The organism is Streptomyces sp. HUAS CB01 (genome assembly GCF_030406905.1).
Lineage (GTDB): Bacteria > Actinomycetota > Actinomycetes > Streptomycetales > Streptomycetaceae > Streptomyces > Streptomyces chengbuensis.
On sequence record NZ_CP129137.1, the window covers coordinates 912,465 to 968,219 of the forward strand.

At 72.2% G+C, this 55,755-nt stretch carries 51 protein-coding genes and 3 pseudogenes (1 of these 54 cut by a window edge); 28 read left to right on the forward strand and 26 right to left on the reverse strand.

The window, feature by feature from the left end; all coding sequences use genetic code 11:
• Window positions 1-317 carry the 5' end (the start) of a TetR/AcrR family transcriptional regulator gene (locus QRN89_RS04025; protein WP_290347963.1) on the reverse strand. Its footprint begins 427 nt before the window's first position, so the window shows 317 of its 744 coding nt (coding positions 1-317); it begins with the start codon at window positions 315-317; its stop codon lies beyond the left edge, outside the window.
• 155 nt (window positions 318-472) lie between these two features.
• On the opposite strand from QRN89_RS04025, the gene QRN89_RS04030 reads away from it, so the two are divergent.
• A complete protein-coding gene (locus QRN89_RS04030; RefSeq protein ID WP_290347964.1) occupies window positions 473-928 on the forward strand; it encodes a nitroreductase family deazaflavin-dependent oxidoreductase in 456 nt (151 codons plus the stop codon).
• 321 nt (window positions 929-1,249) lie between these two features.
• Here the strand turns inward: QRN89_RS04030 and QRN89_RS04035 are convergent, their stop codons facing one another.
• Window positions 1,250-2,584, reverse strand: a complete 1,335-nt coding sequence (locus QRN89_RS04035) for a geranylgeranyl reductase family protein (protein WP_290347965.1) — start codon at window positions 2,582-2,584, stop codon at window positions 1,250-1,252.
• A gap of 139 nt (window positions 2,585-2,723) precedes the next feature.
• Between QRN89_RS04035 and QRN89_RS04040 the strand changes: the two genes are divergently transcribed.
• Complete coding sequence (locus QRN89_RS04040) at window positions 2,724-4,088, forward strand: dipeptidase (protein ID WP_290347966.1); 1,365 nt, start codon at window positions 2,724-2,726, stop codon at window positions 4,086-4,088.
• 144 nt (window positions 4,089-4,232) lie between these two features.
• Here QRN89_RS04040 and QRN89_RS04045 read toward each other — a convergent pair whose 3' ends face one another.
• Complete coding sequence (locus tag QRN89_RS04045) at window positions 4,233-5,267, reverse strand: NUDIX hydrolase (RefSeq protein WP_290347967.1); 1,035 nt, start codon at window positions 5,265-5,267, stop codon at window positions 4,233-4,235.
• Between the two features lie 153 nt (window positions 5,268-5,420).
• Here QRN89_RS04045 and QRN89_RS04050 point away from each other — a divergent pair, with 153 nt between their 5' ends.
• Entirely contained in the window at window positions 5,421-5,594 is a 174-nt protein-coding gene (locus tag QRN89_RS04050) for a DUF8839 family protein (RefSeq protein ID WP_290347968.1), read from the forward strand.
• Window positions 5,595-5,609: 15 nt separating this feature from the next.
• Here the strand turns inward: QRN89_RS04050 and QRN89_RS04055 are convergent, their stop codons facing one another.
• Window positions 5,610-6,542, reverse strand: a complete 933-nt coding sequence (locus tag QRN89_RS04055) for a peptidoglycan recognition protein family protein (protein WP_290347969.1) — start codon at window positions 6,540-6,542, stop codon at window positions 5,610-5,612.
• Window positions 6,543-6,760: 218 nt separating this feature from the next.
• Window positions 6,761-7,263: pseudogene (locus QRN89_RS35775) on the reverse strand (DUF6924 domain-containing protein).
• A 366-nt stretch (window positions 7,264-7,629) separates the two neighbouring features.
• Between QRN89_RS35775 and QRN89_RS04065 the strand changes: the two are divergent.
• Window positions 7,630-8,535, forward strand: coding sequence for a DUF4394 domain-containing protein (locus tag QRN89_RS04065; protein ID WP_290347971.1), 906 nt, complete (start codon window positions 7,630-7,632; stop codon window positions 8,533-8,535).
• 348 nt (window positions 8,536-8,883) lie between these two features.
• On the opposite strand, the gene QRN89_RS04070 is transcribed toward QRN89_RS04065, so the two are convergent.
• Window positions 8,884-9,843 carry an ROK family protein gene (locus QRN89_RS04070; RefSeq protein ID WP_290347972.1) on the reverse strand — a complete coding sequence of 320 codons (960 nt, stop codon included), beginning with the start codon at window positions 9,841-9,843 and terminating at the stop codon, window positions 8,884-8,886.
• A 228-nt stretch (window positions 9,844-10,071) separates the two neighbouring features.
• Between QRN89_RS04070 and QRN89_RS04075 the strand changes: the two genes are divergently transcribed.
• Window positions 10,072-11,055 carry a LacI family DNA-binding transcriptional regulator gene (locus QRN89_RS04075; RefSeq protein ID WP_290353563.1) on the forward strand — a complete coding sequence of 328 codons (984 nt, stop codon included), beginning with the start codon at window positions 10,072-10,074 and terminating at the stop codon, window positions 11,053-11,055.
• Between the two features lie 414 nt (window positions 11,056-11,469).
• On the opposite strand, the gene QRN89_RS04080 is transcribed toward QRN89_RS04075, so the two are convergent.
• The 5 genes from QRN89_RS04080 to QRN89_RS04100 form a co-directional block, all read right to left on the reverse strand.
• Window positions 11,470-12,759 (reverse strand): DUF6986 family protein, encoded by a 1,290-nt coding sequence (locus QRN89_RS04080; protein ID WP_290347973.1) that lies wholly within the window; start codon window positions 12,757-12,759, stop codon window positions 11,470-11,472.
• A 158-nt stretch (window positions 12,760-12,917) separates the two neighbouring features.
• Window positions 12,918-13,892: an electron transfer flavoprotein subunit alpha/FixB family protein gene (locus QRN89_RS04085; protein ID WP_290347974.1), complete on the reverse strand. Its 975-nt coding sequence runs from the start codon at window positions 13,890-13,892 to the stop codon at window positions 12,918-12,920.
• A 58-nt stretch (window positions 13,893-13,950) separates the two neighbouring features.
• Entirely contained in the window at window positions 13,951-14,736 is a 786-nt protein-coding gene (locus QRN89_RS04090) for an electron transfer flavoprotein subunit beta/FixA family protein (protein ID WP_290347975.1), read from the reverse strand.
• Between the two features lie 189 nt (window positions 14,737-14,925).
• On the reverse strand, window positions 14,926-15,432 hold the full coding sequence (locus QRN89_RS04095; protein ID WP_290347976.1) for a flavin reductase family protein: 507 nt from the start codon (window positions 15,430-15,432) through the stop codon (window positions 14,926-14,928).
• A gap of 231 nt (window positions 15,433-15,663) precedes the next feature.
• Entirely contained in the window at window positions 15,664-16,077 is a 414-nt protein-coding gene (locus QRN89_RS04100; protein ID WP_290347977.1) for a TlpA family protein disulfide reductase, read from the reverse strand.
• 77 nt (window positions 16,078-16,154) lie between these two features.
• Here QRN89_RS04100 and QRN89_RS04105 point away from each other — a divergent pair, with 77 nt between their 5' ends.
• Window positions 16,155-16,574 (forward strand): DUF4395 domain-containing protein, encoded by a 420-nt coding sequence (locus QRN89_RS04105; RefSeq protein ID WP_290347978.1) that lies wholly within the window; start codon window positions 16,155-16,157, stop codon window positions 16,572-16,574.
• A gap of 208 nt (window positions 16,575-16,782) precedes the next feature.
• On the forward strand, window positions 16,783-17,505 hold the full coding sequence (locus QRN89_RS04110; protein ID WP_290347979.1) for a lysophospholipid acyltransferase family protein: 723 nt from the start codon (window positions 16,783-16,785) through the stop codon (window positions 17,503-17,505).
• Window positions 17,506-17,605: 100 nt separating this feature from the next.
• Here QRN89_RS04110 and QRN89_RS04115 read toward each other — a convergent pair whose 3' ends face one another.
• The 5 genes and pseudogenes from QRN89_RS04115 to QRN89_RS04135 all read right to left on the reverse strand — a co-directional run bounded on the left by QRN89_RS04115 (window position 17,606) and on the right by QRN89_RS04135 (window position 22,265).
• Complete coding sequence (locus QRN89_RS04115) at window positions 17,606-18,295, reverse strand: B3/B4 domain-containing protein (RefSeq protein ID WP_290347980.1); 690 nt, start codon at window positions 18,293-18,295, stop codon at window positions 17,606-17,608.
• 46 nt (window positions 18,296-18,341) lie between these two features.
• Window positions 18,342-18,891 (reverse strand): annotated as a pseudogene (locus QRN89_RS04120) (transglutaminase domain-containing protein).
• Window positions 18,892-19,021: 130 nt separating this feature from the next.
• Entirely contained in the window at window positions 19,022-20,092 is a 1,071-nt protein-coding gene (locus tag QRN89_RS04125; RefSeq protein ID WP_384140086.1) for a threonine aldolase family protein, read from the reverse strand.
• Entirely contained in the window at window positions 20,089-20,844 is a 756-nt protein-coding gene (locus QRN89_RS04130; RefSeq protein WP_093654576.1) for an SDR family NAD(P)-dependent oxidoreductase, read from the reverse strand. The genes QRN89_RS04125 and QRN89_RS04130 overlap by 4 nt, the downstream gene beginning before the upstream one ends.
• Window positions 20,845-20,870: 26 nt before the next feature.
• Complete coding sequence (locus QRN89_RS04135; protein WP_290347982.1) at window positions 20,871-22,265, reverse strand: DUF6421 family protein; 1,395 nt, start codon at window positions 22,263-22,265, stop codon at window positions 20,871-20,873.
• 417 nt (window positions 22,266-22,682) lie between these two features.
• On the opposite strand from QRN89_RS04135, the gene QRN89_RS04140 reads away from it, so the two are divergent.
• Complete coding sequence (locus tag QRN89_RS04140; protein WP_290347983.1) at window positions 22,683-23,366, forward strand: glycerophosphodiester phosphodiesterase; 684 nt, start codon at window positions 22,683-22,685, stop codon at window positions 23,364-23,366.
• A 65-nt stretch (window positions 23,367-23,431) separates the two neighbouring features.
• On the opposite strand, the gene QRN89_RS04145 is transcribed toward QRN89_RS04140, so the two are convergent.
• Window positions 23,432-23,986: a GNAT family N-acetyltransferase gene (locus QRN89_RS04145; protein WP_290347984.1), complete on the reverse strand. Its 555-nt coding sequence runs from the start codon at window positions 23,984-23,986 to the stop codon at window positions 23,432-23,434.
• Between the two features lie 120 nt (window positions 23,987-24,106).
• Between QRN89_RS04145 and QRN89_RS04150 the strand changes: the two genes are divergently transcribed.
• The 6 genes from QRN89_RS04150 to QRN89_RS04175 all read left to right on the forward strand — a co-directional run bounded on the left by QRN89_RS04150 (window position 24,107) and on the right by QRN89_RS04175 (window position 28,777).
• Window positions 24,107-24,493 (forward strand): VOC family protein, encoded by a 387-nt coding sequence (locus tag QRN89_RS04150; protein WP_290347985.1) that lies wholly within the window; start codon window positions 24,107-24,109, stop codon window positions 24,491-24,493.
• 170 nt (window positions 24,494-24,663) lie between these two features.
• Window positions 24,664-25,233, forward strand: coding sequence for a DUF5134 domain-containing protein (locus QRN89_RS04155; protein WP_290347986.1), 570 nt, complete (start codon window positions 24,664-24,666; stop codon window positions 25,231-25,233).
• 84 nt (window positions 25,234-25,317) lie between these two features.
• Window positions 25,318-26,253, forward strand: a complete 936-nt coding sequence (locus QRN89_RS04160; RefSeq protein WP_290347987.1) for a M56 family metallopeptidase — start codon at window positions 25,318-25,320, stop codon at window positions 26,251-26,253.
• A gap of 197 nt (window positions 26,254-26,450) precedes the next feature.
• On the forward strand, window positions 26,451-27,152 hold the full coding sequence (locus tag QRN89_RS04165; protein ID WP_290347988.1) for a phosphatase PAP2 family protein: 702 nt from the start codon (window positions 26,451-26,453) through the stop codon (window positions 27,150-27,152).
• Between the two features lie 18 nt (window positions 27,153-27,170).
• Window positions 27,171-27,869 (forward strand): HAD family hydrolase, encoded by a 699-nt coding sequence (locus tag QRN89_RS04170; RefSeq protein WP_290347989.1) that lies wholly within the window; start codon window positions 27,171-27,173, stop codon window positions 27,867-27,869.
• A gap of 251 nt (window positions 27,870-28,120) precedes the next feature.
• Window positions 28,121-28,777: a TetR/AcrR family transcriptional regulator gene (locus tag QRN89_RS04175; protein WP_290347990.1), complete on the forward strand. Its 657-nt coding sequence runs from the start codon at window positions 28,121-28,123 to the stop codon at window positions 28,775-28,777.
• A gap of 77 nt (window positions 28,778-28,854) precedes the next feature.
• On the opposite strand, the gene QRN89_RS04180 is transcribed toward QRN89_RS04175, so the two are convergent.
• The gene (locus QRN89_RS04180; protein ID WP_290347991.1) at window positions 28,855-30,366 is read right to left on the reverse strand and encodes an LVIVD repeat-containing protein; all 1,512 of its coding nucleotides are present in this window, start codon (window positions 30,364-30,366) and stop codon (window positions 28,855-28,857) included.
• A 101-nt stretch (window positions 30,367-30,467) separates the two neighbouring features.
• Here QRN89_RS04180 and QRN89_RS04185 point away from each other — a divergent pair, with 101 nt between their 5' ends.
• Together QRN89_RS04185 and QRN89_RS04190 are read left to right on the forward strand one after the other, a co-directional pair.
• Complete coding sequence (locus QRN89_RS04185) at window positions 30,468-31,097, forward strand: DUF305 domain-containing protein (protein ID WP_290347992.1); 630 nt, start codon at window positions 30,468-30,470, stop codon at window positions 31,095-31,097.
• A gap of 61 nt (window positions 31,098-31,158) precedes the next feature.
• On the forward strand, window positions 31,159-32,535 hold the full coding sequence (locus tag QRN89_RS04190) for an FAD-dependent oxidoreductase (RefSeq protein WP_290347993.1): 1,377 nt from the start codon (window positions 31,159-31,161) through the stop codon (window positions 32,533-32,535).
• Between the two features lie 240 nt (window positions 32,536-32,775).
• Here QRN89_RS04190 and QRN89_RS04195 read toward each other — a convergent pair whose 3' ends face one another.
• The gene (locus tag QRN89_RS04195; protein WP_290347994.1) at window positions 32,776-33,126 is read right to left on the reverse strand and encodes an ArsR/SmtB family transcription factor; all 351 of its coding nucleotides are present in this window, start codon (window positions 33,124-33,126) and stop codon (window positions 32,776-32,778) included.
• 153 nt (window positions 33,127-33,279) lie between these two features.
• Complete coding sequence (locus QRN89_RS04200) at window positions 33,280-33,693, reverse strand: organic hydroperoxide resistance protein (RefSeq protein WP_290347995.1); 414 nt, start codon at window positions 33,691-33,693, stop codon at window positions 33,280-33,282.
• A gap of 119 nt (window positions 33,694-33,812) precedes the next feature.
• Between QRN89_RS04200 and QRN89_RS04205 the strand changes: the two genes are divergently transcribed.
• From QRN89_RS04205 to QRN89_RS04230, 6 genes are all read left to right on the forward strand, one after another.
• Window positions 33,813-34,376, forward strand: coding sequence for a MarR family winged helix-turn-helix transcriptional regulator (locus tag QRN89_RS04205; protein WP_290347996.1), 564 nt, complete (start codon window positions 33,813-33,815; stop codon window positions 34,374-34,376).
• 67 nt (window positions 34,377-34,443) lie between these two features.
• Complete coding sequence (locus QRN89_RS04210) at window positions 34,444-35,523, forward strand: NADH:flavin oxidoreductase/NADH oxidase (RefSeq protein ID WP_290347997.1); 1,080 nt, start codon at window positions 34,444-34,446, stop codon at window positions 35,521-35,523.
• 198 nt (window positions 35,524-35,721) lie between these two features.
• Window positions 35,722-36,810 (forward strand): WD40/YVTN/BNR-like repeat-containing protein, encoded by a 1,089-nt coding sequence (locus QRN89_RS04215; RefSeq protein ID WP_290347998.1) that lies wholly within the window; start codon window positions 35,722-35,724, stop codon window positions 36,808-36,810.
• Between the two features lie 34 nt (window positions 36,811-36,844).
• Window positions 36,845-37,522, forward strand: a complete 678-nt coding sequence (locus QRN89_RS04220; protein WP_290347999.1) for a uracil-DNA glycosylase — start codon at window positions 36,845-36,847, stop codon at window positions 37,520-37,522.
• The gene (locus QRN89_RS04225; protein WP_290348000.1) at window positions 37,519-38,535 is read left to right on the forward strand and encodes an N-acetylglucosamine kinase; all 1,017 of its coding nucleotides are present in this window, start codon (window positions 37,519-37,521) and stop codon (window positions 38,533-38,535) included. Before QRN89_RS04220 ends, QRN89_RS04225 begins: the two co-directional genes overlap by 4 nt.
• An 88-nt stretch (window positions 38,536-38,623) precedes the next feature.
• Complete coding sequence (locus tag QRN89_RS04230; RefSeq protein WP_290348001.1) at window positions 38,624-39,544, forward strand: sirohydrochlorin chelatase; 921 nt, start codon at window positions 38,624-38,626, stop codon at window positions 39,542-39,544.
• A gap of 503 nt (window positions 39,545-40,047) precedes the next feature.
• On the opposite strand, the gene QRN89_RS04235 is transcribed toward QRN89_RS04230, so the two are convergent.
• The 3 genes from QRN89_RS04235 to QRN89_RS04245 form a co-directional block, all read right to left on the reverse strand.
• Window positions 40,048-41,103: a lactonase family protein gene (locus tag QRN89_RS04235; RefSeq protein ID WP_290348002.1), complete on the reverse strand. Its 1,056-nt coding sequence runs from the start codon at window positions 41,101-41,103 to the stop codon at window positions 40,048-40,050.
• An 81-nt stretch (window positions 41,104-41,184) separates the two neighbouring features.
• Window positions 41,185-42,348 (reverse strand): nitric oxide synthase oxygenase, encoded by a 1,164-nt coding sequence (locus QRN89_RS04240; protein ID WP_290348003.1) that lies wholly within the window; start codon window positions 42,346-42,348, stop codon window positions 41,185-41,187.
• Between the two features lie 957 nt (window positions 42,349-43,305).
• Window positions 43,306-44,823 (reverse strand): FUSC family protein, encoded by a 1,518-nt coding sequence (locus QRN89_RS04245; protein WP_290348004.1) that lies wholly within the window; start codon window positions 44,821-44,823, stop codon window positions 43,306-43,308.
• 634 nt (window positions 44,824-45,457) lie between these two features.
• Between QRN89_RS04245 and QRN89_RS04250 the strand changes: the two genes are divergently transcribed.
• Both QRN89_RS04250 and QRN89_RS04255 read left to right on the forward strand, forming a co-directional pair.
• On the forward strand, window positions 45,458-46,207 hold the full coding sequence (locus tag QRN89_RS04250) for a UdgX family uracil-DNA binding protein (RefSeq protein ID WP_290348005.1): 750 nt from the start codon (window positions 45,458-45,460) through the stop codon (window positions 46,205-46,207).
• A complete protein-coding gene (locus QRN89_RS04255) occupies window positions 46,204-46,572 on the forward strand; it encodes a low affinity iron permease family protein (RefSeq protein WP_290348006.1) in 369 nt (122 codons plus the stop codon). The genes QRN89_RS04250 and QRN89_RS04255 overlap by 4 nt, the downstream gene beginning before the upstream one ends.
• A gap of 120 nt (window positions 46,573-46,692) precedes the next feature.
• Here QRN89_RS04255 and QRN89_RS04260 read toward each other — a convergent pair whose 3' ends face one another.
• Window positions 46,693-48,978: an ATP-binding cassette domain-containing protein gene (locus QRN89_RS04260; protein WP_290348007.1), complete on the reverse strand. Its 2,286-nt coding sequence runs from the start codon at window positions 48,976-48,978 to the stop codon at window positions 46,693-46,695.
• A 158-nt stretch (window positions 48,979-49,136) separates the two neighbouring features.
• Here QRN89_RS04260 and QRN89_RS04265 point away from each other — a divergent pair, with 158 nt between their 5' ends.
• From QRN89_RS04265 to QRN89_RS04275, 3 genes are all read left to right on the forward strand, one after another.
• Entirely contained in the window at window positions 49,137-49,619 is a 483-nt protein-coding gene (locus tag QRN89_RS04265) for an Lrp/AsnC family transcriptional regulator (RefSeq protein ID WP_290348008.1), read from the forward strand.
• Between the two features lie 35 nt (window positions 49,620-49,654).
• Window positions 49,655-50,347, forward strand: a complete 693-nt coding sequence (locus QRN89_RS04270; RefSeq protein WP_290348009.1) for an HAD family hydrolase — start codon at window positions 49,655-49,657, stop codon at window positions 50,345-50,347.
• A gap of 77 nt (window positions 50,348-50,424) precedes the next feature.
• Window positions 50,425-51,933, forward strand: a complete 1,509-nt coding sequence (locus QRN89_RS04275) for a DUF4246 domain-containing protein (protein ID WP_290348010.1) — start codon at window positions 50,425-50,427, stop codon at window positions 51,931-51,933.
• Between the two features lie 433 nt (window positions 51,934-52,366).
• Here the strand turns inward: QRN89_RS04275 and metG are convergent, their stop codons facing one another.
• A complete protein-coding gene (gene metG / locus QRN89_RS04280) occupies window positions 52,367-54,091 on the reverse strand; it encodes a methionine--tRNA ligase (RefSeq protein WP_290348011.1) in 1,725 nt (574 codons plus the stop codon).
• Window positions 54,092-54,661: 570 nt separating this feature from the next.
• Window positions 54,662-55,084, reverse strand: coding sequence for a secondary thiamine-phosphate synthase enzyme YjbQ (locus QRN89_RS04285; protein WP_290348012.1), 423 nt, complete (start codon window positions 55,082-55,084; stop codon window positions 54,662-54,664).
• Window positions 55,085-55,425: 341 nt separating this feature from the next.
• Here QRN89_RS04285 and QRN89_RS04290 point away from each other — a divergent pair.
• Window positions 55,426-55,661: pseudogene (locus QRN89_RS04290) on the forward strand (aldehyde dehydrogenase family protein); the annotation flags it as partial.
• Window positions 55,662-55,755 lie beyond the last annotated feature (94 nt).

Below are 55,755 nucleotides of genomic sequence, written 5' to 3' on the forward strand. Positions count from 1 at the left end.
ACCCAGCGGGTGAGCGGATCGCCGCCGGTACGGGCAGCCGTCTCCGCGGCGGCGCCCACGGAGTCGTACGCGTCCACGATCAGCGCGGTGAGCAGGTCGTCGCGACTGGGGAAGTAGCGGTAGAGCGCCGAGGAGACCATGCCGAGTTCCCGGGCGACCGCGCGCAGGGAGAGCTTGGCGGCGCCGTCCGCGGCGAGCTGCCTGCGCGCCTCGTCCTTGATGGCCGCGGTGATCTCGCCGCGCGCCCGCTCCCTGGCTCCCCGGACGACCGGGCCGGAGCGGCCGACGGACCGGCCGGTGCGCTGCTCGCTGTTCATGCGGAGCAGTGTTCCACGTATCAGAGCACCGACCAACAACGAGAGCACCGCTCTTGCACCGAGCCACCTCCTGCGTGCACACTGCTCACAAGAGAGAGCACTGCTCTCCTCCGGGCCCGGGGACGGGCCCAGGCCTGTCGATGGAGGTCGTGATCATGTCGTCGTCTCCGCACCACATCAAGGCCGGACCGGTCGCCCGGCGCTTCAACGACCTCGTCGGGCGGCTGGCACGGCACGGGATCAGCCTGCTCGGATCCGCCGAGCTCTCCGTGCGGGGGCGCAAGAGCGGGCAAATGCAGCGCATCCCGGTGAACCCGCACAGCCACGGCGGCAAGCAGTACCTGGTCTCGGCCCGAGGCCACTCCCAGTGGGTCCGCAACATGCGCGTGGCGGGCGGCGGGGAGCTCCGCGTCGGCCGCAAGATCCGTACGTTCAGCGCCACCGAGGTCGTGGACGACGCCGAGAAGCTCCCGATCCTGCGCGCCTATCTGAAGCGCTGGGGGTGGGAGGTCAACCAGTACTTCAAGGGCGTGACCGCCCGGTCCACCGACGAGGAGATCCTGGCGGCCGCCCCCGACCATCCGGTGTTCCTGATCACCGAGAACACGTGATCGCCATACGGACGGTCCTGATCACGGTGAACACGTGATCGCCGCGGCGAGGCCGTGGACGGGACCAGCCCGCACCCTCGGGCCCCGATCGCCGCGGTCGCCTTTGCCGAGAGTCGCTGCCGCGGTGGAGTCGCTGCCGCCGTGCGACGGCCTCCGCCCGGGCGGTGGGCGCGGTCGGGCGGTGCCCCGTAGGGCGGCGCTGCGTCGCGGCGGGGGCCGGAAGGGCCGTGAACGCGGCAGGAGGATCACGCCGCCCGGCGGTGGGCGGCCGATCGGGGTGTACCCGACCGGACCCCACGACGTCCACCACCCGAGCGGTGATCAGGACGTGGCGCGCGCGCCGTCCGTCCCGTCCTCTCCGCTCGCGTCGTCCGAGCCGACCGAGCCGCCCGAGCCGACCGAGCCGTCAACCGACTGGTCCTGCGCTGCCGGTGCGGCGGGCCGGGTGCGGTCCATCGCTTCCAGGGCGCGCCGGGCGATCCCGTGCGAACGCACGATGCCCGCCAGCGTCGTGGCCCCGCGCGTGATGTCGGAGAACGCCTTCCAGGCGGGGCGGAAACCCGTGATCGCCGCGTGCAGGATTCCCGGGCGCCGCTCGAACACCGAGAGCATGCGCCGGCCGACACCCATCTCCACGCCGAGCCCGGCCTTGACGGCGAAGGCGTAGTTGAGCGCCTGGCGGCGGGCGTCGACGGCGTCGTTCGCCTCCGCGACGCGCACCGCCCACTCGCCGGCCAGCCTGCCCGAGCGCAGCGCGAAGGAGATGCCCTCCCGGGTCCACGGCTCCAGCAGGCCCGCCGCGTCGCCGCAGACCAGCACCCGCCCGCGCGACAGCGGCGAGTCGTCGCTGCGGCAGCGCGTCAGATGCCCGGACGAGACGGCCGGCTCGAACCCGGCCAGCCCCAGCCGGGCGATGAAGTCCTCGAGATAGCGCTTGGTGGCGGCGCCCTCGCCGCGCGCCGAGATCACCCCGACGGTGAGCACGTCGCCCTTGGGGAACACCCAGCCGTAACTCCCCGGCATGGGGCCCCAGTCGATCAGGACCCGGCCCGCCCAGTCCTCCGCGACCGTCGCGGGCACCGGGATCTCGGCCTCCAGGCCCAGGTCCACCTGGTCCGTCTTCACGCCGACGTGGGCTCCTATGCGGCTGGCGCTGCCGTCGGCCCCGACCACGGCGCGGGCGAGGACGGTCTCCCCGTCGGCGAGCACGACCGCGACCGTGCGGCGGTCGGGCACGGCGGGTCCGTGCTGATCGACCCGGGAGACCGTGACCCCGGTGCGGAGGACGGCACCGGCCTTCTCCGCGTGCTGCACCAGAGCCGCGTCGAACTCGGGCCGGTTGATGAGCCCGAACAGCATCCGCCGCGAGCGCCGCGTCCGGGCCAGTCGGCCGTTCATCGAGAACGTGACCGCGTGCACCCGGTCCTTCAGGGGAAGTTCGAAACCCGGCGGCAGCGCGTCCCGCGAGGGACCGATGATCCCGCCGCCGCAGGTCTTGTAGCGAGGCAGCTCGGCCTTCTCCAGCAGCAGCACCCGGCGGCCGGTCACCGCGGCCGCGTAGGCCGCCGACGCTCCCGCGGGCCCGGCGCCGACCACGACGACATCCCACACCGGCTCGTCCCGCCCGTTGACGGCATCTGCGTTCTCGCTGCTCACGATGTGCTTCTGCTCCTGATCCGACGCTCGGCCCAAGGTCTCCACGGCATCCTACGGCGCGGCCCCCGTGCGTCCCGCTGTGGGAGGATCGCCGTACCGTCGCATGACACACAACGTCGCACCCACAAGGAGCGTGCCCATGACCGCGAATCCGATCGCCGAGACCGTCGCGTCCCTGATGCCCCGCGCGAAGGCGGAGCTCGCGGAACTGGTGGCGTTCGAATCGGTGGCGGACCCGGCCGTGGCGCCCAGGAGCGAGTGCGAGGCCGCCGCGAACTGGGTTGCGGACGCGCTGCGCGCCGAGGGCTTCCAGGACGTGGCGCTGCTCGACACCCCCGACGGCTCGCAGTCGGTGTACGGCCTCCTGCCCGGCCCCGAGGGTGCTCCCACCGTGCTGCTGTACGCGCACTACGACGTGCAGCCGAAGCTCGACGAGGCGGCGTGGGTCTCGCCCCCGTTCGAGCTGACGGAGCGCGACGGCCGCTGGTACGGGCGCGGCGCCGCCGACTGCAAGGGCGGCTTCATCATGCATCTGCTCGCGCTGCGCGCCCTCAAGGCGAACGGCGGGGTGCCCGTCTCGGTCAAGGTGATCGTCGAGGGCTCCGAGGAGCAGGGCACCGGCGGCCTCGAGCGGTACGCGGAGGCGCATCCGGACCTGCTCGCCGCCGACACGATCGTCATCGGCGACGCCGGTAACTTCCGGGTGGGACTGCCCACCGTGACCGCGACGCTGCGCGGCATGACGATGGTCCGGGTCACGATCGACACCCTGGCGGGCAATCTGCACTCCGGGCAGTTCGGCGGCGCCGCCCCCGACGCCCTGGCGGCGCTGATCCGCGTCCTGGACTCGCTGCGCGCCGAGGACGGCTCGACGGTGATCGAGGGCCTCGACGGCGACACCACCTGGGAAGGGCTCCAGTACCCCGACGCCGACTTCCGCACGGACGCCAAGGTCCTCGACGGCGTGGACCTGATCGGCAACGGCACCGTCGCCGACCGCATCTGGGCGCGCCCCGCTGTCACAGTGATCGGCATCGACTGCTCCCCCGTCGCCGGTGCCACCCCGTCCGTGCCGGCGAGCGCCCGCGCGCAGATCAGCCTGCGGGTGCCGCCCGGCAAGGACGCCGCCGAGGCGACGAAGCTGCTCTTCGCGCACATCGAGAAGCACACGCCGTGGAACGCGCGGGTGAGCATCGAGCAGGTCGGCCAGGGGCAGCCGTTCCTCGCCGATGTGCACAGCCCGGCGTACACGGCGATGGCCGACGCCATGCGGGTCGCCTACCCGGGCCAGGAGATGCAGACCGCCGGCATGGGCGGTTCGATCCCGCTGTGCAACACGCTCGCGGAGCTCTATCCGTCGGCGGAGATCCTGCTGATCGGGCTGAGCGAGCCGGACGCCCAGATCCACGCCGTCAACGAGAGCGTCTCGCCGGAGGAGTTGGAGCGGCTCTCCGTGGCCGAGGCGCACTTCCTGGTCAACTACGCGCGCTCCCGCCGGGCTTGAGGGGAACCGCCACCCGGGCCCGAGCGGTGCGCCGCCGACCCGCCCCGCGAGGCCCCGTGGCGGGCGCGCGCCCGCCACGGGGCGACCGCCCGGTGGACATGCGCAGGCCGCACGCACGACACACCGGACGCTCACGCACCGCACTCAGCCGACGGGTACACCGGCCTCCAGGTTGAGCACCGTTCCGCGCTCCCGGGCCCGCAGGGCCCACCGCAGCCGCTCGTAGCGGACCGGGGGCAGCATCCCGGCGGCTTCCTCCTCCGACGCGAAACGCCAGCCCCGCAGCTCGGCCCCGGGCAGGCTCACCCGCGCCGCCGCGTCGTCGCCGGTGAGCCGGCCTCCGTCGAAGAGCAGCCGGAGCCCTCCGTATCCGGGTGGCCGGGGCGGCTCCCAGTCGACGACGAGCAGCCGGGGCACGGCGTCGAGCTCGATCCCTATCTCCTCGGCGACCTCCCGGATCCCGGCGCGCGCCGGGGCCTCGCCGGACTCCACGACGCCGCCGGGGAACTCCCAGCCGGGTTTGTAGGTCGGGTCGACCAGGAGCACCCGGTCCTGTTCGTCGAAGAGCAGGACCCCGGCGGCGAGGGTCTCGGCCGTCGGTTCCGCCGTCTGCACGATGTCGCTGACCGCGGCCGCGCCGGAGCGGACGGCCTCGGCCACCGTCTCCGCGGTCTCCCTCGGCGTGAGGCCGGAGCTGTCGACGACGTGGGCGTCGGCGCTCAGCCAGCCGAGGGCGGTGCGGTAGCGCTCGATGTGGTCGTACGCGTCGCCCTCCCCCGGGATCTCCCCGGGGGTGTCCGCCTCCTCACGGGCGGCGATCCGCGAGCGCAGGATCGTTTCGTCCGGGCGGAGGAGCACATGCCGGACGGGGATCCGGCGCGCGGCGAGACCGCCGAAGATCTCGTCGCGGTACTCCTGCCTCAGCAGGGTCATCGGGACCACCAGCACCCCGCCGACCTCGGCGAGCAGCGCGGCCGCGGTCTCCACGACCAGCCGGCGCCAGATCGGCAGGTCCTGGTGGTCCGTCACTTCGGCGAGTCGTTTCTGCGGCAACAGGGCCCGCACCGCTCCGCCGGTCACCTCGGGGTCGTACAACGTGCTGTTCGGGATCAGATCGATCAGTTCGCGAGCAGTGGTCGTCTTGCCCGCGCTGAACGCACCGTTGATCCAGACGATCACGGTTCCCCCTCCTCCGTAGCCCCCTGTGGACTGCCCGCAACACCCTGCCACGGAAACGTCACTCCGGATGTGTCGCGCCCGTCGTGCGGGCCCGGCCGTGACACATCCGGACAGGACTTCGTTGGGCATCAGGGACGAGCAAGGGGGTGCGGGGTGCGCCGAACGGTGCTGGAGAGGTTTCCCGCCGGTGGCCCGCGAGGGAGTTGGCCGGCCGAGGAGTTCGCGCGGGCGCGCCGGGACGAAGGCGTCCCGGCGGAGGTGGTCATGGACCTGGACACGGACGCGTTCCTCGTCGTGATCCCGCAGCAGGTGGCGGAGTCACGCTGAGTCCGCCACCCGGGATCACAGGGCCCAGTACGGCCCCGAGACGACGCGGTGGAGCAGCCGCACCGACGAGCCGTCCGGGGTGGTCGCCCGGACCTCGAACCGCAGATGCCGGCCCTTGGGTACGTCCGCGGCGCACTGGAACTGGTGGCCGCCTGGCCCCTTCCTGGTGACGGCGAGATACGCGGACGGGTTTCCGCCGGCGGTGTCGGTGAGATAGAACCGGCCCTCGATCCGCGCCTCCTTGTGGGTGTTGTCGGCGAACAGCAGATGGACCAGGGTCGAGTGGCGCCGGGGCCCGGAGTGCAGGACGGCGTCGGTGAAGGCCAGGCCCGTCCAGACGCCGGAACGGAGCGCGACGTCCACGGTGTTGGACTCGTTCAGCATGGACGGCATGTCGGGGTCCTCCAGGGGCGGGCTCTGTCCGGTCGCACGGGCGACGATTCCGGGGAAGACGACGTTCTTGAACTGGCGTACCCGCGCGTCGCCCGGGCACGCGGTGCCGGACACCGCCCAGTCGGCGTGCAGACGGTGGTAGCCGTAGCCGGGGTCGGCGGCCGAGCGGCAGACCCGGAGCGGGATGCCGTGCCGGTGGTGCAGCCAGGAGCCGAGGGCGATCAGCTTCTCGACCTGCTCGGCGGTCCACGGGTCGGTGTGCTGCAGGTTCGAAGCGGTCTCGATGCTGACCGCGCCGGTGCCGTCCGGACGCCGGTTCGCCTTGTAGTTGGCGTCCGCCCGGGTCTCGGTGCCGATGTACTGGCCGAGGTCTCCCCGGTAGCCGAGACCGAAGTGCGACTCCAGGCTGGAGCTGTCCCGCCAGTACTCGTAGATACGCCGTGCGGTCCACGGCGCCGCGATGCTGTGCATGATGAACTGGGTCGGCCGGATGGCCGGCTGACCGTCCGACTCGGGCTGTAACTCGTACGTGGTGGCACCCGGGTACCAGGCCATGCGTGCACCTCCTTCTGTCGTGCCCATGATCCTGATGCCGCAGGCCGGGGTCCGGGAAACCCCGTTGGGCGCCCTTTCGGTGCGGTGGGGGCGCGCCGGTGGTCACGCCGCGCCCGGACCCCATCCCCGGCCGGGCCCACCGGGCGCCGCTCCCTGTCCGCCCGGAACATCCCCCCTTGCTCGAACCGAGCGTGGCCCGGCGATGACGTGGCGCTGCATCAGGCGGCTGTTCGGAAGGACCGTTGGATCCCCTCCGGATCATCGTGGGCCCCTGCCGCGCGCTCCTCGAAGCCCGGGTTGCCCCAGTTCGGGTCTGCGAAGACGTCGTGGACCCCTGCGGGGGTGGTGCGGAACGCGCGGCCGAACTCGGTCAGCTGCTCGTAGTCCTCATCGTCCACGCACTCCTCGCGCGTCAGCGTGGTGACCGTCGGCGGCGCGTGGTGTTCGGCCCGCACGGTGGACCGGTAGGCGAGGAAGACAACGGCCGGGTACTCGTCGGCGCGGACGGCAGCCAGCACCTCGTCAGCGGTTGCCCCGCCCAGGCCGGATCGTCGATGACGTGGACGTGCGCGTCGTGCTCCATCAGCGCCGCCGGCACGTCCTGCCACGCCTGGCCGTCGTGGTAGTCGGTCCTGAGGCCAGGGCGCTCGGCATGCAGGCCGACGGCGTACACCGTACGGACGGAACCGGGCTCGCCTCGTCCGCGCCGGTCCGAGGGCATCCGATGGGCGGCGGACCCGTCGGGTGGAGGGCCGCGCGGCACCACGGGGTGACCGCGAGCCGTGGGGCGGCAGCCGGACCGGCGGACGGTGCGGCTCAGCGGACCGGAGTGGACCTCCGGACCGGCGGACGGAGAGGACCTCCGGACCGGCCGGACGCCGTCGCGACCCGGGCGGCCCACGGGACGTGCGCGGCCCTCGCCACGCCCGACGGGCGGCCGACACGCCGGCGAACGGGGTCCCTCGGTCGGAGCAGCGGACGACGCCTTATGGGTCTATTCAGAGAGCTATCCGGTGATTTACGTGCTTATTGTCGGCGTGTTGACGCCTCATCGGATGGGGGCGTCCGAAGAGATCTCGGAGACCTTATGCGTGCAGCAGTTATCGCTCTTGCCCTCGCGGCCTCGATCGCCACGGCCGCACCGGCAACCGCCGTCGGCCTGGACGATGGAGGCAACGAGAACGGCGGCGGCAGCAACAGTCTGACCGTGACCGGTCTGACCAGTGACCAGAGGCTCGTGCAGTTCCGCGCCAACCGTCCCCAGGACGTCACGGAGATCGGCGCCGTCACCGGGCTCCAGGAGGACACGACGCTGGTCGGCATCGACTACCGGGTGCAGGACGGCCGTCTGTACGGCATCGGCAACGCCGGTGGCGTGTACACCATCAATGCGGAGACCGCGGTGGCCACCCTCCTCCACCGGCTCGAGGTGGCTCTGGAAGGCGCCCAGTTCGCTGTGGACTTCAGCGCTTCCGCCAACCGGCTGCGGATCCTCAGCAACACGGGTCAGAACCTGCGTCACAACGTCGAGACCGGGGACACGGAGACGGACACCGACCTCACGATCCTCGGGGTGACCGGCGCGGCCTACACCAACAACGACGCGGACCCGACCACGGACACCACGCTGTTCGTCATCGACACGAACGGCGACCAGGTCGGTGTCGTGTCCCCGCCGAACACCGGCGTCCTCGAGTCCACCGGCGACCTGGGTGTCAACGCCGCTCTTCCGGCCGGTTTCGACATCTACTCCTCGGCCAAGGCCACCAACCAGGGTTTCGCCTCGCTCCAGACCAGCGGCGGGACCACCGGCTTCTACCGGGTCAACCTGCTGACCGGTGACGCCACGAGGGTCGGCCAGGCGTTCCCGGTCCAGGTGGTCGACATCGCCGTGCCCCTGACGCAGAACCAGGATGACGACGACGACAACGACGGTCCCGGAAACGGTGACGGTCCCGGAAACGGCAAGCCGGGCAACGGCAACGGAAACTGATCCGGCCGATTCCAGGCGTATGACGCAGGTGCTGTGCCGGAGCGTTCCTCCGGCACAGCACCGCCGTATGCCCCGGGCCCGGTGCACGGCCGTGCGCACGAGGCGTACGCCGGGTACGCCGGGTACGCCGGGTACGCCGGAACCGGGCATACCGTACGACGCGTGCCCCGCCCGAACCGGACGTCAACCGACCACCGCACGACCCACACCCGCCCGAACCGGACCTCACCTCTCCACCGGGCGACGGCGATTCGTCGCCGGCCGCTTCAGCCCGTTTCCGGGGGGAGCCGAAATCCCCGGCCGTGACCGTCGCTTCGGCGTCGCGGCGGCTGTCGCGCGTCCGGGTACTCAGCCCGCCGTCGTCGCCGCGGCCTCGCCCCGGGGGCCGGGCGACACCGCGGCTGCCGCGCCGAGGAGACCCGCGTCGGTGCCCGTCAGGGCCGGCGCCACCACGAGGCCCCGGACGAAGGAGAGCGTGGCGTAGTCCCGCAGCGCGCGGCGCAGGGGGGCGAGGAGGACCTCGCCCGCACCCACCACTCCCCCGCCGATCACGGCGATACGGATCTCGACGAGCGTCGCGGTCGCGGCGATCCCCGCGGCCAGGGCCTGCGCGGCGCGCTCGAAGGAGGCGCGGGCGACCGGGTCGCCCGCGGCGGCGGCCGCGGCGACCGCGGCCGCGGAGGCGTCGCCGTCCGGGCCGGGGCGCCAGCCGCCCTCGAGGGCCCGCCGGGCGATGTTCGGGCCGCTCGCGATCCGCTCCACGCAGCCGCGCCCCCCGCACGGGCAGAGGTCGCCGTCGAGCTCCACGCTGATGTGGCCGATGTGGCCGGCGTTCCCGGTGGGCCCCGGGTGCAGCTTGCCGCCGAGCACGAGTCCGCCGCCGACGCCGGTGGACACGACCATGCACAGGGCGTCGTCGTATCCGCGGGCGGCGCCCTGCCAGTGCTCGGCCGCGGTCATGGCGACACCGTCGCCGACCAGTTCCACCGGCAGCCCGCCGGTGGCCGTTCGCACTCGGTCCACCAGCGGGAATCCGCGCCAGCCGGGGACGTTCACCGGGCTGACGGTGCCGGCGGCAGCGTCCACCGGACCCGCGCTGCCAATGCCCACCGCGGTGACGTGCAGCCACAGCGGCGAGGCGCAGAGCTCGCCGAGGACCGAAGCGACCGCGCGCATCACCGTCTCGCCGTCCTCCCGCGCCGGCGTCGGCCGCTGCGCCCGTACGAGGATCCTGCCGCTGCCGTCCACCAGCGCACCGGCGATCTTGGTACCGCCGATGTCGAGCGCGGCGACGAGGTCGTTATGCATCGGTGTGCGATCTCCCGGGGACGGAACAGCGGCTTCTCCGACCAGTCTCCATTCCCCTGACAACGTTGTCCAGGGCCTATGCTCGACGCCACAGCCTCGCACAGCCCCGGAGCGGGCCGCAGCAACACCCGCCAGGTGCCCGGACGGGCACTCCCGACGACGACAGGACAGCGCATCGTGGCCGAGTTCGCCCGCCGCACCGACACCCGCTACGGCAACCGGCCCACCATGAAGGACGTGGCCGCGCGCGCCGGAGTCGGGCTGAAGACGGTATCGCGGGTGGTCAACGGCGAGCCGGGCGTCACCCCGGACACCGAGCGCCGGGTGCAGGAGGCCATCGAGGCGCTGGGTTTCCGCCGCAACGACAGCGCGCGTGTCCTGCGAAAGGGCCGTACGGCGTCAATCGGGCTGGTCCTGGAGGATCTGGCCGACCCCTTCTACGGACCGCTGAGCCGGGCCGTCGAGGAGGTGGCCCGGGCACACGGCGCCCTGCTGATCAACGGCTCCAGCGCGGAGGACCCCGACCGCGAGCAGGAACTGGTGCTCGCGCTGTGCGCCCGCAGGGTGGACGGGCTGATCGTGATCCCCGCCGGTCACGACCACCGCTATCTGGAGCCCGAGATCAAGGCGGGCGTGGCGACGGTGTTCGTGGACCGTCCTGCGGGCCGGATCGACGCGGACGTCGTGCTCTCCGACAGCTTCGGCGGCGCCCGGGAGGGCGTCGCGCATCTGATCGCGCACGGCCACCGGAGGATCGGGTTCATCGGCGACCAGCCGCGCATCCACACGGCCGTGGAGCGACTGCGCGGCTACCGGGCCGCGATGGAGGACGCCGGACTGCCGGTGGACGAGCGCTGGGTGGCGCTGGGTTCGACGGACCCCGCGCGGGTCACGGCGGCCACGGAGGAGATGCTGTCCGGTCCCGAGCCGGTCACCGCCGTCTTCGCGGGCAACAACCGGGTGACGGTCACGGCGGTACGGCTGCTGGCGGGGCGGGACACCCCGGTCGCGCTGGTCGGGTTCGACGACATCGAACTCGCCGATCTGCTGGGCATCACGGTGATCGCCCAGGACGCCGCCGCGCTCGGCCGCACGGCCGCCGAACGGCTCTTCCGCCGGCTGGACGGGGTGTCGGAGGCGCCGGCCCGCGTCGAACTGACGACCAGGCTCCTGGCCCGCGGCTCGGGCGAGGTGCCTCCGCCCGGCGTCTGAGCGCGTGCGCGTGTGCGCGCGTGTACGTATGTGCACGTGTACGTATGCGCCGTGCGCGTGTGCCCGTGGGCGTGTGCGCGTGTGCCTGTGCGCGTCTGCAGGCGGTTGTAGGCGGCGCGTGCTCGGCGGCTGCCCGGAATGCATGACCGGACGTCCACCGGGGCGGGGTGCGTTCCGGCACGGGACGGCGCGCCGGAGGTGCGGGCCTCCTCGCTTTCACGTTTCCGACGGCGAGCGGTGCGTCGGAACGGCCGCTGCGCGCGGGGCACTTCGTCGACGTCTTCCGCCCGCGGCCGATCCGCTGGCGCCGACACCCCTGACACCGCCCGTCCTTGGAGACCGCCGGGACCAACACCATTTGGCGTGCTCCCGCTTGCTCGACAGCAGGCCGGCCGGGCACCCCCGCGCGGCGCCCTACTGCGCGGTGGCCGTCAGATCGCCCCTTCGCGGCCGGGCGAACGCGTCGAGTTCGGCCCGGGTGAGGCCGGTGAGACGCGCGACCTCGGCGTCGTCGAGCGCACCGCAGTCCAGGCCGCGCAGCAGATAGCCGCTGAGCGCCTTCGCGGTGGCGGGCTCGTCCATGATGTCGCCCTCGGTCCGGGAGACGTACGCGGCGAGCCGCGCTGCCGCGGCCTCCATGCCCTCGCGGTAGAACGCGAACACGGCGGCGTAGCGGGTCGGGAGGTGGCCGGGGTGCATGTCCCAGCCCTGGTAGTACGCACGGGCCAGGGCACGGCGCGTCAGCCCGTAGTGGAGCCGCCAGGCCTCGTGGACGTGGTCGGTGCCGCCGACCGGCAGCACGTTGGTGGAGCCGTCCGAGACACGGACGCCGGTGCCGGCGGCGGCGACCTGCATGATCGCCTTGGCGTGGTCGGCGGCGGGGTGGTCGCTGGCCTGGTGGGCGGCGCTGACGCCGAGACAGGCGCTGTAGTCGAAGGTGCCGTAGTGCAGCCCGGTGGCGCGGCCCTCGGCGGCGTCGATCATGCGGGCGACGGTCGCGGTGCCGTCGGCGGCGAGGATGGCCTGGCTGGTCTCGATCTGGATCTCGAAGCCGATCCGTCCGGCGTCGAGTCCGTGCGTCCTCTCGAACGCCTCGAGGAGCCGGACGAAGGCCGTGACCTGCTGCGGGTAGGTCACCTTCGGCAAGGTGAGGACGAGCCCGCCGGGCAGGCCGCCGTGCTCCATCAGGCCGGTGAGGAAGACGTCGGTGGTGCGGATTCCCCGGTCGCGTACGGCGACCTCCATGCATTTCATGCGGATGCCCGTGTACGGCGCCGCAGTGCCGCCCGCGTACGCCTCGGAGACCAGCCGGGCGGCCCGGGCGGCGTCCGCGTCCTCGTCGCGGCCGTGGTAGCCGTCCTCGAAGTCGACGCGGAGGTCCTCCACGGGCTCGCGTTCCAGCTTGGCCCTCACACGGCTGTACACGGGCTCCGCGAGGTCGTCGGGAAGTCCGAGCACCCGGGCGAGGGTCGCGGCGTCCGGCGCGTGCTCGTCCAGCGCGGCGAGCGCCTGGTCGCCCCAGGAGCGGATGGTTCCGGCGTCGAACGCGTCACCGGGGACGTAGACGGTGTGGACGGGCTGGCGGGTGCCGGGGTCTCCCGGGTACCGGCGGGCGAGCTCGGCGTCCACCGGCGCGAGGGAGGCGCTGATGTCCTCGCTGACCGCGCCGGCGAGGCTCGTCGACACCTTCTCCTGCTGACCCATTCCGGCACCCTCCACACTCACGTCATTCCGCCTGACGGAATCAACACTCCGCATGGTGAAGCTATCGGGGTGACTGACCTGCGTCAATGGTCCCCCGGAACGCCGCGGGGCCGCGCGGTGGGTTCACCGCGCGGCCCCGGACGGGCGTGCTGCCGGACTCAGCCCTTGCGGGTCTTGATCTCGTCGGTCAGCTGGGGGACGACCTCGAACAGGTCGCCGACCACGCCGTAGTCGACCAGGTCGAAGATCGGGGCCTCGGGGTCCTTGTTGACCGCCACGATCGTCTTCGAGGTCTGCATGCCGGCCCGGTGCTGGATCGCTCCCGAGATGCCGGAGGCGATGTACAGCTGCGGGGAGACGCTCTTGCCGGTCTGGCCGACCTGGTTGGAGTGGGGGTACCAGCCGGCGTCCACGGCGGCGCGGGAGGCGCCGACGGCCGCGCCGAGCGAGTCGGCGAGCGCCTCGATCACCGAGAAGTTCTCGGCGCCGTTGACGCCGCGGCCGCCGGAGACCACGATCGCGGCCTCGGTCAGCTCGGGGCGGCCGGTCGACTCGCGCGGGGTGCGGGAGACGACCTTGGTGCCGGTCGCCTTGTCACCGAAGGTGACGTTCAGCGCCTCGACCGCACCGGCGGCCGGGGCGGCCTCCACGGGCGCCGAGTTCGGCTTCACCGTGATGACCGGGGTGCCCTTGGAGACACGGGACTTGGTGGTGAAGGCGGCGGCGAACGCGGACTGCGTGGCCACCGGACCCTCGTCACCGGCCTCCAGGTCGACGGCGTCGGTGATGATGCCGGAGCCGATGCGGACCGCGAGACGGGCCGCGATCTCCTTGCCCTCGGCGGAGGACGGCACCAGCACCGCGGCCAGGGAGCCGCCGGCGGACACGGCCTCGTACGCGGCCTGCAGCGCGTCCACCTTGGGTACGACCAGGTAGTCGGCGAACTCGGGCGCGTCGGCGGTGAGGACCTTCACCGCGCCGTGCTCGGCGAGGGTGGCGGCGGTGGCCTCGGCGCCAGAGCCGAGCGCGACGGCGACCGGCTCGCCGACGCGGCGGGCCAGCGTCAGCAGCTCCAGGGTGGGCTTGCGGACGGCGCCGTCCACGTGGTCGACGTAGACGAGAACTTCAGCCATGGGACTTCTTCTCTCCTGCTTGCGAAGTGTGCGGGGCGGTTGGGGTGATGACCGAAGCTCAGATGAACTTCTGGCTCGCGAGGTACTCCGCGAGCTGCTTGCCGCCCTCGCCCTCGTCCTTGACGATCGTGCCCGCGGTGCGGGCCGGACGCTCGGCCGCGGAGTCCACCGCGGTCCAGGCACCCTCCAGGCCGACCTCCTCCGCCTCGATGTCGAGGTCGGACAGGTCCAGCGACTCCACCGGCTTCTTCTTGGCGGCCATGATGCCCTTGAAGGACGGGTAGCGAGCCTCGCCCGACTGGTCCGTCACGGACACGACCGCCGGCAGGGACGCCTCCAGCTGCTCCGACGCGGTGTCGCCGTCACGGCGGCCCTTGACGGTGCCACCCTCGACGGAAACCTCCGACAGGAGCGTCACCTGCGGGACGCCGAGCCGCTCGGCCAGGACCGCCGGGAGCACACCCATGGTGCCGTCCGTCGAGGCCATGCCGCAGACGACCAGGTCGTAACCCGTCTTCTCGATCGCCTTGGCCAGGACCAGCGACGTGCCCATGACGTCGGTGCCGTGCAGATCGTCGTCCTCGACGTGGACGGCCTTGTCCGCACCCATGGACAGCGCCTTGCGCAGCGCGTCCTTGGCGTCCTCCGGCCCGACGGTCAGCACGGTGATCTCGGCGTCGTCCGCCTCATCGGCGATCTGCAGGGCCTGCTCGACCGCGTACTCGTCGAGCTCCGACAGCAGGCCGTCGACATCGTCGCGGTCGACGGTCAGGTCATCGGCGAAGTGCCGGTCGCCGGTGGCGTCGGGCACGTACTTCACACAGACAACGATCCTCAAGCTCACGCCGGCTCTCCTACTGCATCGTCATTACTGAGCTGCCTTGTGCAGGCAGCATAGGCGCCTGAAGGCGGGGTTTCCGGTCGGGGCGACCGGCGCACCGAACGAAATATTACTCGCCAGTACATCCACTGCTTGCCCAGTGAGCAAGCGCTTGGAACTGTGACCTTGCCAACGCTGTGTAACCGGGATCTCTCAGTCCCTCAACGCGTTGAAGCGGCCTTGGTGGTACAGCAGTGGCCGACCGACGCCCTCCGGGTCCCCGGCCACCGCCTCGGCGATCACCACCCGGTGGTCCCCCGCGGGCACCCGGGCCACGACCCGGCAGACCAGCCACGCCAGCACGCCGTCCAGAAGCGGCACACCCTCGGGCCCGGTACGCCATCGGGTGGGCGGGGCGAACCTGTCGGCGCCCCTGCGCGCGAACGTGGCGGCCAGGTCGCGCTGGCCCTCGGAGAGTATGTGCACCCCGACGTGCCCCGCCTCGGCGATGACCTGCCAGCTGGACGAGCCGGTGCCGATGCCGAACGACAACAGTGGGGGCTCGGCCGCTACGGAACTCAGCGAGGTCGCGGTGAACCCGACGGGGCCATCACCGTGCGCGGTGATGACCGCGACTCCTGCGGCATGGCGCCGGAACACGGAGCGCAGCAGGTCGGGGGAGGCCAGTCGGGGAGTGCCGAGGCCGGGCGTGGCCGCCATGGAGAGGTCCTTCTGCGAGGGGATCGGTCGGGGTCGTCGCGGCTCAGACACCCGGACAGAGAGCGCTCGCGTCGTGGGCCGGGGCGTTCCGGTGCTGCTTCCGGCCGGTGGGAAGGAGTTCTGTTGGCACATCGTCAGACTGACGATTGCCGGTGCGTGCAGTCAAGTGGGCCCGGACAGATGGGAGCTGCGTCACGGTCCGTCACCGGCCCGTCGCCGAGACGGCCGGCGTCAGACGGCCTCACCGAGGGCCGCGATGACATCCGCCTTGCGGGGCTGCCCCGATGCCCTCCGCACGATCCGGCCCCGCGCGTCGAGCACCAGCACGGTGGGGGTGCGCAGGATGTCCAGTTCGCGTACGAGCGCGAGCCGCTCCTCGGCGTCGATCTCGACGTGGGCGACCCCGTCGACCATGTCCGCGACTTCCGCCAGGGTGCGCCGCGTCGCCCGGCAGGGCTGGCAGAACGCGCTGGAGAACTGCACGAGCGTCGCCCTCTCCCCCAGTTCCGCGCCCAGTTCGGCCGCACCGAGCCGGCGTTCCATGTCCCGCCCGCGCACCCTCGGCCTCCCGCTCGTCCGGCGGTGCAGCAGTCCGAAGGCCCCCGCCACCGCGAGGACCGCCGCGCACACCACAAGTCCGGTCATCGTTTCCCTCCAGCGTTCACAGGACCGCAATGATTCCCGCGCCCGGCCTCCGTGTCCCCCGGGGGATCCTGGGCGGCATGGACACCATCGACGCCAGGGGGCCGCGCTTCGGCGCCGCCGTCACCACCGCCGTACTCGCCGCCGTCCTCGTCACCTCCGGCTGGGCACTGCTGGCCTGGCAGGCGCTGTGCTTCGCCATGGGCGCCGCGGCCGGCGCCCAGCGGTCACCGTACGGCTGGGTGTTCCGCGCCTTCGTACGGCCCCGGCTCGGCCCGGTCACGCAGACCGAGTCTCCCGCGCCTCCGCGATTCGCGCAGGGGGTGGGGCTCGTCTTCGCCCTGGTGGGGCTCGCCGGGTACCTGTGGGGGCCGGAGTGGCTGGGCATGGCGGCCACCGGCTGCGCACTGGCGGCGGCGTTCCTCAACGCGGTCTTCTCGTACTGCCTGGGCTGCGAGACGTACCTGCTGCTGCGCCGCGCCACGGCGGCTCGCGGCTGAGCGGAAGGGGGCCCGGAGGGGGCGCGACGAACACCGTCGCGGCGTGGCAGGTGACACGACGTGACGAGAATCTCGCCGTCCGACGCGCCGAGGACTGGCCGTTGCGCCGCGCATGGGGCACGATCTGCCCAATGCCGCAAACCTACGGCTGCGTAACTTCCGGTGGGAGACCCCTCCCCGGGACACAGAAGGAAGGGCCTCTCGCGACATGGCAGAGTTCGTCTACCGGCCGGTCATCGGCGCCGCACTCGCGATGTTCAAGGCGCTCGACCTGAAGATCGACAACCAGGGTTCGGAGAACATCCCGCGCTCCGGCGGCGCGGTGCTGGTGAGCAATCACATCAGCTACCTGGACTTCATCTTCTCCGGTCTGGCCGCGCTGCCGCAGAAGCGCCTGGTGCGTTTCATGGCGAAGGACTCGGTGTTCCGGCACCGGGTCTCGGGGCCGCTGATGCGGGGCATGAAGCACATCCCCGTGGACCGCAAGCAGGGCGAGGCGGCGTACGCACACGCGCTGGACTCGCTGCGCGCGGGCGAGGTGATCGGCGTGTTCCCGGAGGCCACGATCTCCCAGTCGTTCACGCTGAAGGGCTTCAAGTCCGGCGCGGCGCGCCTCGCACAGGAAGCCGGTGTGCCGCTCGTCCCGATGGCCCTGTGGGGCACGCAGCGGCTGTGGACCAAGGGCCGGCCGAAGAACCTCCGGCGCAACCACATCCCGGTGACGATCCGCGTCGGGGAGCCCATGGAGGCGCCGACGGACCAGTACGCCGGGGCGATCACCCGCCGACTGCGGGAGCGGGTGCAGGAACTGCTGGAGTCGGCGCAGCGTGCCTATCCGGTGCGCCCGAAGGACGCCTCCGACACATGGTGGGTGCCCGCGCACCTCGGGGGCACGGCCCCGACGCCCGCGGAGGTCCGCGAGGCCCACTGAGCGGCTCGCGCCACTCCCGTCCTCCGTACCGGCCCCGCCGTGGCGCCGGGAGCGGACGGACCGTGGCAGCCGAGCACGAGGGGCCCCGCGGGACGCCTCGTCAGAGCGTACGGATCGTGATCCGGGCTCCCGGGCTGAGCTTCTCCAGTGACGCGGCGAGCTCCGCGCCCGCCGCGTCGAGTTCCCCGGCGGTCATCGGGGCAAGGGACTCCAGCAGGAAGAGGGCGTTGACGGACTCCTCGGTGAGCCGGGTCCGGGGGCCCTGGCGCCAGTTCCAGCGGCGGCAGGTGACGCCCTCCTCGTCGCACCACACGATCTCGCCCGGTTCGGGGTGCTCCACACTCTCCTCGCCCCCGGCGACGGTGACGAACGGCTCCCGGCCGGTGGCGCGCACCAGGCGCATTCCGCCCCGGATCCGGTCCGCGTCCTCGCCGCCGACCGGGATCAGACGGGCCACGCTGAGCGCGTTGTAGGCGTCGACGAGGCGATTGATCCGGGGCAGCCCGGCGCCGGACAGCGCACGCCTGGCGAGGGCCTCGGCGGAGTTGCGGGTACGGGACGGCTTGGCCCCGAAGGCGCAGTAGGCGGCACGCCAGGCCGCCATGTGCGGGTCCTCGTGCGGGGCGCGGCCGCCAAGACGTTCCGCGACGCGGTCGGCCGCGTCGTCGAGGAGCGCCGAACTCGCCTCGTCGCTGGGGCCGTTGACCAGCCCCTGGGCCTCGACGACGAGTGGGGCGAATCCGGGGACGAGGCCGTGGACCTCGTCGGAGACGGTGAGCGTGAGAGGCATGGGCGTCCTTGCCTGGGAGTGCTGCGGCGCGTGCTGCGGACGGCCCTCAGAGCGCGGTGGGCGGACACGCCGCGAGGGAGTGCCGGTCCCACGCGGACCGGAGGGCCTTCAGCACCTGGAGTGCGGTACATCATACAGGACTGAATAGTCCATCTCATTGGACTCAGGGTCGGGCGTGAAAGCCGGCCGCTCCCGGCCCGGCGGGAACCGGGCGCCCACGCCCGGCCTGTTGCCGCGCGGATCCCGGCGGTGCCAGGTCCGCCCACCGGCATCCGGACCGCGACGAGCCCGTGCACGACGTCGAGCTTCTGGTAGCAGAGCGCGGCGGGGAGGGCTCCGGCCCGCAGCAGCGCGGCCAGGGCGTGCGCCTTGGCGCAGCAGATTCCGGTCCGCTGCTCGATGGCGTCGGACGCCCGCCAGGTGACCCGGAGGTCGTCCGCGTCGATCGAGTGCGGGATGGCGTCGCGGACGAACTCAAAGGCGGCTCTGGCGTGTTCATGTGCATCACCGGCGCCCGAGCGAAGGCGAGCGGACGTCTCGCGCACCAGCGGATGCTCATGATCGATGGCATCATCGGCGGCGAGATGGGCGGAGATTCCGTTCCGGGGGCCTGCTGGATCAGCGCCCTGGCGCGCGAGCACAGGAACGCGCCCGGTCGAGAGTCAATGAACTCCCGACCGAGCGCATACCCACGCGGCGCCTGGGGTCAGTGCCCCGACAGATCGGTCAGCGCGCCATCTCTTCCTTCAGCGCGAGGACGAAGGCGTCCACGTCGTCCTCGCGGGTGTCGAACGAGCACATCCAGCGGACGTCGCCGGCCGCCTCGTCCCAGAAGTAGAAGCGGAAGCGCTTCTGGAGCCGGCGGCTCACGTCCTGCGGCAGCCGGGCGAAGACCGCGTTGGCCTGGACGGGGTAGAGGATCTCCACCCCGTCCACCGCCCGGACGCCCTCGGCCAGCCGCTGGGCCATGGCGTTGGAGTGCCGCGCGTTGCGCAGCCACAGGTCCTTGGCGAGCAGCGCCTCCAACTGCACCGAGACGAAGCGCATCTTCGAGGCCAGCTGCATCGACATCTTGCGCAGATGCTTCATGTGGCTGACGGCGTCCGGATTGAGCACGACCACGGCCTCGCCGAAGAGCATGCCGTTCTTGGTGCCGCCATAGGAGAGGACGTCCACGCCGACGGCGTTGGTGAACGCGCGCATCGGCACGTCCAGCGACGCCGCGGCGTTGGCTATCCGCGCACCGTCGAGATGGACCTTCATGCCCAGCCCGTGGGCGTGTTCGACGATCGCCCGGATCTCGTCCACCGTGTAGACCGTGCCCAGCTCGGTGTTCTGGGTGATCGAGACGACCTGCGGCATGGCGCGGTGCTCGTCCTCCCAGCCCCACGCCTGCCGGTCGATCAGCTCCGGGGTGAGCTTGCCGTCCGGAGTCGGCACGGTCAGCAGCTTCAGCCCGCCCATCCGCTCGGGGGCGCCGCCCTCGTCCACGTTGATGTGGGCGCTCTCGGCGCAGACGACCGCGCCCCACCGGTCGGTGAGCGCCTGCAGCGCGGTGACGTTGGCGCCGGTGCCGTTGAAGACGGGGAACGCCTCGGCGCCGGAGCCGAAGTGGCTGTGCATGATCCGCTGGAGGTGGTCCGTGTAGTCGTCCTCGCCGTAGGCGACCTGGTGGCCGCCGTTGGCCAGGGCGAGGGCGGCCATCACCTCCGGGTGCGCGCCCGCGTAGTTGTCGCTGGCGAAGCCCCGTACGTCGGGGTCGTGGTGCCGGCGGGCGTCGGTTCTCGTCGGGATCACGGCTCGGGGGTCAGCCACAGGCGCTGTCCATTCACTTCCGGGGCGGGCCGGTCCCAGACTCCGGCAATGGCCTCGGCCAGTTCCTTGACGTCCGTGAAGCCCGCGAACTTGGCGTTCGGGCGCTCGGCGCGCATCGCGTCGTGCACGAGCGCCTTGATGATCAGGATGGCAGCCGCGGCACGCGGGCCCTCCTCGCCCCCAGCCTTCCTGAACGAGTCCCCGAGCGCCAGGGTCCAGGCCTCCGCCGCCGCCTTGGCGGCCGCGTAGGCGGCGTTGCCCTCGGTGGGCTTCGCGGCCCCGGACTGGCTGACCAGTACGAAGCGGCCCCTGTCGCTCCGCTTGAGCGCCTCGTGGAACGCGAGCGAGGTGTTCTGGACCGTGCGGATCAGCAGCTTCTCGAGGAGCTGCCAGTCGCTCAGGTCGGTCTCACCGAAGGTGGCACTGCCGCGCCAGCCGCCGACGAGATGGACGAGGCCGTCGACACGGCCGAACTCCTTCTCGGTCTGGGCGGCCCACTCCCGGGTCGCGGTGGGGTCGAGCAGGTCGACGGTGTCGCCCGTGACGGTCGCACCGCCGTGCGCGTACCGCGCCTCGTCGACCGCCTGGGCCAGCCGCTCGGTGTCCGCGTCCGACGCCACGACGATCGCACCCGCCTCGGCGAGGCGGAGCAGGGCGGCGCGACCCGCCGGGCCCGCCGCGCCGGCGACCGCGATCACCGCACCGTCGAGGGCCCCGTTGCCGTTCGCATTCATGGTGCTGGTCTCCTCCGTACGAGAGCTCACGCGGCGACTCGCTCGGCGGACCGGGCCGTGATGCCCTTGGTGGAAGCGATCACGCCCTTCAGCTTCTTGGAGAGCGCCTCAAAGAACATGCTGAGCGGAAACTCGTCCGGAAGCACGTCGTCCACCAGCTTGCGCGGCGGCTGGCTCAGGTCCAGGGCGTCGGGGCCCTTCGCCCAGCGGGAGCCCGGGTGCGGAGCGAGGTAGGTGGAGACCAGCTCGTACGCCTTGAACCAGTGGACGAGCTTCGGCCGGTCGATGCCGTCGCGGTACAGCGTCTCGATCTCGGCGCAGAGCTGGTTGGTGACCTGCGGGGCCCGCTCCCAGTCGATCCTCAGCGTGTTGTCCGTCCAGCGCACGACGTCGTGCTTGTGGAGGTACGCGAAGAGCAGCTGGCCGCCGAGGCCGTCGTAGTTGCGCACCCGGTCGCCCGAGACGGGGAAGCGGAACATCCGGTCGAACAGCACCGCGTACTGGACGTCACGGCCGTGCACGTTGCCCTCGGCCTCCAGCTTCACGGCCTCCTTGAAGGCGGTGAGGTCGCAGCGCAGCTCCTCCAGTCCGTACATCCAGAACGGCTGGCGCTGCTTGATCATGAAGGGGTCGAACGGCAGGTCGCCGTGGCTGTGGGTGCGGTCGTGGATCATGTCCCACAGGACGAAGGCCTTCTCGCAGCGCTCCTGGTCGTGGACCATCGAGGCGACGTCCTCGGGGAGGTCGATGGAGAGGATGTCCACCGCGGCCTCGGTCACCCGGCGGAAGCGGGCGGCCTCGCGGTCGCAGAAGATGCCGCCCCAGCTGAACCGCTCGGGGGCCTCGCGCACGGCTATGGTCTCGGGGAACAGGACCGCCGAGTGGGTGTCGTAGCCGGCGGTGAAGTCCTCGAAGGTGATCCCGCAGAAGAGCGGGTTGTCGTAGCGGGTCGCCTCCAGCTCGGCCAGCCAGTCGGGCCAGACCATCCGCAGGACGACGGCCTCGAGGTTGCGGTCCGGGTTGCCGTTCTGCGTGTACATGGGGAAGACCACCAGGTGCTGGAGGCCGTCCACGCGCTCGGCGGCGGGCTGGAAGGCCAGCAGCGAGTCGAGGAAGTCCGGCACGTCGAAGGCGCTGTCGGCCCACTTGCGCAGATCGGCGACGAGCGCGCGGTGGTACGCGGCGTCGTGCGGAAGCAGCGGGGAGAGCTCCTCCACGGCGGCGGTCACGCGCTCGATCGCGTACTCGGCGGCGGCGCGCACCGGGGCGCCCTCGGCGTCGAAGTCGATGGAGCCGTCCTTGGACTGCCAGGGCCTGATCTCCTCGACGGCGTCCTTGAGCGTCAGCCACGCAGGATGCTCGACCACCGCCATGGTCGTCGCCGCGTCCGTCGCAGCGTTCTGCACAAGAATTTCCGTCATGTCACTTCCTCCACGGGAGAACCTCGCGTCAAGACACCGTATCCATGCCCGGTTCTCCCGTACAAGGGGAACCCTGGGAAATTATCCTGCCCTACCCCCATGGTCACCGCAGATTTTTCTGTGACTTAGGCCATTCGGGACGATGACTGCGGCAATCCGGGCAGCGGGCACCGCCGGACCGGTGTCGGCCCGGGCGTCGTCAAGGCCCGGGGGACTCGCCCACGCGCGGGTGAGCCCGCCACGGGGCGCAGTGCCGGAAGGACGCGTTCCCCCAAGCCCGGGACCTCATGCACGACCGGGTACGGCCGAGGCGGGGGCCACTAGGCTGCGGCCGTGCCGCGCGGGGGCAGGAGCCCCCGCGTGGGAGCCGCAACAAGAACGGCCCGAGCCCGACACATCGACGGAAGCGAGAAGATCTTGAGTTTCCTCACCATCGGTCATCGCGGGGTCATGGGTGTCGAACCGGAGAACACCCTGCGTTCCTTCGCCCGGGCGGAGCGGGCGGGTATGGACGCGATCGAACTGGATCTCCATCTCAGCAAGGACGGCGCGCTGGTCGTCATGCACGACGCCGACGTGGACCGGACGACCGACGGCACCGGGCCGATCGCCGAGAAGACCCTCGCCGAGCTGCGGGAACTGGACGCCGGTCAGGGCGAGCGCATCCCGGTCCTCGAGGAGGTCCTGGACGCGGTGAGCGCGCCGCTCCAGGTCGAGATCAAGGACGCGGCCGCCGCACGGGTTCTCGCGGACGTCATGGTCAAGCGCGACCTGGTGGAGCGGATCGAGGTCACGTCGTTCCAGGACGACGCCGTCAGGGAGATCGCCGCCCTGGTGCCCGGCGTGCGCACGGCCCTCGTCGCGAGCCGCTGGGGCAGCGACATCGTGGAGCGCGCCCAGGCCGTCGGCGCCCCGACGCTGGCGCTGAACATCCGCAGGCTGACCCTCGAGACGGTGGAGCGCGCCCACGACGAGGGGCTCCGGGTCATCGGCTGGGTCGTCAACACCCAGGAGCACCTGCGGCTCGTGCGCGCCCTCGAACTCGACGGCGCGACCACCGACTTCCCCGAGATCCGGCGCACCGGCCGCTTCACGGCCTGACGGTCCCGGCGGCGCCCGCCCGGCCGGCGACCGGTCGGCAGGTCAGGGGGCCGGATCCCGGAGACCTACCGGTCCAGGTGCTTCACCAGCAGTTCGAACTGCAGGTCGTCGCGGCGCGGAACGCCGAAGCGCTCGTCGCCGTACGGGAACGGGGTCATCCGTCCCGTACGGCGGTACCCGCGCCGCTCGTACCAGGCGATGAGTTCCTCGCGCACCGAGATCACCGTCATGTGCATCTCGGAGACGCCCCAGGCCTCTCCCACGAGACGCTCCGCCTCGGCGATGACCAGGCGGCCGAGTCCGCCGCCCTGGAGCCCGGGGCGCACCGCGAACATGCCGAAGTACGCCGCGTCGCCCCGGTGTTCGAGCTGGCAGCAGGCGACGAGCTCCCCGTCGCGCTCCACCACCAGCAGTCTGCTGCCGGGCGCCCCGATCACCTGGCGCACGCCCTCCGGGTCGGTGCGCTGCCCGTCCAGGATGTCCGCCTCGGTGGTCCAGCCGGTCCGGCTGGAGTCCCCGCGGTAGGCCGACTCGATCAGCTCGACCAGTGCGGGCACGTCGGACGCGGTCGCGTCGCGGTAGGACAGCTGCGCCGGGTCCCGGGGCGGTGCGGTCTCCATGGGGCGGGTCTCCGTTCTCCTCTTCGCAGGCGCCCGCCGGTGCGAGGGGCGCACCGGCGGGCGCGGACGCGCGCTCCGCCCGACCTTAGCGCGGCGCACCCGCGGTCTACCGTGGAGTCCATGATGCACGTGCTGAGCAGCCGCATCCTGCTGCGGCCGACCGATCCCGAGCGCTCCCGGCGGTTCTACGAGGACGTTCTGGGCCTGCAGATCTACCGGGAGTTCGGCACCGGGCCCGACCGCGGGACCGTCTACTTCCTCGGGGGCGGCTTCCTGGAGATCTCCGGGCGCTCCGGCACCCCGCCCGGCCCGGGCCTCGCGCTGTGGCTCCAGGTGTCGGACGCCAAGGCGGCCTACGGACACGTGCTGTCGCACGGAGCCGCGGTAGAGCGGCCCCCGCGGCGGGAACCCTGGGGGCTCGTGGAGATGTGGCTGACCGACCCGGACGGGGTGCGGATCGCCGTGGTCGAAGTGCCCGAGGACCATCCCCTGCGCCACCGGCCCTGACCGGGGGCGCGTCCGCCCGAGGACCCGGGGCCGTACCCGGCCGGCCGGCACCCCGGGCGGCACGAGGCCGCGCGTGCCTCCGCGAGCGCCCCGCGTACACCCGTGCGCTCGTATGCGCCGCGCCGCGGCTGGGCATCCCCTGCTCGACACGTCGAGCGGGGAGGTGTGCGGTGCACGGACCGGCGATGCCGGGCTGGCTGCTCGTGGCACTGTGCGCGGCGTCCGGCGCGTACTGCGTCGTGCGGATGCGCAGTTGCGCGGGCGAGGCCCGCAGCGCGGCGGCGGGCGAGGCGGTGATGGGGTTCGGGATGGCCGCGATGGCCGTGCCGGCCGCCGTCGTACCGGTGCCGGCGTGGGCATGGCTGCTGTACGCCGCCCTGTTCGGGGCGGTGGGCCTGCGAGCCCTGTGGGCCACACGGGCCTCGCCCTCCGCCGTCCACCATCTGCACCATCTGGTCGGCTCGCTGGCCATGGTGTACATGGCGGTGACCATGTCACCGCTGCGGGCGGGCGGCCACGAAGGGCACGGCGTCCAGGCCGGCGCCGGCGGGGTGCCGCTGGTGACGGGGGCGTTGCTCGTGTACTTCACGGTGTTCGTCCTGCGCACGGGTGCCCGGCTGGTGCCCGTGGCCGCGCCCGCCGGCGGCCCCGCCCCGGCGTGGGGCGCGCGCCCCGAGCTGGCCCTGGCGTGCCGGGTCTCGATGGGAGTCGCGATGGTCGCCATGCTTCTGACCGTCTGAGCCTGCGGGGACGCGCCGTGTCGTACGTCACTTGCCGGGTGAAGCCATACCTGTGAGTAGCACGGCGCTCATAGTCTGGTGTCCATGATGGTCTCCCTCGCGCTGCTGTCGCTCGGCGCACTGGCCGCCGTCGTCGCGCCGCGGCTGATGTCGCGGGCCGACTGGCCGGAGCGCGAGCCTGTGGTGGCGTTGTGGGTGTGGCAGTGCGTGGTCGCGGCGGTGCTGCTGAGCTTCGGACTCTCCATGACCATCAGTGCGGCCGCAGCGTGGCAGGAGGTGCGTGGCCCGGTCTTCGCACCGGCGCCGAGCGCGGTCGTCGAGGCGTACGCCCTGGGCGCCGGCGGTCCGTGGTCCGCGGTGCTGGCCGTCGTGCTGGCCTGCGGGGGGCTGTGGACGGGTGCGATGCTCACCCGCGAGATCCACCGGGCGCACGCGCGACGCGAGCGGCGCAGGGCCGAACTCCTCGTGCGCGCACCGCTGTTGCCCGGGGAGGACCCGGGTGACGATCCGCTCGTGGTGCTGGAGGGCGAACGGCCCGACGCCTGGTGGCTGTCCGGCGCCGCGCCCCAGCTGGTCATCACCACGGCGGCCCTGCGGCGGCTGAAGGGCCGTCAACTCGACGCGGTGCTCGCCCATGAGCAGGGACACGCGAAGGCGCGGCACGACTGGCTGCTGCACTGCTCGGCCGCGCTCGCCAACGGCTTTCCGCAGGTTCCGGTGTTCGCCGCGTTCCGCGACGAGATGCACCGGCTCGTCGAGCTGGCCGCGGACGACGTCGCCTCGCGTCGCTTCGGCCGGCTGACGATCGCCCTCGCACTGGTCGAACTGAACGAGCACCGCGGAGCCTTCGGTCCCTGCCCGGCCCCCGACGCCCAGGTGCACCAGCGGGTGAACCGGCTGCTCGCCCCGGTGCCGCGGCTCACGGCGGGAAGGCGGCTGCGGCTGACCGCGTCCGCGGCCCTGGTGCCCGTCGTACCGCTGCTGGTGGCATTCGTGCCGGGTCTGAGCGCCTTGACGTAACCGGTGCCGTGGCCGGAAAGGTCTGCCGGTCAGGACCGCGGCGTCCGGTGCGGTGGAGCGAAGGACGGAGGATCGTCGCCCTCGTCAGGGACGCACGCGGGGCGACGGCGCGGTGAGGTGCCGTGCAGGGCGTCGCGACCCGGTGAACCTTGCCGGTCACGGCACTAGCGGGGCGGATCGGGGGCAGGATCCTTCCCATGCGTCCCCCCACCCCCACCTCGTCCCCCGTTCCGCGGTCCCCCGCCCAGGAGCCACCTGCTCCGGTGCCCGGGGCGCGCACCGCCTCGCTGACCGCCGTGATCGCCGTGCTGCTGCTGGTGACGGTGGCCGTGGACTGGTCACCCCTCGTGTCGGTCGACCGTACGGTCGCGGTCGAACTGCACGAGTCCGCGCTGGCGGAGCCGGGTTTCACCCGTGCGAACCAGATCCTCAGCGACTGGGTGTGGGACCCGTGGACGATGCGGGCCGTGGTGGTCGCTGTGGTCCTCGCCCTGCTGTGGCGCGGCGAGCGTCTGACGGCCCTGTGGGTCGCGGCGGCGAGCCTGACGGGCACGGCGGTGCAGCAGGCCCTCAAGGCCCTGGTGGGACGGCAGCGCCCGGTCTGGGCGGAGCCCGTGGACACCGCCCACTACGCCGCCTTCCCGTCCGGCCACGCGATGACGGCCACCGTCACCTGCGGGCTGCTCCTCTGGCTGCTGGCACGGTCCGGGGCCGGGCCGGGGCTGCGGCGGACGGCGGCCCTGCTCGCGGCGGTCTCGGTGCTGGGTGTGGGCTTCACCCGGCTGTATCTCGGGGTGCACTGGCTCACGGACGTCCTGGCCGGCTGGCTGCTCGGGATCTGCCTGGTGGCCGTGGCGGCCGGTTCGTACGAACGGCTGGCCTTGAACCGGCAGCGCTGAGGCCGGGAGGATCGTCGCATGGCGATCAAAGGCGTGCTCTTCGACTTCTCAGGAACGCTCTTCCGGATCGAATCCGTCACGTCCTGGCTGCGCGCGGCGCTCGACGAGACGGGCGTCTCCGTCGGCGAGGACGCCTTCGAGCGGTACGCGCGCGAGCTGGACGCGGCCGGGGCGCTGCCCGGCGGCTCCACCCCCGAGCGGATCCCCGAGGCGCTGGCCGAGCTGTGGTGGACCCGCGACCGCGACGCCGAGCGGCACCGGGACGCCTACGTGGGCCTCGCCCGCCGTGTGGAGCTCCCCGACCCCCGGCTCTACGACGCCCTCTACGAGCGGCACAAGACCCCGTCCGCGTGGCGTCCGTACCCCGACGCGGCGGAGGTGCTCGGCGGGCTGCGGCGGCTCGGTACGGGCGTGGCGGTGGTCAGCAACATCGGCTGGGACCCGCGGCCCGTGTTCCAGGCCCACGGGCTGGACGGCTATGTGGACGCGTACGTGCTGTCCTACCGCCACGGGGTGCAGAAGCCCGACGCCCGGCTGTTCCGGGCGGGCTGCGAGGCACTGGGCGAGGACCCCCGGGACGTGCTGATGGTCGGCGACGACAGGCGTGCGGACGGCGGGGCGGCACTGCTGGGCTGCGCGGTGCACTTCGTGGACCATCTGCCGGTCGAGGAGCGGCCCGGTGGTCTGCGTCCGGTACTCGGACTCGTCGGCGCGTGAATCGGAACGGCGTGGGCGAAGTACCGAGGCTCGGCCGTAGGAATCCGGCCCGCGAAAACGGACAATAGGGACAGAGGTCGGAATTCTCGGCCCTGGTGATCCACACGGACCCATGACGGAGCGGATCGGACCGGGCGATCCCCCGCGTCGCCCGGTCCGTCCGGTCACCCCCGCTGACCAGGCACACGAGCGCCTCGCAACGGGTCGCGCTGAGTATATTGGCTCCGAGCCAGTCAACGCAGGAGTTAAGCATGTCCCCGCGGAGCGCATCGGTCAATGAAGAGCTCCGTCGGCGTTCCCGGGAGCGTCTGCTCCAGGCGACCGTGGAGCTCGTCGGGGAGCGCGGCTACGAGGCGACGACGCTGGGGGACATCGCCGACCGGGCCGGCTCGGCCCGCGGACTGGTCTCCTACTACTTCCCCGGCAAGCGCCAGCTGTTCCAGTCCGCCGTGCACCGGCTGATGCACCTCACGCTGGAGGAGGCGCTGGAGCGCGAGCCCCGCACGGCCGACGGGCGGGAGCGGCTGGCCCGGGCGGTCGACGCGATCCTGGGTCTCGCCGTGGACCGGCCGGTGCTGATGCGCGCGCACATGGCGGGCATCCTGCAGGCGGAGGGCTTCGTCCAGTGTCCCGAGCAGCAGCGCCTCGCCTTCCTGCTGCGCGACACGGTGGAGCGGTACGGGTCGCCGAACGTCGACACCGACTACCCCCTGCTGCGCGCACTGCTGATGGGCGCGGTCTTCGCGGTGGCGCTGCCCGGCGCGCCGATGCCGCGCGCTCGGCTGCGGGCGGAGCTGTTCCAGCGGTACGGGCTGGACTGGGAGCTCGGTTTCCCGCCGGGCGGGGAACCGCCCGGCGGGACGTCACACGAGGGTCCGGACCGGTCCGCCACCGGGGCGGCCCGGTAGCGGCCGGCCCGGAGGACGGGACGACCGCCCCGGAAGGAGCGGTGCCGCCCGAGAGGGCGGCACCGCGGCGGCACGGATCAGTGGTGGTGGCGGTCGAAGTAGTCCGGCTGGGTCTGCACGTTGAGCTCGTGCATCCGGACGCGCTTGGCCGCGTCGGTACGACGGTCCTCGAGCTTCAGCACGTCGAAGCCCTTGGCGATGTCGTTCGAGTAGATGTAGCCGTTGTAGTAGTACGCCGACCACGAGCCGCCCGTGGTGATGGTGTCGGTGGTCAGCGGGCCGCGCTCGAAGTAGGCGATCTCCCTCGGCTTGGCGGAGTCCGTGAACTCCCACACCGACACGCCGCCCTGGTACCAGGCCTGGACCATGATGTCGCGGCCCTTGACCGGGATCAGCGAGCCGTTGTGCGCCACGCAGTTCTCGGTGGCGGCCTGGTGGCGGTCGATCTTGAAGTAGCTGCGGAAGACGAGCTTGCGCTGGTCGCCCTTGCCGACGATGTCGTAGATGCCGTCGGCCCCGCGCTTCGGGCCGATCTCCGCGTTGCAGGTCGCGCCCACGCCACCGCCGAGCTCGTCGGTGAAGACCACCTTGTCGGCGCCCTGGTTGAACGTCGCCGAGTGCCAGAAGGCGAAGTTGACGTTGTCCTGGACCCGGTCGATGACCTTCGGGCGCTCGGGGTCCCGGATGTCGAACAGGATGCCGTCACCCATGCACGCACCGGCCGCGAGGTCCTTCGACGGCAGTACGGTGATGTCGTGGCAGCCGGTCGTCTTGGAGACGCCCGGGTTGGTGGGTGAGCCGGGGTTGCCGCCGCCGTCCGGGCCCTCGCCCGGGAACAGCACCGGGAAGCCGACGACCGCGGACTTCTCCGGGGCGTTCCGCGGCACCTTGATGACGGAGATCCCGTCGTGCGGCGGCTGGCAGTCCGGGAACGTCGCGTTCGGCGAGTACGACGACACGTACACGTACACGTTGCGCCGCTCGGGCACGAGGGTGTGGGTGTGCGAGCCGCACGCCGTCTCGACGGCCGCGACGTACTTCGGGTTGCGCTTGTCGCTGATGTCGAAGACCTTGACTCCCTCCCACGAGGACTTCTCCGTGGCCGGCTGGCTGGTGCTGGCACAGGAGTTGTCGCTGCGCGAGGAGTCGGTGGAGAGGAAGAGCAGGTCCCCGGAGACCGAGATGTCGTTCTGGGAGCCGGGGCACAGGACCTGGGAGACGGTCCTGGGGGCGCGCGGGTTGCTGATGTCGAAGATGCGGAAGCCGTCGTAGTTGCCGGCGAACGCGTACGTGCCCTGGAAGGCGAGGTCCGAGTTGGTGCCCGGCAGGGCGTCCTTCGGGATGTTGGCGAGATGTTGGATGTTGTCGCTGTGGACGACCTCGTCCACGGCGGGTATCTCGCCACTGGTCGTCAGGGCCTTGGCGGCTGCCGCCTGTTCGGACGAGACCTTCCTCTCGGCCGGGACGTCTCCGGGGTCCGGTGTGGCGGCCGCGGGTCCGGCCGCCAGCAGAGTGGCCAGCAGCCCTGCCGCGGCTGCCGCCACGCCCAGACGTCTGCGCCGCACGCGGGTGGTGTGCAACGGGGTCACCGTTTTTCCTCCCCTAGTTCCATTCCGTAGTTGAACCATGCACTGACCCCGGCAGTATCGTCCTCAGCATGCCCATATCAACAGATGGCAACAGAGACGTAATGAAAGTCGTGGCGGCCGTCGTCGTGGCCGTACTCGCCCTGGGCGCCTGCGAGTCGGGGTCCGGGTCCGGCACCCCGAGGGCCGAGGGGGACCGCGGCACGGCGGTCGTGGCCCCGGGGAAGCCCGGCGAGCCCGCCCGTACGCTCTCGCCCGAGGAGGCCGCGAAGGAGCTGCCGGACGACAGCCCCAACGCCGCCGACGTGTCGTACGTCCGGATGATGATCGTCCATCACACCCAGGCGCTGGAGATGACGGCCCTCGTACCCGACCGGGCCGGTGGCACCCCGGTGAAGCGCCTCGCGGACCGCATCAAGGCCGCGCAGCAGCCGGAGATCGGGGCGATGCAGGGCTGGCTGAAGCAGCACTCCAAGGCGACGGACGGTCACGGGGCCCATGACCACGGGGCAATGCCGGGCATGGCGACCGAGGATCAGCTGGCGCAGCTGCGCGCCGCCAAGGGCAAGGCCTTCGACGAGCTGTTCCTCAAGCTGATGATCACTCACCACCAGGGCGCGCTGACGATGGGGGCCACCGTGCTGTCCGAGGGGAACAACGTCCAGGTGGAGGAGATGGCGAACGACGTGATCGCGCAGCAGACGTCGGAGATCAACCGTATGCGCACGATGTGAGGCTTACCGGGCGGCCTCCCCGGTGCAATGCTGGAAGCACCCTGCGGGAAGGAGCGCAGCCGTGCTTCGAGTCGCCGTCGTCGGATCCGGGCCGAGCGGGGTGTACACCGCTCAGGCCCTCGTCCAGCAGTCCCTCGTGCCGGACGTCCGCGTGGACGTCCTGGACCGTCTCCCCTGTCCGTACGGGCTGGTGAGGTACGGAGTCGCGCCCGACCACGAGAAGATCAAGTCCCTGCAGAACACCCTGCGGGCGGTCCTGGAGGACGAGCGGATCGGTTTCGTCGGCAACGTCGAGGTGGGCGCGCACGGACTGACGCCGGCGCGCCTGCTGCGGCTCTACCACGCGGTCGTCTACTGCGTCGGGGCCGCGAAGGACCGGAGGCTGGGGGTGCCCGGCGAGGATCTGCCCGGAAGCTTCTCGGCCACCGACTTCGTGTCCTGGTACAGCGCCCACCCGGACGCCGCGGGCAGCGGCTTCACCCTCGGCGCCCGGTCGGCCGTCGTCATCGGGGTCGGCAACGTCGCCGTCGACGTCACCCGGATCCTCGCGCGCGGCGCGGCGGAGCTGCGGCCGACCGACGTGCCGCACGACGCGCTCGGCGCCCTGGCAGGGAGCCGGGTGCGGGAGGTCCACATGGTGGGCAGACGCGGCCCTTCCCAGGCGAAGTTCACCACGAAGGAGCTGCGCGAGCTGGGCTCGCTGCCGGACGCCTCCGTCGGCGTCGAGCCGGCCGACCTCGCCCTGGACCCCGGGTACGCCGACGCGTCGGGACTGCCTGCGGTCGGCCGGCGCAACGTCGAGGTGGTGCGCGGCTGGGCGGAGGCCGGCGAGGACGCCGCACGCGCCCGGGCGCGGAGCATCCGGCTGCGCTTCTTCCTGCGCCCGGTGGAGCTGCTCGCCCAGGACGGCCGGGTCGCCGCGGTGCGCTTCGAGCGGACCGTGCCGGACGACTCGGGCGGAGTGCGCGGTACGGGGACGTACGAGGAGATCGAGGCGCAGCTGGTGCTGCGGGCGGTCGGCTATCGCGGAGTGCCCCTGGAGGGGCTGCCGTTCGACGCCGCGCGGGGCACGGTGCCGCACCTGGCCGGCCGGGTGCTGCGGGACGGCTCGCCGTCGCCGGGCGAGTACGTGGCGGGCTGGATCAAGCGAGGCCCCACCGGGGTGATCGGGACGAACAGGCCCTGCGCCAAGGAGACGGTGACGTCGCTCCTCGCGGACGCGCCCGCACTGTCCGCGCGCCCGCTCCCGGACGAACCGCTGGACGTGCTGCGGGAGTCGGGGCTGTGTCCCGTGGAGTGGCCGGGCTGGCTGGCGATCGAGGAGGCAGAGGGAGCGCTGGGCCGGTCGCTCGGGCGGCGCTCGGTGAAGATCGCCGACTGGGCGGGGCTGCTGGGCGCGGCCGGCGTCGGCATGGCTCCGCAGCTCCCGGCGGCGTAGCGCACGGAGGGGATCGCGGCCCTCCGGGCCAGGCGAGGGCGTGCCGGCGTCGAAGGCACCGCGCTCGGCGGGACACGAGCACCAAGGGGGCCGGGCTCCCTGCGCGGCAGGCACGCGTGACGGACGGGCGGGGGCGCCGAAAGGTCCACGGCCGGCCGGGGGGCGAGTCCCCGAGGGCGTCGGAACCGCGTTCCCGGCAGGGCACACGTGCCAAGGAACCAGGGCGACACGAGGGCGCGGTCAGCCGGTGCCGAGGCGGGCCGCCTCACCGGCGGCGGCGGTCAGGACGCTGTCGAGGAGGCCCGGGAACAGCGCGTCCAGATCGTCGCGGCGCACCCCGTTCATCTTCGCCGTGCCCCGGTAGACCTGCCGGATCACGCCGTTCTCCCGCAGCACGCGGAAGTGATGGGTCGACGTGGACTTGGTCACGGGCAGATCGAAGTACGAACAGGACAGCTCCGCCTCCGCGGTCGCCAGCTCGCGCACCACGCGCAGCCGCACCGGGTCGGAGAGCGCGTGGAGCACGCCCTCGAGCCGGATCTCGTCGCGCGTGGGGTGGGCGAGCTCACGGGGGCTGGCGGCGGTGGTCACGGAGGCTCCACTTCGGTTCGGGGTCTCCATGGTACGAAAGTCGTCGTAGTTCGACGCGTGCCGCACGGGCCGCACCACGACCCGCGGGGGACCCGGCGGGAGCGCCCCGGCGAGGGGCACCCCCCGCGGATCCCCCGCGCGGGTCCCGTCGGACTACTCGACGACCAGCTCGACGGGGATGTTGCCACGGGTCGCCCTGGAGTACGGGCAGACCTGGTGCGCCTGCTTGACCAGCAGCTCGCCGGTCTCGCCCTCCAGCGCCGCGGGCAGCTCGACGCGCAGGACCACGGCCAGGCCGAAGCCGCCGTCCTCGTCCTTGCCGATGCCCACCTCGGCGGTCACCGAGATCTCGCCGGTGTCGACCTTCGCCTGGCGGCCGACGAGGCCGAGCGCGCTGGCGAAGCACGCCGCGTACCCCGCCGCGAAGAGCTGCTCCGGGTTGGTGCCCTCGCCGCTGCCGCCCAGGGCGGTGGGCGCGGCGAGCGGCAGGTCCAGCCGGCCGTCGGAGCTGACGGCACGCCCGTCGCGGCCGTTCGCGGTGGCGACAGCGGTGTACAGCGCGTTCATGGAAAACCATCCCTCGGTCGTTGGGGCCGGACCCGTCGGGCGGGCCGGACAGGTAGTACTAGAGCACACAATTAAATTGTGCACAACTCAGTGGCTCGCGAGACAGGTACGCTGGCTCCATGAAGACGACACCGGACGCCGCACCGGACGCGGAGATCCTCCGCCTGGACCACCAGATCTGCTTCTCGCTGCACGCGGCATCGCGGGCCTTCAACGGCGTCTACCGGGCGATCCTCAAGGACCTCGGGCTGACCTACCCCCAGTACCTGGTGATGCTGGTGCTCTGGGAGCACGGCGAGCTCTCGGTGAAGACGATCGGCGCCCGCCTCCGGCTGGACTCCGGCACCCTCTCGCCCCTGCTCAAACGCCTGGAGGCGCTCGGCTTCGTGGGGCGCCGGCGCAGCACCGAGGACGAGCGCTCGGTCACCGTGCACCCGACGGCGACCGGCACGGCCCTGCGGGAGCGGGCCGCGCTCGTACCCCGGAGGATCGCCGCGGCCACGGGACTCTCCCTGCAGGAGATCGGCGATCTGCAGGAGCGCCTGACGGCGCTGACCGCCAAGCTCGACGGCGCCGACCTGGAGCTCGACCCGCTCGGCGGCTGCGCGGGCCCCGAGGACCGACACACCCGGCGGGACCACGCGGGCACGGACACACCTTGTACGAGAGACATCGTAGTTTGACAACCACCGTACTACGATGACTATCGTACGAGCGCCACCTTCGCCCCGCCGTGAAATGGAGTCCGCCGTGAGCGCACTGTTCGAGCCGTACACCCTGCGGTCCGTGACGATCCCGAACCGCGTGTGGATGGCACCGATGTGCCAGTACAGCGCCGAGGCCACGGGACCGGACGCGGGCGTCCCGACCGACTGGCACTTCGCCCACTACGCCGCCCGGGCCGCCGGCGGCACCGGTCTGATCCTGGTCGAGGCGACCGCGGTCGCCCCCGAGGGCCGGATCAGCCCGTACGACCTCGGCATCTGGAACGACACCCAGACCGACGCCTTCCGCAGGATCACCCGCTTCCTCAAGGAGCAGGGCGCCGTGCCCGGCATCCAGATCGCCCACGCCGGGCGCAAGGCCTCCACGGGCCGCCCCTGGAAGGACGGCGGGCCGGTCGGCCCCGACGCCGACGGCTGGCAGCCGGTCGCCCCGAGCCCCGTCCCGTTCGACGACGGCCACCCGGTGCCCGACGAGCTGACCACCGACCAGATCGCGGCGCTCCCGGCCCGATTCGCGGATGCCGCTCGCCGGGCGCTGGACGCCGGCTTCGAGGTCGTCGAGGTGCACGGCGCGCACGGCTATCTGATCGGCGAGTTCCTCTCCCCGCACAGCAACCACCGCACCGACGAGTACGGCGGGTCGTTCGAGAACCGCACCCGGTTCGCGCTCGAGGTCGTCGACGCCGTGCGTGCTGTGTGGCCGCAGGACCTGCCGCTGTTCTTCCGGATCTCCGCGACCGACTGGCTCGAGGAGAACGGCTGGACCGCCGACGAGACCGTCCGCCTCGCGTCCCTGCTGAAGGAGCACGGCGTGGACCTGCTCGACGTCTCCTCCGGCGGCAACGCCGCGCGCGTGCGCATCCCGGTCGGTCCGGGCTACCAGGTGCCCTTCGCCGCCCGGGTCAGGAACGAGACGGGACTGCCGGTGGCGGCCGTCGGGCTGATCACCGACCCGGAGCAGGCCGAGAAGGTCCTCGCCAACGGCGAGGCCGACGCCGTACTCCTCGGCCGCGAACTGCTGCGCAGCCCCTCGTGGGCCCGCCGGGCCGCACACGAACTCGGCGGGACCGTCCGTGTCCCCGAGCAGTACCACCGCTCGGTCTGAGCCCGTGCCCGGGTCGTGACCGCCGGGCACGGAGCACGCCGGGGCCCGGGACACGGGGCGCGCCGGTCGCGGCCGGAGCGCTCCGGAACCGGGCGCGGCCGGACCGACCTGCGGGAAGGCGCGCTCCGAGGGCCACTGTCAGTGGGTGGGTGCAGACTGGCCCCTGTCCGCGACAACGGCGTCCTGGAGGTGTCGGCGATGACCGACGTTCTGCTGGCAGTAGGCACACGCAAGGGGCTCTTCCTGGGGCACGGGAGAGCCGGCCGGTGGGAGTTCGACGGCCCCCACTTCAACGCCCAGGCCGTGTACTCGATCGGGATCGACACCCGCCGCGGCGCCGTGCCACGACTGCTGGTCGGCGGGGACAGCGCGCACTGGGGCCCTTCGGTGTTCCACTCGGACGACCTGGGCGCGACCTGGACGGAACCGGCCAAGCCCGCGGTGAAGTTCCCCAAGGACACCGGGGCCTCCCTGGAGCGGGTGTGGCAGCTCCACCCCGCCGGCCCCTCGGCCCCCGACGTCGTGTACGCGGGCACGGAGCCGGCCGCCCTGTTCCGCTCGGAGGACGCCGGGGAGACGTTCGAGCTCGTCCGGCCGCTCTGGGAGCACCCCACCCGCTCGAAGTGGGTGCCTGGCGGCGGCGGCGAGGCCGTGCACACCGTCGTCACCGACGACCGGGACCCCGACCGGGTGACCGTGGCCGTCTCCACGGCGGGGGTCTTCCGCAGCCAGGACGGGGGCGCCGCCTGGAAGCCGTCCAACGAAGGGGTGTCGGCGGTCTTCCTGCCCGACCCGAACCCGGAGTTCGGCCAGTGCGTCCACAAGATCGCCCAGGACGCCGGGGATCCCGACCGGCTCTACCTCCAGAACCACTGGGGGGTGTACCGGAGCGACGACGCGGGCGCCAAGTGGACGGACATCGGTGCGGGCCTGCCGTCGGACTTCGGCTTCGCGGTCGTCGCCCATCCGCACCGCCCCGGCGTCGCCTACGTCTTCCCGATCAACGCCGACGCCGACCGGGTCCCGGCGGAGCACCGCTGCAGGGTCTACCGGACGACGGACGCGGGCGGGACGTGGGAGCCGCTGTCGCGCGGGCTGCCCGAGGGCGACCACTACGGCACGGTGCTGCGCGACGCGATGTGCACCGACGGGTCCGACCCGGCCGGGATCTACTTCGGCAACCGGAACGGCGAGCTGTACGCGAGCGCGGACGACGGGGACAGCTGGCGGCAACTCGCCTCCCATCTGCCGGATGTGCTCTGTGTCCGGGCCGCCACGGTCGGTTGAGGAGGCCTCCGGCACGGCCAGTAGAGTGCGCTTCGTGGCAGCACGACCGTTGAAAGAAATCGTCGATGCGGGGTGGGCGGACGCCCTGGACCCCGTGGCCGAACGCATCGCCGCGATGGGCGACTTCCTCCGAGCGGAGATCGCCGCGGGGCGGACGTACCTGCCGGCGGGCGCGCATGTGCTGCGCGCCTTCCAGCAGCCGTTCGACGAGGTGCGCGTCCTGATCGTCGGCCAGGACCCCTATCCGACACCCGGTCACGCCGTGGGGCTGAGTTTCTCCGTGGCACCCGAAGTGCGGCCGGTGCCGGGGAGTCTGGAGAACATCTTCCGGGAGATGCACACGGACCTCGGTCTGCCCCGGCCGTCGAACGGCGATCTGACGCCGTGGACCCGGCAGGGCGTGCTGCTGCTCAACAGGGCACTGACCACCGCGCCACGCAAGCCCGGGGCCCACCGGGGCAAGGGCTGGGAAGAGGTGACCGAGCAGGCCATCCGCGCCCTCGCCGCCCGCGGCAAACCGCTCGTGTCCGTGCTGTGGGGGCGCGACGCCCGCAATCTGCGGCCACTGCTCGGCGACCTTCCGGCGATCGAGTCGTCCCACCCCTCCCCCATGTCCGCCGACCGGGGCTTCTTCGGCTCACGGCCGTTCAGCAGGGTGAACGACCTGCTCGTCCGCCAGGGTGCGCAGCCGGTGGACTGGCGACTGCCATGACCGGTGGCGGCGCGGGCGGCTGGGTCCTGGGGGCCGACTCCGGGGGCTCGGGCCTGCGCGTCGCCCTCGCCCCGGCCGCCGACACATCGGCCGCGCTGACCGCCGTGTCCCGGGAGCCGGTCCGTACCGGCGCCGCCGGGATCGAAGCGGCCCATCTGCTGGAGCAGTTGCTGCCGATGGCACGGGAACTCCTGCGCCGGGCCGGGGCGGAGGCGCCCGTCGCCGTCGCGATCGGGGCCGCGGGGATGGCGACCCTCGGGGACGAGCTGCGGGCCGTACTGCCCGGTGCGCTGGGGCGCGAGCTGGGCGTACGGGAGGTCGCACTCGCCGCCGACGCCGTCACCGCGTACGCGGGCGCGCTCGGCCAGCGTCCCGGAGCCGTGGTCGCCGCCGGCACTGGCATGATCGCGACCGGTACGGATCTCACGAGCTGGCGCCGTGCCGACGGCTGGGGCCATCTGCTCGGTGACTGCGGCTCGGGCGCCTGGATCGGGCGGGCCGGGCTGGAGGCGGCGCTGCGGGCCCACGACGGGCGGGCGGGCGGTTCCCCTGCCCTGCTGGAACGGCTGGAGGCCGTGTTCGGCCCGGCGGCGGGGCTGCCGGGGCTCCTGTACCCGCGTACCGACCGGCCGGCCGTGCTGGCGTCGTTCGCCCCCGAGGTCGCCCGCTGCGCCGCCGACGACCCGGTCGCCGCGCGCATCCTCTCCGACGCGGCGGAGCACATCGCTGCGGCGGCCGCCGCCGTCTGTCCGCCCCCTTCTGCCGGTGACTGCCACGTCGCGCTCACCGGTGGGCTGTTCAGGATCGGCGATCCGCTCCTCGTGCCCCTGCGGGACGCCCTGGCCCGTCAACTCCCCTCCGCCCGGACGGTGTCCGCGGCGGGCGACCCGCTCGCCGGTTCGCTGACCGTCGCGGCCGCGCTCGCCGGCGGCACGCTGAAGCTGCCGCAGGATCCACGGCTGCTCTCCCTCACAACCACCCTTACCGATCAGACCGGGACAGGCAGCCATTAACGAACTCATCGGGTAAACACGGACAGACGGCGCTCGACCGACCCCTCCCTGAGCAGGCACGACGGCGAAACCAGTAGCATGCGGCGCCATGAGCTCCCCCACTGGGCCCGCATCCGGCCTGCCAGTACGAATGCCGCGACCCCGCCAGCCCGGGCGGCACCGCCGCCCCGAGCCCGTGGTGGCACCCGAGGGCGCGCCGACCCTCGTCCTCGCCGTGCCCGGCACCCCCTCGTCCGCGATACGCAGCCTCGCCGAGGAAGTCGTCAGCATCGCCCGTTCCGAGCTGCCCGGCCTCGAGGCCGCGATCGGTTACGTCGACGGCGACGACGCCGAGTACCCCACGCTGGGGAGCGTGCTGACCCGGTCCGCCGCACTGCGCACCGAGCGTTACGAACTGGCGAAGGCGGCCGGCCGCGAGGTCGCCGAGCCGGAGGGCCCGGCCTCCGTCGTCGTACCGCTGCTCGCCGGCCCGGACAGCGCCCTGATCCGCCGGATCCGCCAGGCCGTCATGGACAGCCGGTCGACCGCGGAGCTGACGGACGTCCTCGGCCCGCACCCGCTCCTCGCCGAGGCCCTGCACGTGAGGCTGTCCGAGGCGGGTCTGGCCCGCGCCGACCGGGCCCGGCTGTTCACCGTTGCCACCGCGGCCGACGGCATCGTCCTGGCCACGGTCGGCGGTGACGAGGCCGTCCAGGCCGCCGGCATCACCGGAATGCTGCTGGCCGCCCGGCTCGCCGTGCCGGTCATGGCGGCCGCCCTGGACCAGGAGGGCGCGATCGCGGCGACGGCCGAGGAACTGCGCGTCTCCGGTTCCGCGCAGCTCGCGCTGGCCCCGTACCTGGTCGGCCCGGAGGTGCCCCAGGGTCTGCTCGAGGCCGCCGCCGCGGAGGCGGGCTGCTCCGCCGCGGAGCCGCTGGGCGCGTACCCCGCGATCGGCAAGCTGGTGCTGTCGCAGTACACGACCGCGCTGGGCATCACGCCCCAGCCGCAGGGCGCCCAGTCCCGCTGACCGGTCGCCGCCCCGCACGGACGGAAGGGCCCACGCCGCACGGCGCGGGCCCTTCGTGCGCCCGGAGTCTGCGTGTGGCCACCCACTGGCCGGGCAGGGACCCCGGTACGCAGGGCGCCTGCACCGGGCGCGGTCCCTCACCGACGTCGTGAGGGCACGGCATCGCGGCAGAGGCGCCTCACGACCGCGGGGCACCCGCCTGCGTGGCACCGGGGCATCGCGGCCGAGCGGCCTCATGGCCGCAGGACCCCATGACCGGCGGGGCCTCATGACCGCGCGATACGCGCCTGCGACGCCGGGCGTCACAGGCCTCGTGGCCCCGGGCCCCATGACCGGCGGGGCCTCATGACCCGCGGGGTACGCGCCTGCGCGACGCCGGGGCGTCACAGCGGAGTTGGCCTCATGACCTCGGGGCAGACGCCTGCGCGGTGCCGCGGCCTCGGACGTACCGGGCCTCGTACGTACAGAGGCATCCCCGACCTCCCGCGGACGGCAGCGGCGTCTCAGGCGAAGACCACGCAGGTCGCCGCGGGCACGGCGAGCGAACCCGCCCGGTGCGGCACGCCGGTCCCGGCGTCGATGTCGAACCAGGTGACGTCCCCGGAGCGCTCGTTGGCCGCGTACAGCCGGGTACCGGTGGGGCCGAGCGCCAGATCACGCGGCCAGTGGCCGCCGCACGGCACGGTCGTGACGTGCTCTGCCTTCTCCCCGCCGGCGTCGAGCCGGAACACGGCGATGGAGTCATGGCCCCGGTTGGCCGCCCACAGGAACCGACCGTCGCGGGACACGGCCAGGGCGGAGGCGTAACTGGGCAGTTCGTGCCCGTCGGGGAGCACGGATGCCTCACCGAGCGGTTCCAGGACTCCCCGGCCGGCGTCCCAGCGGCACACCGTGAGCGTGGGACGCAGCTCGCCCAGCACGTACACATGTTCCCCGCCGGGGTGGAAGGCGAGATGCCGCGGACCGGTTCCCGGCGGCAGCGCGGTCTCGGAGCGGAGGGCCGGGGCCGCGCCGCCCGCCGGGTCCAGCGCGCAGACCCGGACCGAGTCCGTGCCCAGGTCCACGGTGAGGACCCACTGTCCGGAGGGGTCGGGAAGCACCTGGTGGGCGTGCGGTTCGCCCTGCCGCTCCGGGTGCGGCCCCCGGCCCTCGTGGCGCAGGACACCGAGGGCGGGGCCGGGCCGTCCGCCGGGGCCGACGGACAGGGCGCTGACGCTGCCGGAACCGTAGTTGGCGGTGAGCACCAGGCCCGGGGCCAGGGACAGATGGGTCGGTCCGGACCCGAGCACCGGGACGGGCTCCCCGAGCGGACGGGGCGGCCCGTCCCCGCCGATGTCGAAGGCGGCGACCGCCCCTTCCTCGGTCTCGGAGACGGCGTAGAGCACGGGTCCGCTCTCCGTCGTACCGGTCGCGAGGTACGACGGGTCGGCGACGGCGTCCGTCGCCGACGTCTCCGTGAGTGCTCCCGTCGCCGGGTCGAGGGCGGCCGTGACGATCCCCCGGCCGCCCGCCGAGGTGAACGACCCGATGAACGCCCGTACCGCTCTCCTGTGCTCCACTGGGGCCTCCCCTGGTGCTGCGCCGTCCGGGGCTCCCCGCCGGCCGGCCGATGGTCTGCCCGGCCGACGGTAGCAGGCGGTCTAGACCAGGCCGGGCTCGTGTGCCGTCTCGGGAGCCGGCTCCTCGCCCCGGGACCGGGCGAGCGCCTCCGGGTGGTGCGCGAACAGGGGGCGTGACTGCACCGTGTCGTACGTGCGGTGGAAGACCGCGGTCGCGGCGCCGGAGATCGGCGGCACGATCCAGGACCAGTCGGCGCCCACCGGGCGCCCCCGGCCGGCCTCCTGCTCCAGGTGGGTGAGGAAGCGGCGCGACTCCGTGTGGTGGTCGGTGATGGTCACACCGGCGCTGTCGAAGGAGTGCAGCACGGCGCGGTTGAGTTCGACGAGCGCACGGTCCTTCCACAGGGTGCGGTCGGTGGAGGTGTCGAGTCCCAGACGCGCGGCCACGACCGGCAGCAGGTCGTAGCGGTCGTCGTCGGCGAGGTTGCGGGCGCCGATCTCGGTGCCCATGTACCAGCCGTTGAACGGGGCCGCCGGGTAGCAGATGCCGCCGATCTCCAGGCACATGTTGGAGATGGCGGGTACCGCGTGCCAGCGGAGTCCGAGGGCGGCGAACCAGTCGTCCTCGGGGTGGCGCAGGGGTACTTCGTGCACCGCGTCGGCCGGCAGCTCGAACCAGCGGGGCTTGTCGTCGCTGCCCTGGACCACCAGCGGCAGTACGTCGAACTGCGTACCGGGGCCGCCCGGCCAGCCCAGGCCCGTCGCGTACGCGGTGAGTCCGGTGTTGCGCGGATCGCCGGTCACCCGGCCGGCACCGTCGGCGTAGCCCGCGTACCGCACCAGCTGTTCGTTCCAGATGCGTGGGCCGGGGCGGCCCGGCGCGTCCGGCGCGAAGACCGTGATCACGGGACGGATCCGGCCGCCGTTGGTCGCCTCGCGCAGATGCGCGGCGGCCTCCTCGGCGATGGTGTCCGCGTCGCACACGTCGCGGCGGTCCCGGACACGGAGGGAGCGCCAGTAGAGGCGGCCGATGCAGCGGTTGCTGTTGCGCCAGGCGACCCGTGCCCCGTGGGCAAGTTCGTCTGCGGTGTGTCGGTATGTGCCGGTAGCGTCGATCTCGGCACGTACGGCGGCTATCCGGGCCGTCGGGTCGCCGGCCCCCCGCTCCTCCTGGTGGTAGAGCCGCAGGAACTCCTCGGCCTCCTGCCGCAGGCGCACGAGGTCGGCTTCCGGTGCGGGCCGCACCGGGGCCGTTCCGGCGGGCCCGGGATGGCCGACCGGGCACTGCCCGGGCGGTGGAACGGCTTCCGCCCGGACGGGTTGCGCTCCGGCCGGCTGGGGATCCGACGGGCGGAACTTGCGGACGGCGGCTCTACGAAGGAACTTCCGCATGGTGCGCACCCCGGTGTGTGAAGGCGATGTGGATGCCGCCCGATCTACCCCGAACATGGCCTGATCCACCCTGTAAATGCCAGATGCACGTGCCCAGTTGGGAGCCGCCGCCCGGCGCACGGGGGTCCGCGACCACGCGCCTGCGCCCCTGCCGCACCCCGGTACGCGACGGGCCGTCGCCGTGCCGCCGCGGACCCGGTGCGGGGCGACGCCGGTCAGCGGGCCGCGGAGCACGCGGGACGGCACGGGAGCGGCGAGCGGTGACGCGGGCGAGCCCCGGACGGCAGGGGACCGACGGGGCATGTGGGGGCGCGCGGAGTGCCGTGAACCGGCCATGCGGGACCGCGGCCGGCGGCATGAACCGCCGCGCGGGTCCACGACATTCGGCCTGAACCGGTCGTGCGGCTTCGCGCGGCACGACGTGGTGGTCGCGTGAGACCGCGACATTCGGAGCGAACGAGTCATACGGGACCGCGCGGCACGCCGTGTGGCCCCGAGGCCGCACCGCCGTCCGGGGCCCGAGGAGAGCGATGACTCACCGGGGGCCGGCCGCACAGTGCGCCACGGACCGGTCGCGCGGGCGCCCGAAAGCGACGGGGCCGACGGGACCCATCGGACGAACGGGACATGGGCGGGGGACACGGCCCCCTCGGTACGCCGCGGACCGGCCATGCGGGCCTCGGTCCCGCCCCTGACCGGCCGCCCCGCCACCCCGGCGTCCCGTCACCCCGGCCCCCGGAGGCCCACGGAACGTGACCGGTCACGTGGCAGCGCGAGGGGCCGCCGACCGTTCAGCCGGTCGCGGGGCGTTCAGACCGTGATCAGCGGCGCGCGCGGGGAGGTGCGCAGCGGCGTCGCGAGTCCGGCGAGGGCCCGCTCCAGACCGTGGAGATGGGTGAGCGCGGCTTCGACGCCCGGGTCGTGGTGCGGGGTGGCGTCGGCACCCGCGGGGTCGGGCGCGTGGCCGGGCGCGGAGTCCGACTCCAGCGCGTGCACCGCGGCCTCGACCCGCCAGCAGGCCGCGGCCAGTCGCGCGTCGTGAGAGGCGTACGGGTCCGCCGCGACGGCGGCCAGCCCCCGCACCTCACGGGCGCAGTCGTCCAGCAGGACGAGGACCTGCCGGGCCCGCGCCTTCCGGGCCCGCAGCGGGCTGAACGGGTGGACCAGGGGCGCCAGGGACATCCGCACCCGGGCGAGAAGCTGCTCCAGCTCGGCGGCGTGCGGCGCCGGGTCGGCGGTGCCGTCCCCCGCGAGCCTGCGCATCGCGACGGTCGTGCACTCGTGCACGCAGCGCACGGTCAGCCGGATCCAGGCGTTGGTCGCCGCGTGGGTCGTGACGGGCAGCACGAACGCCACCGCCAGGGCCGCGCCGAGGGCGCCGACCGCCGTTTCCGCGAGGCGCAGCGCGAGCAGGGCCGGCTCCAGGGCCCCGAGCAGCCCGTACAGCAGCGAGACCAGTACGGTCACCGCGAACATCATCCAGCTGTACGAGACCGGGGCGCTGTAGAAGATCCCGAAGACGCAGGCCAGGGCCAGCACGGTCGTCGGCAGCAGCGCACCCTGGACCGGCACGGCGACGACGAGGCCCGCGGCGATACCGAGGACGGTGCCGAGAACCCTGCGGAAGCCCCTGACGAGGGTCTCGCCGCGCGCGCTGGTGTTGACGAAGATCCACCAGGCCGCACCCACGGCCCAGTACCAGCGCTCGTCCGAGAGCAGTTGTCCGGCGGCGAGGGCGAACGCCCCGGCGACGGTCACCTGGACGGCCTGCCGGGTGGTCGTCCGGGCCAGCCCCGTTCCCGTCGGCAGCGCGGGCGTCGCGGGCTGCGGCAGGCGCCGCTCGAAGCACCAGGCACCGAACCGGACGGCGGAGGCGGCGAGGACGGCCAGGAGCACGGAGGAGTAGAGCTCCGGGAGCTGACCGGGCACCGTGCGCAGGAACTGGGTCACGAAGAAGGTCATGAACGCGAAGACCCCGAGGGCATGCCCGCGAGGGCCCCAGCGCCGCGCGTACACCGCGGCGCCGGCGACGGCCACGAAGGCCACGTCACGCGCACCGGGCGCGTCGTGCAGGCCGGCTGCGAGAGCGAGGACCGGAAAGCCCACCACCGGCAGCAGGGCCGTGGTGAGGGCCTGGTCGCGGATCCGCGGGTCGGTGACCGTGAAGAGGGCCAGGAGCGCGGCGAGCCCGCCGGTGATGACCGCGGTGAGCGTGTGCCCCGTGAGCGCGCACACGGCCAGGGCCAGCCCGATGCCGAGGACGGCCCGCGTGGCGCTGCGCAGCCGCAGCAGCCCCGGGTCCGGAGCCACGAACACCCTCTTCAGCACTTCTTCCCGCCCCTTCGACGTTCCGGCATGAAAAAGGCGCCGCGGAGTCCGCAGCGCCATCGACATGTACATAAGACCATTCCATGCCCCACTGGCTCAAGGCGAGGTTGATCCGATGGGCCATTGGTACGGTCACGGGTGGTGGACCGCTTCGCTGGCGGGGCCAACGGACCAGTCCCTGGCGCCCGGGCGGCCACCGGGCTCCCACGCGGCAGAGGGCGGTCGGCTCCGCACCGCGACGCCTCGCGGTGCGGAGACCCACCGCGAGGCCCTCGCGGCCTCCCGCGTCCGGGCCCTGGTGACCGCTGCCGCGGCTGGTGGGCCGGGCGCATCACCGGAGGCGACCCGCTCCGGCTCCGTCCTCTGCGGGTTTCTCCGTACCGCGTCGTCAGGCATGCCCGGCGCTGTTGCGGCAAGGCGGGAATCCGGCCCGCCGTCGGACGTGCGGCGACGGGCGCGCTTGCCGGCAACGGCCGCACCGCCCCCGATTGCGGGCGCCGCGTGGGCATGCGCACGGTGAACGGAGCCGGCGGGCGCCCGGCGGTACCCCCGCCACGGGCCCGGCGGCCCGAGCGGTCCGTGGAACGTCCCGACGGGTACGGGACGTCACGGGGACGAAGGGATGCGTGAGTCCATGGCCGGAGCCACGGGTGGAGCGGTCGGACGGTCGGAGGCGGGAGCAGCGGACGGACCGGACGGTCCGGGCGAGGGCGGCTACGACGCCACCCCGTTCCTCCCCGGTCGGCGTGCGGGGCTGCCCGGGCTGCGGAAGGCCGCCGCCGGGTGCCGCGGATGCCCGCTGTACCGGGACGCGACGCAGACGGTGTTCGGCGAGGGGGACGCCGGCGCTGCCGTCCTCCTGCTCGGTGAGCAGCCGGGGGACCAGGAGGACCGGCAGGGCCGGCCGTTCGTCGGCCCTGCCGGGAAGGTCCTGACCCGTGCGCTCGCCGACGCGGGGCTCGACCCGGCGCAGGCGTACGTGACCAACGCGGTCAAGCACTTCAAGTTCACCGTTCCCGAGGGCCGCAAGCGGCGGATCCACAAGGCGCCGAACCTGCGGGAGATCACGGCGTGCAGACCGTGGCTGCTGGAGGAACTGCGGCTCGTGTCGCCGGAGGTCGTGGTGGCGCTCGGCGCGTCCGCGGGGAAGGCGCTGCTCGGCTCGTCATTCCGGGTCACCGAGCAGCGCGGCGCACTCCTGCCGTGGCCGGACACCGGCCGGGACGGCGGGAGCGCCCCGCACATCCGGGGCCTGGTGGCGACGATCCACCCCTCGGCCGTGCTGCGCGCGGACGACCGGGACAGGGTGTACGACGGGCTGGTGGCCGATCTGAGGGTGGTGGCCGACGTCCTGGGCGGCCCGGAAGGAGGCAGCGGCCGATGACGATGGAGCATCCCGCCGACCGCGGCGGGCCCACACCGGGCAGGTTCGACCGGCTGGCGGAGAAGGCCTCGCACCTCACCAGCTCACCGGTCTTCTTCGGGTTCTGTCTGCTCCTGGTGGCCGGCGTGGTCGCGGTGCACTTCGCGGACGTCTCCCTGACCTGGAAGATCTTCGCGGGCGAGTGCATGACGGCCGTCACCCTGCTGCTGCTGGCGCTGCTGAAGAACTCCGAGCTCCGCAGCGAGCGTGCGCTCCAGCGGAAACTGGACGCCATCGCCGCCGCGATCCTCGAGGCGCAGCAGGGCGAAACGGGCAAGGCGCACGAGGACCTCAGGTCCGCCATCCGCATGGAGGAGGAGACCTGAGGAACGCCGGGGCCAGCCGGGCGCCCCAGGCCGCGCGGCGCGAGGGCGACGGCACGGGGCAGAGCTCAGGAGCAAGGACGAGCGCGAGGGCGACGGCACGGGGCCGCCGCCCCGCCCCCGTCACCCGCCCACGTACTGCCGCAGGTGCTCCGCCGTGAGGGTGCCGCCCGAGGCGACGAGTTCGGCGGGCGTGCCGGTGAAGACCACGCGCCCGCCGTCGTGGCCGCCGCCCGGGCCGAGGTCGATCAGCCAGTCCGCGTGGGCCATCACGGCCTGGTGGTGCTCGATCACGACGACCGAGTTGCCCTCGTCGACGAGCCGGTCCAGGAGCTCGAGCAGCTTGTCGACATCGGCCATGTGCAGGCCGCTGGTGGGCTCGTCGAGGATGTACGTGGAGGACTTCTCCGCCATGTGGATGGCCAGCTTGAGCCGCTGGCGTTCGCCACCGGAGAGGGTGTTGAGCGGCTGGCCGAGCCGGAGGTAGCCCAGTCCGACGTCGCTGAGCCGCCCGAGGATCGTGTGCGCCTGGCCGGAGGGGAAGAAGGCCAGCGCCTCCGCGACGGACATCCCGAGGACCTCGCTGATGTTCTTGCCGTTCAGCCGGTAGGTGAGCACCTCCGCCGTGAAGCGCCTGCCCTCGCACTCCTCGCACACCGAGGCGACCCCGGCCATCATCGCCAGGTCGGTGTACACCAGCCCGAGCCCGTTGCACTTGGGGCAGGCGCCCTCCGAATTGGCGCTGAAGAGCGCGGCCTTGACGCCGTTGGCCTTGGCGAAGGCGGTGCGGATCGGGTTGAGCAGCCCGGTGTACGTCGCCGGGTTGGAGCGGCGCGAGCCGCGGATCGGCGTCTGGTCGGCGACGACCACTCCCTCGCGCCCGGCCAGATAGCCGTGGATCAGTGAGCTCTTGCCGGAGCCGGCGACGCCGGTGACGACGGTGAGCACACCGAGGGGGACGTCCACGCTGACGTCCTGGAGGTTGTGCAGGTCGGCTCCCTTGATGGAGAGCTGTCCCCGTGCCTCGCGCACGGTCTCGCGCAGCCCCACCCGGTGGCCGAGGTGCCGTCCCGTGAGCGTCCCGGAGGCGAGCAGTCCGGTCACGTCGCCGGTGTAGCAGATCTCGCCGCCCGCTTCGCCGGCGCCGGGCCCGAGGTCCACGACATGGTCGGCGATCGCGATCACCTCGGGTTTGTGCTCGACGACGAGCACCGTGTTGCCCTTGTCCCGCAGCCGAAGCAGCAGGTCGTTCATCCGGCGGATGTCGTGCGGGTGGAGGCCGACGGTCGGCTCGTCGAAGACGTACGTCACATCGGTGAGGCTGGATCCGAGGTGCCGCACCATCTTCACGCGCTGCGCCTCTCCGCCGGAGAGCGTGGAGGCGGCACGGTCGAGGCTCAGATAGCCGAGCCCGATCTCCTCGAGGGACTCCAGGAGGTGCCGCAGATTGTCCAGCAACGGCCCGACGGAGGGGTCGTCGACGGTCCGCACGAACGCGGCGAGGTCGCTGATCTGCATGGCCGAGCAGTCGGCGATGTTGACCCCCGCGATCCTTGAGGAGAGAGCGGCCCGGGAGAGCCGTGTGCCGTCGCATTCCGGGCACTCGGTGAAGACGACGGCCCGGTCGACGAACGCGCGGATGTGGGGCTGCAGTCCCTCACGGTCCTTGACCAGCCAGGTGCGCTGGATCTTGGTGACCAGTCCTTCGTAGGTGAGGTTGTTGGAGCCGATCCTCACCTTCACGGCGGGCTTCCTGAGGAAGTCCTCCCACTCCTGGTCGGTGAAGTCGCCGACCTTCTTGTCCGGGTCGTGGAAGCCGGAGCCCACCATGATCGACCAGGGCCAGGAGCCCACCGCGTACCCAGGTACGGTGATCGCGCCCTCGTTGAGCGACTTGGTCCGGTCGGCCAGCTGGTCCACGTCGATGTCCGAGACCTGGCCGAGCCCCTCGCAGTGCGGGCACATGCCCTCGGGCAGGTTGAAGCTGAAGGCGCCGGAGGTGCCGATGTGCGGGGTGCCGAGCCGGCTGAAGACGATCCGCAGCATCGTGTACGCGTCGGTGGCGGTGCCCACGGTGGAGCGGGAGTTGGCCCCCATGCGCTCCTGGTCGACGACGATCGCCGCGCTGAGGTTGTGCAGTCCGTCGACGTCCGGGCGGCCCAGGCTCGGCATGAAGGACTGGATGAAGGCCGTGTAGGTCTCGTTGATGAGGCGCTGCGACTCGGCGGCGATGGTGCCGAAGACGAGGCTCGACTTGCCCGAGCCGGACACCCCGGTGAAGACGGTGAGCCGGCGCTTGGGCAGGTCGAGGTCGACGTTCCGCAGGTTGTTCTCACGGGCCCCCCGGACCTGGATCACCGTGTGGCCGTCCGCGGGGGACGGCTGATGAGGGACGTGGTCGGCGGGCATGCGTTTCCCTTCGGGCTGTTCCGGGCGGTGGTGCCACGCTTTCACATCGCGACGTTCCCGTGGCCGGAGACCGGATGTCTGGCCGGATCCGCCTGTGACGACTGGGCCATTGGTACAGTCGGAGAGGGGAGCGACCAGCTGCAGGGAGGCCCACGGCCATGGCGGTGGACGAGCTCGACACCCGCATCCTGCGGCTGATGATCGAGCAGCCGCGCACGAGCGTGCGGGAGTACGCGCGCATCCTCGGCATCGCCCGCGGCACCCTCCAGGCCAGGATCGACCGGCTGGAACGCGACGGTGTGATCACGGGCACGGGTCCGGTGCTGTCCCCCGCCGCACTCGGTCATCCGGTGCTGGCCTTCGTCCACATCGAGGTCACCCAGGGACATCTGGACGAGGTGGGGGACGCGCTGGCGGAGGTGCCGGAGATCGTCGAGGCGTTCTCCATCACGGGCGGCGGAGACCTGCTGACCAGGGTGGTTGCCCGGGACAACGGCCATCTGGAGGATGTGATCCAGCGGCTGATCAATCTGCCGGGCGTCGTCCGCACACGGACGGAGATGGCGCTGCGGGAACGCGTGCCGCACCGGATGCTGCCGCTGGTGGAGTCGGTCGGCGGGAGCACCCGCGCGGCGCGCTGACCGCGGCGCGGATGACCGGTTGGCATCCTGGGACCATGAACCTTGCGCATACTTCGGTCATTTTCGATCTCGACGGAACGCTGGTGGACAGCGAGCCGAACTACTACGAAGCAGGCCGACGTGTTCTCGCCAGTTACGGCGTCACGGACTTCACCTGGGAGCACCACAGCCGCTTCATCGGGATCGGCACCCGCGAGACGCTGGAGCGGCTGAGCGAGGAGTACGGGCTCGGGGCGCCCATCGAGGACCTGCTGGCCGGGAAGAACCGCGCCTATCTGGAGCTCGCCCGTGCCGGGACCGAGGTCTACCCGGAGATGCGGAAGTTCGTCGAGTTGCTCGACGCGGCTGGCGTGCCGATGGCGGTGGCGTCCGGTTCCTCCCGCGCGGCGATCGAGGCGGTGCTCGCCGGCACCGGCCTCGACGCGTTCCTCACCACGCTCGTCTCCGCCGAGGATGTCGCGCACGGCAAGCCGCGCCCGGACGTCTTCCTGGAGGCCGCGCGCCGGCTGGGCACGGACCCGGCCCACTGCGTGGTGGTGGAGGACGCCCCGCCCGGGGCGGCGGCGGCCCACGCCGCGGGCATGCGCTGCATCGCGGTCCCCTATGTGCCGGAGACCGCCACGGACGAGGCGTTCCGCACGGCCGGGCTGATCTTCCCGGGCGGCCAGGCGGAGTTCACGGCACAGGCGGCGTACGACTGGATCGGCCGGTCGGCCCGGGCCCTCTGAGGTCGCGACGGCCGCGGTGTTGCCGGTCTGCTGAAGTACCCTTCCCGTCGCCACACCGACTCGGAGGACCAGGAGAATTGACCGGCCTGTCTGCTTTCCCGCTGCCCTTTCACGCTTCCCACTCCATAGCGCTCGCGACACCCCGGACGCTGCGGGAAATTCACATGATGCAGTTCAGCTCGCGCATTCGGGCAAAGCCGGGGTGGTTCGAGAAGATGAACGATGCCGGCATCGTCGCCAGGTGGACGCAGGAGGCCGTTGCCCAGGGGCTCACCGAAGCGCAGGTTCGTTACGTGCTCGCCGAACTCGTGCACTACGCGGCGCTGCGTGACGGGCGAACCGGGATCGAGGTGTCCGCCGTCGACGGGGTGTGGCAGTCGGACGCGCTGGTCGACGACGAACTCACGTCCCGGCTGCGCAACGCGGTCCGGGTTCTGGAACAGGTCCCCGAAGCGGAACAGGACTGGCATCCCGGATCCGACGGCCAGGTACTGGACCTGGTTCATCCCTCACTGTTCTGCCTGACGCGAGAGGTGAGCGGCGCACCGGAACGGGCGTGGCGGAACCCGACGGACCGCTTCTCGACGTACGAGTTCTCGGAGCGGTTCCAGTGGCTGCCCACGGACGTCGACGTCAGTGACGACGGGAGTGTCGCCTTCCGTTCGTACGTCAACAACGTCCACCCCGAGAATCATCACGAACTGGCCTCTGTCCTGCCGGACTTGTTCGCGCGTATGCGCCCTCTGCTGGAGAACGTGCTCACCGATCTGCGCCATCCGCGGCCCCTGCGGATCGAGGCCGATCCTTACGGGTGGTACGACTCGGAGCCGGAGTACCCGGACAAGTCCTCGTACGGTGATGACGCGGCCTACGCAGAAGCCCTCCGCGTCTGGGAAGCGGCCCAGGACGACTGGTGGGGGAACCGCCGCCCGGTCGTCCCGGACGCCCCGGCTTTCACCCCACCCGAGGTGCCCGGCGAATCCGCCCGAGTCGACCTGCGCGGCCGTCGTCTTCAGGTCATCGTCAAGCTCGCCACCATCCACCTCACCCCGGACAAGCCCGAGTATTCCGGCGGCTCCTGGCATGTCGAGGGGATGCTGAACGAGCGGATCGTCTCGACCGGAATCTACTACTGGGACAGCGAGAACATCACCGAAAGCCGGCTGGGTTTCCGGGCGGCACTCGACGACCCGCACTACGAGCAGAACGACGACAACGGTCTGCGCGAGGTCTACGGCCTGGAGGACGAAGACGCACTGAACCAGATCCTGGGATCGGCCTCGACCCCGTCCGGCCGCTGCCTGGCGTTCCCGAACATCCTGCAACACCGCGTCGGCTCATTCCGCCTCACGGACCCCACCCGCCCGGGATTTCGCAAAATGCTCGCGTTCTTCCTGGTCGATCCGTCGGAAAGGATCGTCTCGACATCCGACGTGCCACCGCAGCAACCATGGTCCGACACCTCGACCATGACGCTTGAACAGGCCAAGCACTATCGCGAACAACTCATGCGGGAACGCAAGTTCTTCGTCGACGAGCACAACGAGCAGCTCTACGAACGAGAATTCTCCCTCTGCGAGCACTGAACCTCTTCTGACCCTGCGCGACGGTCTCCGGGCGCCCGCGGCCGGCGGCACGGGGCGAGGCCGCTTCCCCGCCATCAGCCGGGCCGACCACGACCAGATCGCCAACGCGGTGTCCGCCTGTGTCGACGTCCGCGACTGGGAGTGATCCGGGGAGGGGAAGCGACGCCATGCACTCGAAGCGCATCCATCTGATCGAGCACGGTGAGACGGAGGAGAACCTGCGGGGGCATCGCCTGCCTCCTGCTGCGGCTGACGGGGAACGGCTTCGATCGCTACCTCGAGCACGTGCCCGGGTCAGCAGGCGTCACGTGGGTCGACGTAGACGACAGCTGTCCCCGCATCCGGTTGATGAACGAACCGGCCGTGACCCGGCCACCCGTCTCGCCCCCGTACCGTCCGATGAGAGCGGACCGTACGGGTGCGAGCGATACGGTCAGGCGTCCTCGGCGCCGCCGAAGCGGTCGCGGTAGGACTCCAGGTCCTCCTCCGTGATCTTCGCGAAGAGCACGGGCGGGACGGTGAACGCGGTACCGGCCGGGACCGTGTCCAGGGCCGTGGCCTGCTGGGCGGTCACCCAGGTCGCGGTGTCGCCCTCGAGCGCGAAGGCGCCGCGCATGGCGGCGGCCGTGGCCGGGATGAACGGCTCGGAGACGACCGCGTACAGGTGGATCAGGTTCATCGCCGTGCGCAGGGTCAGCGCGGCGCCGTCCGGGTCGGTCTTGATCTCCAGCCAGGGGGCCTTCTCCTCCAGGTAGGAGTTGCCCGCGGACCACAGGGCGCGCAGCGCGGCCGCGGCCTTGCGGAACTGGAGGGCCTCCATCTGCTCCTCGTACTCGGCGAGCAGCCGCGCGATCTCCTCGCCGAGCTTCGCCTCCGCCTCGCCGGCCACATGGCCCGCCGGGACCTCATCGCCGAACCGCTTGCGGGAGAAGGACAGCACGCGGTTGACAAAGTTGCCGAGGGTGTCGGCCAGGTCCTTGTTGACCGTGGCGGTGAAGTGCTCCCAGGTGAAGGAGGAGTCGTCGGACTCGGGGGCGTTGGCGATCAGGAAGTAGCGCCAGTAGTCGCCCGGCAGGATCTCCAGGGCCGCGTCGGTGAAGACTCCGCGCTTCTGGGAGGTCGAGAACTTGCCGCCGTAGTACGTCAGCCAGTTGAAGCCCTTGACGACATCGACCTTCTTCCACGGCTCACGCACGCCAAGCTCGGTGGCCGGGAACATCACCGTGTGGAAGGGGACGTTGTCCTTGGCCATGAACTGCGTGTAGCGGACGGTGTCGTCAGCCTCGTACCACCACGACTTCCAGTCGCGCACCTCGCCGTCGACAGCGGCGTCCGCCCACTCCTTCGTCGCGCCGATGTACTCGATCGGGGCGTCGAACCAGACGTAGAAGACCTTGCCCTCGGCCGCGAGGTCCGGCCAGGTGTCGGCCGGGACCGGGACACCCCAGTCCAGGTCGCGGGTGATCGCGCGGTCGTTCAGTCCCTCGGTCAGCCACTTGCGGGCGATGGACGTGGACAGGTGCGGCCACTCCGCGCTGACGGTGGCGATCCACTCCTCGACCTCGTGCTGGAGCTTGGACTGCAGCAGGAAGAGGTGCTTGGTCTCGCGGATCTCCAGCTCGGTGGAGCCGCTGATCGCCGAGCGCGGCTCGAGCAGGTCGGTCGGATCCAGGACGCGGGTGCAGTTCTCGCACTGATCGCCGCGGGCCTTGTCGTAGCCGCAGTGCGGACAGGTGCCCTCGACGTACCGGTCCGGCAGAAAGCGGCCGTCGACGGGCGAGTACACCTGGCGGATCGCGCGCTCCTCGATGAACCCGTTCTCGTTCAGCTTGCGCGCGAAGTGCTGCGTGATCTCGACGTTCTGCCGCGACGAGCTGCGCCCGAAGTAGTCGAAGGCCAGCTCGAACCCGTCGTACACGGCCTTCTGCGCGTCGTGTGCCTGAGCACAGAACTCGTCAACCGAGAGCCCTGCCTCCTTGGCGGCCAGCTCGGCCGGCGTGCCGTGCTCGTCGGTCGCGCAGATGTACAGGACGTCGTGACCGCGCTGGCGGAGGTACCGGGAGTACACATCCGCCGGAAGCATCGACCCGACCATGTTGCCCAGGTGCTTGATCCCGTTGATGTAGGGAAGCGCGCTGGTGACCAGGTGTCGAGCCATCCTTGGATGCTCCATTTCGTACGTACGGCGCCGATGGCGGTGCCACGGCGGGCCCAAGTCGGGAAGCTGCAGCCGAAGCGATCACTCAGATCACATATCGACGTCACGCGTGGTGACGACGCAACAGGTCTACAGGCCACCGACATCGTATCGAACCGGAGGTTTGCCCCTCCTGCGGGTTTTGCCGCCGGACCGCAGAGCTCAAATGGCACTCGGCCGTTCGAGACAGGCGGCCAAGCGAGTCTCGTACGGCCGAGGCAGCTCCCATCTTAGGGCCACCGCGCTGCCGCAGATCCGCACGCACCGCTCGAGCCCGTCACATAACCCCGACGAGGTGGACATCATGATCACGAATCCCGAGTTCCAGCCGCGCCGCGTCGTCATCGTGGGTCAGGGATACGTGTGGCGGCCTCGACCCGTGACAACCGGCGCACTCCGAGCAGGCACTTCCCGCAGCCGTCGCACCGTCGCTCAGTCTCGTCCATCGGCGGTACCGCGCATCCTTCTCCCGTTTCGCCGGAGCGTGAGGAGACTTGGCGGCCACCCTCAGGACGAACTCGACCGGCTCGGTCAGCCCAGGAAGCTCAACCGGACCTGCCGGTGCGAGTTGTCCCTGTTGGTGTCGACCAGGCAGACCGACTGCCAGGTGCCGAGTTCCAGCCTGCCGCCGAGGACCGGCAGGGTGGCGTGCGGTGGCACCAGCGCCGGCAGGACGTGGTCACGACCGTGCCCCGGGCTGCCGTGGCGGTGCTGGTAGCGGTCGTCGGCGGGAAGCAGCACGTGCAGCGTGGACAGCAGGTCGTTGTCGCTGCCCGCGCCGGTCTCGATGAGGGCGATGCCGGCGGTGGCATGGGGCACGAACACATTGAGCAGACCGTCCCGGCCCCCGGCGGTCTCCGCGAGGAACTTCTCGCACGCGCGGGTCAGATCGGTCACGGCCTCCGCAGTGCCGGTGGTGAGGGCGAGGACTCGTGTGGTAAAGGCTTCGGGCATACCCCCATCCTCCCGCCCGGCTCGCAAGATCGCGCGTCCGCCTGGCGAGACACCGTCGACCGGCTGCGCAACGGCTCGATGCGTTCCGTCGCATGCTGCGTACAGCCCTGCTCACACGCACGGTCACATCGACCTGTTGCGGGTGGCCTCCGCCGCGTGTCGCCGCAGCTGCTGACGCCTTTTCGGCAATTCGCCGCAGTCCCATGGCTCCCTCTCGGGAGCCTGCCGGAGTGCACCCGCACGTGTCACCGCGGTGACCGCGCTTACGTGACCACGGACATCACGGCTTCGTCGCACCGGTCCTGCCGAACCGGCTCGCGTGCCGCCGTGCACGGCTGACGCGGTTCCTCGCCGCCGACGGCTCCGACTGCGGGATCGCCCACGTCAACATCGGCACCTCCGGGGCGGAGAATCGGGGGCGCGTGCGGAGATCGGGGGCGGGTTCGGTGGCGAGAAGCAGACCGGCGGGGGCCGTGAGTCCGGCTCGGACGCCTCGCGCGCGTACTTGCGCCGGGCCACGAACACCGTCAACTACTCGGAGGAGCTGCCACTGGCCCAAGGGGTCGGCTTCCTCTGATCGAGTCACTTCCTCGGACCTAGCCTTTGCCTTTCCTCCGGCCGGGCCTTTGCCTTTCCTCCGGCCGGGCCTTTGCCTTTCCTCCGGCCGGGCC

Bases quoted from the DNA above. Each gene is read 5' to 3' on its own strand.
- QRN89_RS04075 (WP_290353563.1), top strand. From the start codon at position 10,072: ATGAAGGACGTGGCCGCGCGCGCCGGAGTCGGGCTGAAGACGGTATCG.
- QRN89_RS04110 (WP_290347979.1), top strand. From the start codon at position 16,783: ATGGCAGAGTTCGTCTACCGGCCGGTCATCGGCGCCGCACTCGCGATG.
- metG (WP_290348011.1), bottom strand. From the start codon at position 54,091: ATGGCTCGACACCTGGTCACCAGCGCGCTTCCCTACATCAACGGGATC.
- QRN89_RS04265 (WP_290348008.1), top strand. From the start codon at position 49,137: ATGGCGGTGGACGAGCTCGACACCCGCATCCTGCGGCTGATGATCGAG.
- QRN89_RS04145 (WP_290347984.1), bottom strand. From the start codon at position 23,986: ATGGAGACCGCACCGCCCCGGGACCCGGCGCAGCTGTCCTACCGCGAC.
- QRN89_RS04070 (WP_290347972.1), bottom strand. From the start codon at position 9,843: ATGCATAACGACCTCGTCGCCGCGCTCGACATCGGCGGTACCAAGATC.
- QRN89_RS04255 (WP_290348006.1), top strand. From the start codon at position 46,204: ATGACGATGGAGCATCCCGCCGACCGCGGCGGGCCCACACCGGGCAGG.
- QRN89_RS04160 (WP_290347987.1), top strand. From the start codon at position 25,318: ATGATGGTCTCCCTCGCGCTGCTGTCGCTCGGCGCACTGGCCGCCGTC.
- QRN89_RS04270 (WP_290348009.1), top strand. From the start codon at position 49,655: ATGAACCTTGCGCATACTTCGGTCATTTTCGATCTCGACGGAACGCTG.
- QRN89_RS04030 (WP_290347964.1), top strand. From the start codon at position 473: ATGTCGTCGTCTCCGCACCACATCAAGGCCGGACCGGTCGCCCGGCGC.
- QRN89_RS04200 (WP_290347995.1), bottom strand. From the start codon at position 33,693: ATGAACGCGCTGTACACCGCTGTCGCCACCGCGAACGGCCGCGACGGG.
- QRN89_RS04085 (WP_290347974.1), bottom strand. From the start codon at position 13,892: ATGGCTGAAGTTCTCGTCTACGTCGACCACGTGGACGGCGCCGTCCGC.
- QRN89_RS04185 (WP_290347992.1), top strand. From the start codon at position 30,468: ATGAAAGTCGTGGCGGCCGTCGTCGTGGCCGTACTCGCCCTGGGCGCC.
- QRN89_RS04165 (WP_290347988.1), top strand. From the start codon at position 26,451: ATGCGTCCCCCCACCCCCACCTCGTCCCCCGTTCCGCGGTCCCCCGCC.
- QRN89_RS04095 (WP_290347976.1), bottom strand. From the start codon at position 15,432: ATGGCGGCCACGCCCGGCCTCGGCACTCCCCGACTGGCCTCCCCCGAC.
- QRN89_RS04080 (WP_290347973.1), bottom strand. From the start codon at position 12,759: ATGGGTCAGCAGGAGAAGGTGTCGACGAGCCTCGCCGGCGCGGTCAGC.
- QRN89_RS04040 (WP_290347966.1), top strand. From the start codon at position 2,724: ATGACCGCGAATCCGATCGCCGAGACCGTCGCGTCCCTGATGCCCCGC.
- QRN89_RS04225 (WP_290348000.1), top strand. From the start codon at position 37,519: ATGACCGGTGGCGGCGCGGGCGGCTGGGTCCTGGGGGCCGACTCCGGG.
- QRN89_RS04100 (WP_290347977.1), bottom strand. From the start codon at position 16,077: ATGACCGGACTTGTGGTGTGCGCGGCGGTCCTCGCGGTGGCGGGGGCC.
- QRN89_RS04260 (WP_290348007.1), bottom strand. From the start codon at position 48,978: ATGCCCGCCGACCACGTCCCTCATCAGCCGTCCCCCGCGGACGGCCAC.
- QRN89_RS04130 (WP_093654576.1), bottom strand. From the start codon at position 20,844: ATGAATGCGAACGGCAACGGGGCCCTCGACGGTGCGGTGATCGCGGTC.
- QRN89_RS04215 (WP_290347998.1), top strand. From the start codon at position 35,722: ATGACCGACGTTCTGCTGGCAGTAGGCACACGCAAGGGGCTCTTCCTG.
- QRN89_RS04230 (WP_290348001.1), top strand. From the start codon at position 38,624: ATGAGCTCCCCCACTGGGCCCGCATCCGGCCTGCCAGTACGAATGCCG.
- QRN89_RS04115 (WP_290347980.1), bottom strand. From the start codon at position 18,295: ATGCCTCTCACGCTCACCGTCTCCGACGAGGTCCACGGCCTCGTCCCC.
- QRN89_RS04150 (WP_290347985.1), top strand. From the start codon at position 24,107: ATGATGCACGTGCTGAGCAGCCGCATCCTGCTGCGGCCGACCGATCCC.
- QRN89_RS04065 (WP_290347971.1), top strand. From the start codon at position 7,630: ATGCGTGCAGCAGTTATCGCTCTTGCCCTCGCGGCCTCGATCGCCACG.
- QRN89_RS04250 (WP_290348005.1), top strand. From the start codon at position 45,458: ATGGCCGGAGCCACGGGTGGAGCGGTCGGACGGTCGGAGGCGGGAGCA.
- QRN89_RS04055 (WP_290347969.1), bottom strand. From the start codon at position 6,542: ATGGCCTGGTACCCGGGTGCCACCACGTACGAGTTACAGCCCGAGTCG.
- QRN89_RS04205 (WP_290347996.1), top strand. From the start codon at position 33,813: ATGAAGACGACACCGGACGCCGCACCGGACGCGGAGATCCTCCGCCTG.
- QRN89_RS04105 (WP_290347978.1), top strand. From the start codon at position 16,155: ATGGACACCATCGACGCCAGGGGGCCGCGCTTCGGCGCCGCCGTCACC.
- QRN89_RS04175 (WP_290347990.1), top strand. From the start codon at position 28,121: ATGTCCCCGCGGAGCGCATCGGTCAATGAAGAGCTCCGTCGGCGTTCC.
- QRN89_RS04170 (WP_290347989.1), top strand. From the start codon at position 27,171: ATGGCGATCAAAGGCGTGCTCTTCGACTTCTCAGGAACGCTCTTCCGG.
- QRN89_RS04285 (WP_290348012.1), bottom strand. From the start codon at position 55,084: ATGCCCGAAGCCTTTACCACACGAGTCCTCGCCCTCACCACCGGCACT.
- QRN89_RS04135 (WP_290347982.1), bottom strand. From the start codon at position 22,265: ATGACGGAAATTCTTGTGCAGAACGCTGCGACGGACGCGGCGACGACC.